Annotated in this window: 42 protein-coding genes (1 of these 42 only partly in view); 32 read left to right on the top strand and 10 right to left on the bottom strand. The window is 73.8% G+C overall.

Annotated features, from left to right (window positions below; all coding sequences use genetic code 11):
• Window positions 1-287: 287 nt before the first annotated feature.
• Window positions 288-1619, bottom strand: coding sequence for a 4-aminobutyrate--2-oxoglutarate transaminase (gabT, locus tag OG896_RS09525; RefSeq protein ID WP_328470080.1), 1332 nt, complete (start codon window positions 1617-1619; stop codon window positions 288-290).
• Window positions 1620-1891: 272 nt separating this feature from the next.
• Here gabT and OG896_RS09520 point away from each other — a divergent pair, with 272 nt between their 5' ends.
• The 10 genes from OG896_RS09520 to OG896_RS09475 all read left to right on the top strand — a co-directional run bounded on the left by OG896_RS09520 (window position 1892) and on the right by OG896_RS09475 (window position 17166).
• On the top strand, window positions 1892-4267 hold the full coding sequence (locus OG896_RS09520; RefSeq protein ID WP_329364134.1) for an ATP/GTP-binding protein: 2376 nt from the start codon (window positions 1892-1894) through the stop codon (window positions 4265-4267).
• 85 nt (window positions 4268-4352) lie between these two features.
• Window positions 4353-5921: a PucR family transcriptional regulator gene (locus tag OG896_RS09515; RefSeq protein WP_329364132.1), complete on the top strand. Its 1569-nt coding sequence runs from the start codon at window positions 4353-4355 to the stop codon at window positions 5919-5921.
• A 237-nt stretch (window positions 5922-6158) separates the two neighbouring features.
• Window positions 6159-7619, top strand: a complete 1461-nt coding sequence (locus tag OG896_RS09510) for an aldehyde dehydrogenase family protein (RefSeq protein ID WP_329364131.1) — start codon at window positions 6159-6161, stop codon at window positions 7617-7619.
• 147 nt (window positions 7620-7766) lie between these two features.
• On the top strand, window positions 7767-9689 hold the full coding sequence (locus tag OG896_RS09505; RefSeq protein WP_329364128.1) for an acyl-CoA dehydrogenase family protein: 1923 nt from the start codon (window positions 7767-7769) through the stop codon (window positions 9687-9689).
• 301 nt (window positions 9690-9990) lie between these two features.
• Complete coding sequence (dxr, locus tag OG896_RS09500) at window positions 9991-11241, top strand: 1-deoxy-D-xylulose-5-phosphate reductoisomerase (protein WP_328470090.1); 1251 nt, start codon at window positions 9991-9993, stop codon at window positions 11239-11241.
• Window positions 11238-12557 carry a M50 family metallopeptidase gene (locus OG896_RS09495; RefSeq protein ID WP_329364127.1) on the top strand — a complete coding sequence of 440 codons (1320 nt, stop codon included), beginning with the start codon at window positions 11238-11240 and terminating at the stop codon, window positions 12555-12557. The genes dxr and OG896_RS09495 overlap by 4 nt, the downstream gene beginning before the upstream one ends.
• Before the next feature lie 101 nt (window positions 12558-12658).
• A complete protein-coding gene (gene ispG, locus OG896_RS09490; RefSeq protein ID WP_328470094.1) occupies window positions 12659-13813 on the top strand; it encodes a flavodoxin-dependent (E)-4-hydroxy-3-methylbut-2-enyl-diphosphate synthase in 1155 nt (384 codons plus the stop codon).
• A gap of 130 nt (window positions 13814-13943) precedes the next feature.
• Window positions 13944-14789 carry a GNAT family N-acetyltransferase gene (locus OG896_RS09485; protein ID WP_329364126.1) on the top strand — a complete coding sequence of 282 codons (846 nt, stop codon included), beginning with the start codon at window positions 13944-13946 and terminating at the stop codon, window positions 14787-14789.
• A 68-nt stretch (window positions 14790-14857) separates the two neighbouring features.
• Window positions 14858-15403, top strand: a complete 546-nt coding sequence (locus OG896_RS09480; protein ID WP_328470098.1) for a GNAT family N-acetyltransferase — start codon at window positions 14858-14860, stop codon at window positions 15401-15403.
• 65 nt (window positions 15404-15468) lie between these two features.
• A complete protein-coding gene (locus OG896_RS09475) occupies window positions 15469-17166 on the top strand; it encodes a proline--tRNA ligase (protein ID WP_329364125.1) in 1698 nt (565 codons plus the stop codon).
• 854 nt (window positions 17167-18020) lie between these two features.
• Here OG896_RS09475 and OG896_RS09470 read toward each other — a convergent pair.
• From OG896_RS09470 to OG896_RS09460, 3 genes are read right to left on the bottom strand one after another with little or no spacing between them, the layout of a single operon-like run.
• Window positions 18021-18980 (bottom strand): aminoglycoside phosphotransferase family protein, encoded by a 960-nt coding sequence (locus OG896_RS09470; RefSeq protein ID WP_329364124.1) that lies wholly within the window; start codon window positions 18978-18980, stop codon window positions 18021-18023.
• A 43-nt stretch (window positions 18981-19023) separates the two neighbouring features.
• Window positions 19024-19485, bottom strand: a complete 462-nt coding sequence (locus tag OG896_RS09465; RefSeq protein ID WP_329364123.1) for a ferritin-like domain-containing protein — start codon at window positions 19483-19485, stop codon at window positions 19024-19026.
• Window positions 19451-20014, bottom strand: a complete 564-nt coding sequence (locus OG896_RS09460; RefSeq protein ID WP_329364122.1) for a hypothetical protein — start codon at window positions 20012-20014, stop codon at window positions 19451-19453. The genes OG896_RS09465 and OG896_RS09460 overlap by 35 nt, the downstream gene beginning before the upstream one ends.
• A 140-nt stretch (window positions 20015-20154) precedes the next feature.
• Between OG896_RS09460 and rimP the strand changes: the two genes are divergently transcribed.
• From rimP to OG896_RS09395, 13 genes are all read left to right on the top strand, one after another.
• Entirely contained in the window at window positions 20155-20733 is a 579-nt protein-coding gene (gene rimP / locus OG896_RS09455) for a ribosome maturation factor RimP (RefSeq protein ID WP_329364121.1), read from the top strand.
• Between the two features lie 2 nt (window positions 20734-20735).
• Window positions 20736-21719: a transcription termination factor NusA gene (gene nusA / locus OG896_RS09450; protein ID WP_328470110.1), complete on the top strand. Its 984-nt coding sequence runs from the start codon at window positions 20736-20738 to the stop codon at window positions 21717-21719.
• A 104-nt stretch (window positions 21720-21823) separates the two neighbouring features.
• A complete protein-coding gene (locus OG896_RS09445) occupies window positions 21824-22102 on the top strand; it encodes a YlxR family protein (protein ID WP_328470112.1) in 279 nt (92 codons plus the stop codon).
• Between the two features lie 173 nt (window positions 22103-22275).
• Entirely contained in the window at window positions 22276-25425 is a 3150-nt protein-coding gene (gene infB, locus OG896_RS09440; protein WP_329364120.1) for a translation initiation factor IF-2, read from the top strand.
• Window positions 25426-25527: 102 nt separating this feature from the next.
• On the top strand, window positions 25528-25824 hold the full coding sequence (locus OG896_RS09435; RefSeq protein ID WP_328470118.1) for a DUF503 domain-containing protein: 297 nt from the start codon (window positions 25528-25530) through the stop codon (window positions 25822-25824).
• A 44-nt stretch (window positions 25825-25868) separates the two neighbouring features.
• Window positions 25869-26396: a 30S ribosome-binding factor RbfA gene (gene rbfA, locus OG896_RS09430; RefSeq protein ID WP_329364111.1), complete on the top strand. Its 528-nt coding sequence runs from the start codon at window positions 25869-25871 to the stop codon at window positions 26394-26396.
• Window positions 26393-27289 carry a tRNA pseudouridine(55) synthase TruB gene (gene truB, locus OG896_RS09425; RefSeq protein WP_329364110.1) on the top strand — a complete coding sequence of 299 codons (897 nt, stop codon included), beginning with the start codon at window positions 26393-26395 and terminating at the stop codon, window positions 27287-27289. Before rbfA ends, truB begins: the two co-directional genes overlap by 4 nt.
• Window positions 27290-27663: 374 nt before the next feature.
• Window positions 27664-31761, top strand: coding sequence for a serine protease (locus OG896_RS09420; protein ID WP_329364109.1), 4098 nt, complete (start codon window positions 27664-27666; stop codon window positions 31759-31761).
• A 263-nt stretch (window positions 31762-32024) separates the two neighbouring features.
• Entirely contained in the window at window positions 32025-34457 is a 2433-nt protein-coding gene (locus OG896_RS09415) for a PEP/pyruvate-binding domain-containing protein (RefSeq protein WP_329364107.1), read from the top strand.
• On the top strand, window positions 34454-35383 hold the full coding sequence (locus OG896_RS09410; protein ID WP_329364105.1) for a hypothetical protein: 930 nt from the start codon (window positions 34454-34456) through the stop codon (window positions 35381-35383). Before OG896_RS09415 ends, OG896_RS09410 begins: the two co-directional genes overlap by 4 nt.
• Before the next feature lie 351 nt (window positions 35384-35734).
• Window positions 35735-36379: a phosphatase domain-containing putative toxin gene (locus OG896_RS09405; RefSeq protein WP_329364103.1), complete on the top strand. Its 645-nt coding sequence runs from the start codon at window positions 35735-35737 to the stop codon at window positions 36377-36379.
• Between the two features lie 178 nt (window positions 36380-36557).
• Entirely contained in the window at window positions 36558-37517 is a 960-nt protein-coding gene (locus tag OG896_RS09400) for a bifunctional riboflavin kinase/FAD synthetase (protein WP_329364101.1), read from the top strand.
• A 128-nt stretch (window positions 37518-37645) separates the two neighbouring features.
• Entirely contained in the window at window positions 37646-38209 is a 564-nt protein-coding gene (locus OG896_RS09395; protein WP_329364099.1) for a DinB family protein, read from the top strand.
• Window positions 38210-38303: 94 nt separating this feature from the next.
• Here the strand turns inward: OG896_RS09395 and OG896_RS09390 are convergent, their stop codons facing one another.
• From OG896_RS09390 to OG896_RS09370, 5 genes are all read right to left on the bottom strand, one after another.
• Window positions 38304-38972, bottom strand: coding sequence for a response regulator transcription factor (locus tag OG896_RS09390; protein ID WP_329373837.1), 669 nt, complete (start codon window positions 38970-38972; stop codon window positions 38304-38306).
• A gap of 152 nt (window positions 38973-39124) precedes the next feature.
• Window positions 39125-40432 carry a sensor histidine kinase gene (locus tag OG896_RS09385; protein WP_329364097.1) on the bottom strand — a complete coding sequence of 436 codons (1308 nt, stop codon included), beginning with the start codon at window positions 40430-40432 and terminating at the stop codon, window positions 39125-39127.
• A 193-nt stretch (window positions 40433-40625) separates the two neighbouring features.
• Complete coding sequence (locus OG896_RS09380; protein WP_328470140.1) at window positions 40626-41498, bottom strand: ABC transporter permease; 873 nt, start codon at window positions 41496-41498, stop codon at window positions 40626-40628.
• Entirely contained in the window at window positions 41495-42424 is a 930-nt protein-coding gene (locus OG896_RS09375; protein WP_328470142.1) for an ABC transporter ATP-binding protein, read from the bottom strand. The genes OG896_RS09380 and OG896_RS09375 overlap by 4 nt, the downstream gene beginning before the upstream one ends.
• 292 nt (window positions 42425-42716) lie before the next feature.
• Window positions 42717-46445 (bottom strand): SCO5717 family growth-regulating ATPase, encoded by a 3729-nt coding sequence (locus OG896_RS09370; protein WP_329364094.1) that lies wholly within the window; start codon window positions 46443-46445, stop codon window positions 42717-42719.
• A gap of 351 nt (window positions 46446-46796) precedes the next feature.
• Here OG896_RS09370 and OG896_RS09365 point away from each other — a divergent pair, with 351 nt between their 5' ends.
• From OG896_RS09365 to OG896_RS09340, 6 genes are all read left to right on the top strand, one after another.
• A complete protein-coding gene (locus OG896_RS09365) occupies window positions 46797-47384 on the top strand; it encodes a chloramphenicol phosphotransferase CPT family protein (protein ID WP_329364091.1) in 588 nt (195 codons plus the stop codon).
• Between the two features lie 237 nt (window positions 47385-47621).
• Window positions 47622-47909, top strand: a complete 288-nt coding sequence (gene rpsO, locus OG896_RS09360) for a 30S ribosomal protein S15 (protein ID WP_033173003.1) — start codon at window positions 47622-47624, stop codon at window positions 47907-47909.
• Between the two features lie 345 nt (window positions 47910-48254).
• On the top strand, window positions 48255-50474 hold the full coding sequence (locus tag OG896_RS09355) for a polyribonucleotide nucleotidyltransferase (protein WP_329364089.1): 2220 nt from the start codon (window positions 48255-48257) through the stop codon (window positions 50472-50474).
• Window positions 50471-51847, top strand: a complete 1377-nt coding sequence (locus OG896_RS09350; RefSeq protein ID WP_329364087.1) for a M16 family metallopeptidase — start codon at window positions 50471-50473, stop codon at window positions 51845-51847. The genes OG896_RS09355 and OG896_RS09350 overlap by 4 nt, the downstream gene beginning before the upstream one ends.
• 113 nt (window positions 51848-51960) lie before the next feature.
• The gene (gene dapB, locus OG896_RS09345) at window positions 51961-52758 is read left to right on the top strand and encodes a 4-hydroxy-tetrahydrodipicolinate reductase (RefSeq protein ID WP_329364086.1); all 798 of its coding nucleotides are present in this window, start codon (window positions 51961-51963) and stop codon (window positions 52756-52758) included.
• Window positions 52759-52762: 4 nt separating this feature from the next.
• The gene (locus OG896_RS09340) at window positions 52763-53278 is read left to right on the top strand and encodes a hypothetical protein (protein ID WP_329364084.1); all 516 of its coding nucleotides are present in this window, start codon (window positions 52763-52765) and stop codon (window positions 53276-53278) included.
• Between the two features lie 102 nt (window positions 53279-53380).
• Here the strand turns inward: OG896_RS09340 and OG896_RS09335 are convergent, their stop codons facing one another.
• A complete protein-coding gene (locus tag OG896_RS09335; RefSeq protein ID WP_329364083.1) occupies window positions 53381-53923 on the bottom strand; it encodes a hypothetical protein in 543 nt (180 codons plus the stop codon).
• A gap of 168 nt (window positions 53924-54091) precedes the next feature.
• Between OG896_RS09335 and thyX the strand changes: the two genes are divergently transcribed.
• The 3 genes from thyX to OG896_RS09320 form a co-directional block, all read left to right on the top strand.
• Entirely contained in the window at window positions 54092-54838 is a 747-nt protein-coding gene (thyX, locus tag OG896_RS09330) for an FAD-dependent thymidylate synthase (RefSeq protein WP_329364081.1), read from the top strand.
• A gap of 182 nt (window positions 54839-55020) precedes the next feature.
• A complete protein-coding gene (dapA, locus tag OG896_RS09325; protein WP_328470160.1) occupies window positions 55021-55920 on the top strand; it encodes a 4-hydroxy-tetrahydrodipicolinate synthase in 900 nt (299 codons plus the stop codon).
• A 210-nt stretch (window positions 55921-56130) separates the two neighbouring features.
• Window positions 56131-57671, top strand: partial view of a ribonuclease J gene (locus OG896_RS09320; RefSeq protein ID WP_328470162.1) — the 5' portion only. The gene runs 145 nt beyond the window's last position; only the first 1541 of its 1686 coding nucleotides appear in the window; its start codon is at window positions 56131-56133; its stop codon lies beyond the right edge, outside the window.

Raw genomic sequence — 57671 nt, 5'->3', positions numbered from 1 at the left:
TGGGACGAACGGCCAGCCGATCGGCGAGGATTGCCGGAGCCAAAGGTCCCGGCTGCTTCGTGCGCGAGGGCACTGCTGCGCCGGTGATGGGGATTCATCGGCGCGGTGTCGCCCGCGGCCTCCTCGCTGGGATTCGGCCACGTGCGGGGTGTTCCTCGGAAACCGTACGTCACAGGCGGCTCATCAGGGTCGTCGATCACCCGTCCGCCATCAGGCTCGCACACCTTCTTCACGACCCCGTCCCCCGTGTCGCACGGTTCACATCCGTCACACGGCCCGCCTGGTGTTCACACGCCGGCGAGGGCCTCCTCGATGATGTCCAGGCCCTCGTTCAACAGATCCTCGCCGATCACCAGGGGCGGCAGGAAGCGCAACACGTTTCCGTAGGTGCCGCACGTCAGCACGACCAGGCCGGCCGCGTGGCACGCCTTGGCGACCGCGCCGGTCACCGCCGGGTTCGGCTCCTTCGTGCCCGGCTGCACCAGCTCGACCGCGATCATCGCACCCCGGCCGCGCACCTCCCCGATCACCGGGAACTTCTCCTGCATCGCCCGCAGCCGCGGCGTCATCACCTCGCCGATCCGCCGCGCCCGCGCCGGCAGGTCCAGCTCCCGCATCGTCTCGATCGCGCCGAGCGCGGCCGCGCACGCCACCGGGTTGCCGCCGTAGGTGCCGCCCAGGCCACCGGAGTGCGCCGCGTCCATGATCTCCGCGCGGCCGGTCACCGCCGCCAGCGGCAGCCCGCCCGCGATGCCCTTCGCCGTGGTGATCAGGTCCGGCACCACGCCCTCGTCCTCGCACGCGAACCACTGCCCGGTCCGGCAGAAGCCGGTCTGGATCTCGTCCGCCACGAACACGATGCCGTTGTCCTTCGCGAACTGCGCCATCCGCGGCAGGAAGCCCTTCGCCGGCTCGATGAAGCCGCCCTCGCCCGCGATCGGCTCGATCACGATCGCGGCCACGTGGTCGGCGCCGATCTGCTTGGTGATCATGTCGATCGCCTGCGCCGCGGCCTCCTCCGCCGCGTGCTCGGGCCCGGTCAGCCAGCGGTACCCGTACGCCAGCGGCACCCGGTACACCTCCGGCGCGAACGGCCCGAAGCCCTCCTTGTACGGCATGTTCTTCGCGGTCAGCGCCATCGTGAGGTTGGTCCGGCCGTGGTAGCCGTGGTCGAACACCACCACCGCGGGGCGCTTGGTGTACGACCGGGCGATCTTCACCGCGTTCTCCACCGCCTCGGCGCCGGAGTTGAACAGCGCGGACTTCTTCGCGTGGTCGCCCGGGGTGAGCCGCGCCAGCTCCTCGCACACCTCCACGTAACCCTCGTACGGGGTGACCATGAAGCAGGTGTGGGTGAAGTCGGCGAGCTGCGCCGAGGCGCGCCGCACCACGGCTTCCGCGCTGTTGCCGACCGACGTCACGGCGATGCCGGAGCCGAAGTCGATCAGCCGGTTGCCGTCCACGTCCTCCACGACGCCGCCGCCCGCGCGGGCCACGAACACCGGCAGCGTCACCCCCACCCCGTCGGCCACCGCAGCCGACTTCCGGGCCGCCAACTCCCGCGACTTCGGTCCTGGTACTTCCGTGACGAGCCTGCGCTCCTGCGGCACTTCGGTCATGACGGGCGCTCTCCTTACTTACGCTCTGACGCTGTTACGGCAACGTGGCGACGTCTTCCGTGGTCTTCTGTGGTCTTCCGAGTCCTCCCGGAGGGTAGGCCGGGCCCCGGCGCACCCGCATACGCCGATAGGTAACACTGCCGCCCGCGGTTTCGCCGGTTCGGACAGTGCGGGCGGCGGTGCCGTAATACGCCAAGATCCTTTTGCCGGCGTAGCGGCTCGACTACATTGTGCGCATCGGCGGTGATGGAGGGGCGAGGGGCAGGCACGCGATGGATGCCAAGGACCACAACACCCAGGGCGCCCCCTACGGCCCGCCCCCTCCGCCGAGGCCCCCGAACACCCCGGTCCGGCGGCCGGCCGTGCCGCCGCCCGCACCCGCGCAGGCGCCGCCGCTGTCGGCGGTCGAACGCTGGCTGCGCACCCCGAGGGTGTCCGACGCGCCCGGCATCTACGCCTACGGGCACGTGCCCCGGCCGCCGGACGACCCCGACCGGATGACCGACCGCCGGCTGATCGGGGGAGCGGTGCTGGCGCTGGTGTGCGGGTTACTGCTGTGGTCGCTGTTCGACCACGGCTACATCCCGTTCTGGCGCAAACCGCTCTCCCTCCTCACCCCCAAGGGCTGGTGGAAGAGCCCGCAGCCTCCGGCGGGACAGGTCGCCGACGCACTGTACGACCTGCTCTGGATGGGGTTGCTGACCTACTACTTCGGTCGCCTCGGCAACTTTCCCGAGCTGTTCCGCCGCTATCTCACGACCCCGCTCCGGCGAGGGTGGGCGACCCTGTTCGGCGCCTTCGTCGTGTGCATGCTCGCGAACAACGGCTACGTGCCGGCGGTGGCCGTCGTTCTGCCCCTGGTGCCGCGCTCGTGGCTGAACGGCGGCGGCAACCAGGCCGTGGCGTCCGCCGTCTCCAACGGCATCCTGGTCATCGTCGCGCTGCTGCTCGCCTGGCCGTTCGCCCGATACGGCCGGTGGGCGGACCTCGTTCGGTACTACCTCACCGCCTCCAGCCGGCCGATGCAGCCGGCCGGCGCGCTGCGCGTGCCCGATCAACTCTCCAAGGAGGGCCAGGCACAGCTCCCCGGCCCCGCCGAGTGGTCCGAGTTGCGCCAGGCGGGGTACGGCCTGGTGGCCGACCGGCTGGCGCAGGAGGTGCGGACCGGGCGGATGAACGACGTGGACTGCGTGCGGGTGCGGCAGTCGTGGCAGGCGGTGCACGGGCGGCCCGAGGGCGCGCGGGAGTTCGCGGACGTGGTGCTGCAACTCGGCGGGGCGGCGATGGCGCACCCGTCCGGCCATCGGGACCTGCCGCGGCGGACCGCGGACCACGACCTGCTCGCCGGCCAGGTGCGGATCGGCCGGGGCGTGGAGGACCCGCGCAACGGCTACCAGTACCGCGGCGCGGGTGTCGCCCTCGACCCGGGCGTGCTCGGCACCGGGCTGCTGGCCGTCGGGCCGCCTGGCGCGGACAAGGGCCGGCTGCTTATGCGCCCCGTCGTGGAGTCGCTGTGCCTGCAGGCGCTCGCCGGCCGCGCCGCGGTGGTGGCCGTCGCGGGCGCCGACGTCGACCTCGGCCCGACCGAGTCGTACGACATGGTGGTCTCGCTGGCCGACCCCGGCTCGCCGTGCGGCCTCGATCTGTACGGCGGCACCACCGACCCCGACCTGGCGGCCTGGGTGCTCGCCGAAGCGCTCACCGACGGGCCGGAGAACGAGCAGCGCCGGGCGGCCACGGCGCTCGGCCAACTGCTCGCCCCGTACGCCGCCGCGTACGGCCGGTTCCCCACCGTGCCCGTGCTGCGCGAACTGCTGGAGGGCCTGCCGCATGCCGTCGCCGAGCTGCGCGAGGCGGTCGACGCGGTGGGCATGCCGGGCCTGGTGCGCGAACTCGACGCGCGGGTGCGGCAGAGCGCCAGGTCCGGTGACGTCGGCACCGAACTCGCGGACCGGGTCGGGCTGCTCGACCGGCCCGCGTTCGCCGGGTTCTTCGACGGGTCGGGGCAGCGCCCGTCGTTCTCGATGCCCGCGCTGGCCCGGTCGGTGCGGGTCCGGGTCGTGCTGCCCGAGCACGGCCACACCGAGGCGTCCCGGATACTCGTCCGGCTGCTCCTCGCCCAGTTCACCGCCGCGGTCGCCGCGCGCCGGGACCGCTCGCTGTTCGCCTGCATCGTGGTCGACGACGCCACTCACGCGCTGTCGGAGGGCACGTTGCGCGCGCTGCCGTCGCTGCGCGGCCTGAACGCGGGCGCGATGTTCGGGCTCAGCTCGCTGGACGCGCTGCCGGAGGGGCTGCGCGGCGCCGTGGTCGGCGCGGTGGGCTGCCGGATGGTGTTCGCCGGGGTCTCACCCCGCGACGGCCGGTTCTTCTCCGAGACGTGGGGCACCATGCGGGTGCAGACCCGCGACATCACCCGGACCCCCGACCAGTCCGGCGGGCTGCCCCGGCGGCTGAGCCGGGGCGTGCGGCGGCTGTTCACCGGCGAGGTCGTCACCACCGAGTCGGTGACCGTCCGCGAGGTGGAGCGGGAGCGCTGGAGCGCCGCCGACCTGGCCCAGCAGGTGCCCGTGGGACACGCGGTGGTGTCGTTGACGACCACCTCGGGAGAGCACGCGCCGCCGGTTCTGGTCGATCTGCGAGCCTGAGCGAGGGTTGAGGTACGGTGCGGGGGAATCCAGGGTGTCGGCGACCGGTCGGCAGATCTCCGTCTCTGAACGGCACCAGGTAGGCATGCCTCTCACGCTCGCGTCGCTCGCGCACCACACGTCCCTCAAGCTCACCGTGCTCGCCGCGGGCGGCCGGCTGGGCGCCGAGGTGCGCTGGGTGCACACCAGCGAGCTGGAGGACCCGGCGCCGTATCTGGAGGGCGGGGAACTGCTGCTCACCACCGGGCTGAAGCTGGACACGGCCGACCCCGCGGCGGTGGCCGGATACGTACGGCGGCTGGCGGCGGCGGGCGTGGTCGGGCTGGGCTTCGGCGTCGGGGTGGGGCACGACGAGGTGCCGCGGGCCCTGGTCGCGGCGGCGGACGAAGTGGGGCTGCCGCTGCTGGAAGTGCCGCGGGCGACCCCGTTCATCGCGATCAGCAAGGCAGTGTCGGCGGCGGTGGCCGCGGACCAGTACCAGGCGGTGACGGCCGGGTTCGAGGCGCAGCGCGAGCTGACCAGGGCCGCGCTGGCATCCGACGGCACCGGCGCCCTGCTGGCACGGCTGGCGGCGCACCTGAACGGCTGGGCGGCGCTGTACGACGCGTCCGGCGCGGTGCTGGCCGTGGCGCCGGAGTGGGCGGGCCGCAGGGCCGCGCGGTTGGGCGGCGAGATCGACCGGCTGCGGGCCGTCGCCGCGCCGGCGAGCGCGGCGGTGGCCGGGCCGGCCGGCAGCGAGGACCGGGTCGAGCTTCAGTCGCTGGGCACCGGGCGGCGCCCGCGCGGCTTCCTCGCGGTCGGCACCGAGGAGCGCCTCGACACCGCCGCGCGCTACGTGGTGCACGCGGCCGTCGCGCTGCTGACGCTCTCGCTGGAACAGTCCCGCGCCCTGGTCGCCGCGCAGGGCCGGCTCTCCGCGGCGCTGCTGCGGATGCTGCTGGCAGGCGAGGCGGCGCACGCCCGGGACACCGCGGGGCCGCTGTACGGCACGCTCCTGGACGCGCCGGTGCGGATGCTCATCGCCGAGTCGAGCGGCGCCTCCGCGGCCGCCGGGCCCGGGCCGGAGACGCCGGAGGTGCCGGACGCGCTGGCCCTGCTCGCGGAGCGCGCGGAGGCCGCGGCGGTCCGCGCCGCCGAGCCCCTGCTGGTCGTCTCCGAGGGCGAGCGGCTGATCGTGCTCGCCGCCGAGGGCGCCGCGGCGCTCACCGCGGCCACCGACCTGGCCGAGGCCGAGGACGGGCTCGCGGCCGGCCTGTCCGCGCCGCTGGACCCCGCCGACGCGCCCACCGCCCGCGGCCAGGCCGAGCGCGCCCTCGCGGTCGCCCGGCGGCGCGGGGTGAACCTGGTCGAGCACGGCGAGGTCGGCGTCGGCTCGGTCGTCCCGCTGCTCGCCGACGACGCGGTGCGGGCCTTCGCCGAGGGGCTGCTGCGGCCGTTGCGGGAGCACGACGCGACGTCGCGCGGGGACCTGGTGGCCTCGCTCGCCGCGTGGCTCGCCCACCACGGCCAGTGGGATGCCGCCGCCGCGGACCTCGGCGTGCACCGCCACACCTTGCGGTACCGGATGCGGCGGGTCGAGGAGATCCTCGGGCGCTCGCTGGACGACCCGGACGTCCGCATGGAGCTGTGGCTCGCCCTCAAAGCGGAAACGTAGCCACGGCGCCCTGACCCTAGGGGGTGCCCGGCCTCGTGGTCGCGGGGCCGGGCACCGCGGGTGGCCGGGCTCGCTGCGGCAGACGGTCCCCGACCGGCGGGCCGAGGCACCCCGGCGGATCGGGGGCCCTGGCCAAGTTGTAGCGGAGGGTGGCGGGCGTGCTCCGCCGTGGACAAGGGAGGGGCGCGACGGCGCCGACTACTTTGGTCGCGCATCCGACGAAAGGGCGGGAACACCGTGACCACCACAGGCGCAGCCCCGTACGCGTTCTGGCTTGCCGGCCGCCCGGCCCGCGGCGAGGAGACGTTCGACGTGACCAGCTCGTGGGACGGCGGCCTGGTCGGCCGGGTCAGCGTGCCGGACGAGGACCAGGTCGAGCAGGCCGTCGCGGCGGCGGCCGCGGTGACCGACGCGTTCGCGGCGACCCCCGCCCACGTACGGGCCGCGGCCCTGGACCACGTGGCGAAGCGGCTGGCGGAGCGGGCCGAGGAACTGGCCGCCTTGATCACCGCGGAGAACGGCAAGCCGCTGAAGTGGGCGCGCGGCGAGGTCGGCCGCGCGGTGTCGGTGTTCCGCTGGGCCGCGGAGGAGGCGCGCCGCTTCAACGGCGGCGAGGCGCAGCGGCTGGACACCGACCCGGGCGGCGTCGGCCGGCTCGCGCTGACCCGCCGGTTCCCGCGCGGCCCGGTGCTGGGCATCGCGCCGTTCAACTTCCCGCTGAACCTGGTCGCGCACAAGGTCGCCCCGGCGCTCGCGGTCGGCGCGCCCATCATCCTCAAGCCCGCACCGGCCACCCCGCTGTCGGCGCTGCTGCTCGGCGAACTGCTCGCCGAGACCGAGGGACTGCCCGAGGGCGCCTGGAGCGTGCTGCCGGTGCCGAACGACCGGATGCCCGAGCTGGTGCGCGACCCGCGGCTGCCGGTGATCTCGTTCACCGGCTCCGACACCGTCGGGTACCAGATCATGGACTCCGTGCCGCGCAAGCACGTCACGCTGGAACTGGGCGGGAACGCCGCGGCGGTCGTGCTCGCGGACTGGTCGAGCGAGCAGGACCTGGAGTGGGCGGCCACCCGGATCGCCACCTTCGCCAACTACCAGGCCGGCCAGTCCTGCATCTCGGTGCAGCGGGTCATCGCCGACGCGGCCGTGTACGACGCGCTCGCCGAGAAGGTCGTCGCCAAGGTGCGCGCCCAGGTCACCGGCGACCCCAACGACGCCGCCACCGATGTCGGCCCGCTGGTCAGCGAGGCCGCGGCCGAGCGCGTCGAGCAGTGGGTGGACGACGCCGTCGGCAAGGGCGCGAAGCTGCTCACCGGCGGCACCCGGGACGGGGCGACCTACGCGCCGACCGTCCTGGCGGACCTGCCGGGCGACGCGGTGCTGGCCACCGCGGAGGCGTTCGGGCCGGTGCTGTCACTGCACCGGGTCAACGGCGCCGAGGAGGCGTTCGCGGCCGTCAACGACTCCCGGTTCGGCCTGCAGACCGGCGTGTTCACCCATGACCTCCAGATCGCCTTCCGGGCCCACCGGGTCCTGGAGGTCGGCGGTGTGATCATCGGCGACGCGCCGTCCTACCGCGCCGACCAGATGCCGTACGGCGGGGTGAAGGACTCCGGGCACGGCCGCGAGGGCGTGAAGTACGCGATGGACGACTACACCTACGAGCGGGTGCTAGTGCTGACCGGGCTCGACCTGTAGGGCCCCGGGCGCCCACCGCGGTACGGCCGGGCCGTTGACACCACGTCAGCGGCCCGGCCGTCCTTCTGTGGCTGGTATGCCGGACATGGGGTAGTACGGACACGGAGCACCGGTTCGAAGCCGGCCTACCCGGAGGTGACACACACCGTGTCCGCACCCACCGCAACACGCAACGTCTCAGAACGCGAAGCCCGGCAGGTGGCCGAGGCCGCCCGCGAGCAGGACTGGCACAAGCCCAGCTTCGCCAAGGAGCTGTTCCTCGGCCGGTTCCGGCTCGACCTGATCCACCCGCACCCGCTGCCCGCGCCCGAGGCGGTGGCCAAGGGCGAGGCGTTCCTGGCGCAGCTCGGCGACTTCCTGCGCGCCGAGGTGGACAGCGCCCGGATCGAGCGCGACGCGCTGATCCCCGACGAGGTGGTGCGCGGCCTGAAGGAACTGGGCGCGTTCGGCATGAAGATCGACGAGTCCTACGGCGGTCTCGGCCTCACCCAGGTGTACTACAACAAGGCGTTGGCCATGGTCGGCTCGGTGAGCCCCGCGGTCGGCGCGCTGCTGTCGGCCCACCAGTCGATCGGCGTGCCGCAGCCGCTGAAGATGTTCGGCACCCAGGAACAGAAGGACGCGTTCCTGCCGCGCTGCGCCCGTACCGACATCAGCGCCTTCCTGCTCACCGAGCCGGACGTCGGCTCGGACCCGGCCCGGCTGGCCACCACCGCCGTGCCCGACGGCGACGACTACCTGCTCGACGGCGTCAAGCTGTGGACCACCAATGGGGTCGTCGCCGACCTGCTGGTGGTGATGGCCCGGGTGCCGCGCTCCGAGGGCCACCCGGGCGGCATCAGCGCCTTCGTGGTCGAGGCGGACTCCGAGGGCATCACCGTGGAGAACCGCAACGCCTTCATGGGGCTGCGCGGCATCGAGAACGGCGTCACCCGGCTCCACCAGGTCCGGGTGCCCGCGGCCAACCGGATCGGCCCCGAGGGCGCCGGCCTGAAGATCGCGCTGACCACCCTCAACACCGGCCGGCTCTCGCTGCCCGCGGCCTGTGTCGGTGCGGCCAAGTGGTGCCTGAAGGTGGCCCGTCAGTGGTCGGCGGCCCGCGAGCAGTGGGGCAAGCCGATCGCCGAGCACGAGGCGGTCGGCTCGAAGATCGCGTACATGGCAGCCACCACCTTCGCGCTGGAGGCCGTGGTCGACCTGTCCTCGCAGATGGCCGACGAGGATCGCAACGACATCCGGATCGAGGCCGCGCTCGCCAAGCTCTTCGGCTCCGAGGCGTCCTGGAAGATGGCCGACGAGCTGGTGCAGATCCGCGGCGGCCGCGGCTTCGAGACCGCCGACTCGCTCGCCGCCCGCGGCGAGCGCGCGATCCCCGCCGAGCAGATGCTCCGCGACCTGAGGATCAACCGGATCTTCGAGGGCTCCACTGAGATCATGCACTTGCTGATCGCCCGCGAAGCCGTCGACGCCCACCTGTCGGTCGCCGGCGACCTCATCGACCCCGACAGCACGCTCGCCGACAAGGCCAGGGCGGGCGCCAAGGCCGGCGGGTTCTACGCCCGCTGGCTGCCGAAGCTCGTCGCGGGCCCCGGCCAACTTCCCACCTCCTACGCCGAGTTCGGCGACCTCGCCGGGCATCTGCGGTACATCGAGCGCACCTCCCGCAAGCTCGCCCGCAGCACCTTCTACGCCATGTCCCGCTGGCAGGGCCGGATGGAGCTGAAGCAGAACTTCCTGGCCAGGATCGTGGACATCGGCGCCGAGCTGTTCGCGATGAGCGCGGTGTGCGTGCGCGCCGAGTACCTGGCCGCCGAGGGCGAGCACGGCCCGGCCGCCCGGGGCCTGGCCGACGCGTTCTGCCGCCAGTCCCGGGTCCGGGTGGAGGAGCTCTTCGCCCTCCTGTGGGCCAACACCGACGGCCCCGACCGGCACCTGGCCAAGGCCGTCCTCGACGGCAAGGTCGAGTGGCTGGAGGAGGGCATCGTGGACCCCGTCCGGGACGGCGCGTGGATCGCCGACGCGACCCCCGGGCCGTCCACGGCCGACAACGTACGGCGCCCGGTGCGCTGAACCCCCGCGGGTCGGCTCGCCCGCGTGGCGGGCCGGCCGCGGCGGGCGCCGGCGCGGGCCATGGACGTCAACCCGCCGCCCGCGCCCGCACCCCCCACCGGTTCCCACCGGCCCCCCGCGCGCCCGGCGCTCTCCACAGCCGCCGGGCGTACCCTGACCACCGCCCCGTGCGGACCGCCGCACCGGCCCGCGCACCGGGGCGCACACCGACCACCCGCCGTACACCGCCCGCCACCCGCCGCGACCCCGCCCGACCCGGGCCCGTGCGTGGACAAGGGGCCGGGCAGGACAGAATGACCCCATGACGGACGCTCTCGCAGACCCCCACTACCGCCCGCACGTCCCCGCCGGACCCGACGACGGGCCCCGGGACATCGTGATCCTCGGTTCGACCGGGTCGATCGGCACCCAGGCGATCGACGTGGTGCTGCGCAACCCCGACCGGTTCCGCGTGGTCGCGCTGTCGGCCGCGGGCGGGCGGGTCGCGCTGCTGGCCGAGCAGGCGCACCGGTTGGAGGTGCGCACCGTCGCCGTCGCCGACGAGAAGGCGGTGCCCGCGCTGCGCGAGGCGCTGGCCGAGCGGTACGGCAGCCGGCCGCTGCCGGAGATCCTCGCCGGGCCGCAGGCCGCCACCGAGCTCGCCGGCCTGGAGTGCCACTCCGTGCTCAACGGCATCACCGGCTCCATCGGCCTGCGTCCCACGCTCGCCGCGCTGGCCGCCGGCCGGGTGCTGATTCTCGCCAACAAGGAGTCGCTGATCGTCGGCGGCCCGCTGGTGAAGGCGCTCGCCAGGCCCGGCCAGGTGGTGCCGGTGGACTCCGAGCACTCCGCGCTCTTCCAGGCGCTGCTGGGCGGCAGCCGGGCCGAGGTCCGCAAGCTGGTGGTCACCGCCTCCGGCGGGCCGTTCCGCGGCCGCACCCGCGCCGAGTTGGCTGGCGTCACCGTCGAGCAGGCCATGGCCCACCCGACCTGGGACATGGGGCCGGTGGTGACGATCAACTCCGCGACCCTGGTCAACAAGGGCCTCGAGGTGATCGAGGCGCACCTGCTCTTCGACGTGCCGTTCGACCGGATCGAGGTCGTCGTCCACCCGCAGTCCTACATCCACTCGATGGTGGAGTTCGCCGACGGCTCCACCCTCGCGCAGGCCAGCCCGCCGGACATGCGGATGCCGATCGCGCTGGGCCTGGGCTGGCCGCACCGGGTGCCGGACGCCGCGCCGGGCGTCGACTGGACGAAAGCGGCCACCTGGGAGTTCTTCCCGCTCGACAACGACGCGTTCCCTTCCGTCGCACTGGCCCGACATGTCGGTAGCCTCGGAGGCACCGCGCCCGCGGTGTTCAACGCGGCCAACGAGGAATGCGTCGAAGCCTTCCGCACCGGCCGGCTGCCGTTCACCGGGATCGTGGACACCGTGGCCAGGGTCGTCGAGGAGCACGGCACGCCGGCGTCGGGAACTCGACTGACGGTCGAGGACGTCCTCGAAGCGGAGACCTGGGCGCGGGCCCGGGCCGGTGAACTGGCGCAAGCAACGGAGGCAGCAGGCGTATGACGGCTCTCATGACGGTCCTCGGCATAGTCGTCTTCGCCGTCGGTCTGATGATCTCCATCGCGTGGCACGAGTTGGGCCACCTGACCTGGGCCAAGATCTTCAAGATCCGCGTACCGCAGTACATGGTCGGCTTCGGCCCCACCTTGTGGTCGCGCAAGAAGGGCGACACCGAATACGGCTTCAAGGCGATCCCGCTGGGCGGCTACATCCGGATGATCGGCATGTTCCCGCCCGGTGAGGACGGCCGGATCACCGCCCGCTCCACCTCGCCGTGGCGCAGCATGATCGAGGACGCCAGGACCGCCGCGTACGAGGAGCTCCAACCGGGCGACGAGACGCGGATGTTCTACACGCGCAAGCCGTGGAAGCGCGTCATCGTCATGTTCGCCGGGCCGTTCATGAACCTCGTGCTCGCCGTCGCGCTGTTCCTCACCGTCTTCATGGGCTTCGGCATCAGCATGTCGACCACCGTGGTCGGCCAGGTCAGCGACTGCGTGATCTCGCAGGCCGACACCTCCCACCGCGACGCGAACAACCCGTGCCGCGCGTCCGACCCGGTGGCGCCGGCCAAGACCGCCGGGCTCAAGGCGGGCGACAAGTTCGTGGAGTTCAACGGCAAGCCGGTGAAGAACTGGTCGGAGCTGTCCGAGGACATCCGCAAGGGCGCGGGACCGGCCACCATCGTGGTGCTGCGGCACGGCCAGCGGGTCACCCTGCACCCGGACATCACCACCAACACGGTGGCCAAGACCGACAGCGACGGCAACCCGACCGACGGCAACCCGGTGAAGGCCGGCTTCCTCGGCTTCAGCCCGGCCAGCCACATCCAGCCGCTCGGCTTCGCCGACTCCGTCGACCACATGGGCGACATGGCCAAGCAGGGCGTCGACTCGCTGGTCTCGCTGCCCAAGCGCATCCCCGACCTGTGGAACGCGGCCTTCCACCACGCGCCGCGCAAGGCGGACTCGCCGATGGGCGTGGTCGGCGCGGCCCGGGTCGGCGGCGAGGTCTTCGCGATGAAGGCGCCCGCCATCGACCGGGTGGTGACGATGGTCATGCTCGTGGCCGGCTTCAACCTGTCGCTGTTCCTGTTCAACATGCTCCCGCTGCTGCCGCTGGACGGCGGCCACATCGCGGGCGCGCTGTGGGAGGCGATCCGGCGACACGCCGCCCGGGTCTTCCGCCGTCCCGACCCCGGACCGTTCGACGTGGCCAAGCTCATGCCGATCGCCTATGTCGTGGCCGGAATCTTCGTGTGCTTCACACTGCTGGTTCTGATCGCGGATGTGGTCAACCCGGTCAAACTGAGTTCGTAATGGCCCGAGCCGGGTGAGAGTCGTGGGCGGGGTGTCGTAATCTCGATGCTGGAGCCCGCCCACGACGGGACCTCGTTCCACACCTTGGGGATGCCACGCAGATGACCGCGATTTCGCTCGGTATGCCGGATGTTCCGACCAAACTCGCCGACCGCCGCAAAAGCCGTCAGATCCAGGTCGGGAGCGTCGCGGTGGGCGGCGACGCGCCGGTCTCCGTGCAGTCGATGACCACCACCCGCACTTCCGATATCGGCGCCACCCTCCAGCAGATCGCCGAGCTGACCGCGTCCGGCTGCCAGATCGTCCGGGTCGCCTGCCCCACCCAGGACGACGCCGACGCGCTCGCCACCATCGCCCGGAAGTCCCAGATCCCGGTCATCGCCGACATCCACTTCCAGCCGAAGTACGTCTTCGCGGCGATCGACGCGGGCTGCGCGGCGGTCCGGGTCAACCCCGGCAACATCAAGCAGTTCGACGACAAGGTCAAGGAGATCGCCAAGGCCGCCTCGGCGGCGGGCGTGCCGATCCGGATCGGCGTCAACGCCGGCTCGCTGGACCGCCGGCTGCTGGAGAAGTACGGCAAGGCCACCCCCGAGGCGCTGGTCGAGTCCGCGCTGTGGGAGGCGTCGCTCTTCGAGGAGCACGACTTCCGCGACATCAAGATCTCCGTGAAGCACAACGACCCGGTGGTCATGGTCAACGCCTACCGGCAGCTCGCGCAGCAGTGCGACTACCCCCTGCACCTCGGCGTCACCGAGGCGGGGCCGGCCTTCCAGGGCACCATCAAGTCCGCGGTCGCCTTCGGCGCGCTGCTCGCCGAGGGCATCGGCGACACCATCCGGGTCTCGCTGTCCGCGCCGCCCGCCGAGGAGGTCAAGGTCGGCATCCAGATCCTGGAGTCGCTGAACCTGCGCCAGCGCCGCCTGGAGATCGTCTCCTGCCCGTCCTGCGGCCGCGCCCAGGTCGACGTCTACAAGCTCGCCGACCAGGTCTCCGCCGGCCTGGACGGCATGGAGGTCCCGCTGCGGGTCGCCGTGATGGGCTGCGTCGTCAACGGCCCCGGCGAGGCCCGCGAGGCCGACCTCGGTGTCGCCTCCGGCAACGGCAAGGGGCAGATCTTCGTCAAGGGCGAGGTCATCAAGACCGTGCCCGAGTCGCAGATCGTCGAGACCCTGATCGAGGAGGCCATGAAGCTGGCCGAGCAGATGGAGGCGGCCGGTGCCGCGTCCGGTGAGCCGCAGGTGAGCGTCTCCTGACCGCACGTCTCCGGCCGGGTGCCGCGTTCGGGGCACCGAACGCGGCACCCGGCGCACCCGACCGCAGCCGCCCGCGGTGCCCGCTGACCTCGTCCGCCGAGGAGCGCGGACCGTACGGTCAGGCGCGCCCGTGCTGACCCAACCGACCGCCCGCGTCCTCGAACCGGGCGATCTCGACGCCGCCCTCGCGGTCCTGGACCGGGACCCGGTCGCCAACGCGTTCGTCACCTCGCGGGTCAACATCGCCGGCCTCGACCCCTGGCGGCTCGGCGGCGAGATGTGGGGCTGGTACTCCGCCGGCCGCCTCACCTCGCTCTGCTACGCGGGCGCCAACCTCGTGCCGATCTGCGCCACCCCCGAGGCCGTCAGCGCGTTCGCCGACCGCGCCCGCAGAGCCGGCCGCCGCTGCTCGTCGATCGTCGGCCCGGTCGACGCCACCGCCGACCTGTGGGCACGGCTCGAACCGTACTGGGGTCCCGCCCGCGAGGTGCGCGCCCGGCAGCCCCTGATGACCACCCGCGCGCTGCCCGCCGACGTGGCCCCCGACCCGCTCGTCCGCCGGGTGCAACGCAACGAGATGGAGGTGATCATGCCCGCCTGCGTGGCCATGTTCACCGAGGAGGTCGGCGTCTCGCCGATGGCCGGCGACGGTGGGCTGCTCTACCAGGCGCGGGTCGCCGAACTCGTCTCCGCGGGGCGGGCGTTCGCCCGGATCGAGGACGGCGAGGTGGTGTTCAAGGCCGAGATCGGCGCCGTCACCCGGCACACCTGCCAGATCCAGGGCGTCTGGGTCGCCCCCTCGCACCGCGGCCGCGGCCTGTCCGAGACCGGCATGGCCGCGGTCCTGCACTACGCCCTGCGCGACGTCGCCCCGGTCGCCAGCCTCTACGTCAACGACTTCAACACCCCCGCCCGCGCCGCCTACCACCGCGTCGGCTTCACGGAAGTCGGCGCCTTGATGTCCGTGTTGTTCTGAGCGTCGGAGCAGAGCTCGCACGGTGCCCGGGAAGAGGGGGCGGGCGGGAGGCGATAGGGTCGCGCGTCATGGAGAACGTGGTGGTCGGCCCGTGTGCGCTCAGCGAGCACGTGGACGAGGCGCTGGGCGTGCAGGCGGTGGCGTTCGGGCTCGGGCCGGAGGAGGTCGCGATCCGCCGGCAGATCGTGCTGCGCCACCTGGCGTGCACGGGTGCGCGGGCGCTGGCCGCACACAGCACATCCGACGGCCGGATGGTCGGCTTCGTCTACGGCCTGCCCAACGACCGCGCGCACTGGTGGTCGAGCGTGGTCCAGCCATACCTGCGCGCGCAGGGCAACGACGGCTGGCTCGACGACTCCTTCGTGATCACCGAACTGCATGTGCTGCCCGACTTCCAGTCCCGCGGCATCGGCCGCCGGCTGATCACCGAGATCACCGACACCGCCACCGAGCCGCGCAGCATCCTCTCCGCGATCGACGGCGAGAGCCCCGCCCGCCATCTGTACCGCGCGCTCGGCTACCGCGACCTGGCCCGCCCCGTGCACTTCCCCAGCGCGCCCCGCCCCTACGCCGTGATGGGCGCCCCGCTGCCGCTGTCGCGCCGCCCGGAATAACCGCTACGGCCCCCGCCCGCCCGCTGGATATCCTCGCCGGACCTTCGAGGAACACGGAGAACACGATGGTCCTGCGCATGTCCAGGCTGCTGCTCAAGACGTTGCGTGACGACCCGGCCGACGCGGAGACCACCAGCCACAAGCTGCTGGTCCGGGCCGGGTACGTACGCCGCTCGTCGGCGGGAGTGTGGAGCTGGCTGCCGCTGGGCAAGCGCGTGCTGGACAACGTGTCCCGGATCGTCCGCGAGGAGATGGACGCGATCGGCGGCCAGGAGGTGCTGCTGCCCGCGCTGCTGCCCCGCGAGACGTACGACGCCACCGGCCGCGCCGACGAGTACGGCGACCTGCTCTTCACGCTCACCGACCGCAAGGGGACCGACTACGTCCTCGGGCCCACCCACGAGGAGAGCTTCACCCTGCTGGTGAAGGACCAGGTCACCTCCTACCGCGACCTGCCGGTGATCGTCTACCAGATCCAGACCAAGTACCGCGACGAGGCCCGGCCCCGCTCCGGGGTGCTGCGCGGCCGCGAGTTCCAGATGAAGGACGCCTACTCCTTCGACCTCGCGCCGGAGGGGCTCGCCGAGGCGTACCGGCTGCACCGGGAGGCGTACACCCGGATCTTCCGCCGGCTCGGCCTGGACTTCCGGATCGTCTCCGCGGTGTCCGGGGCGATGGGCGGCTCGGCGTCCGAGGAGTTCCTGGCGCCCGCCGCGGCCGGCGAGGACACCTTCGCGGACTGCCCGGAGTGCGACTACGCCGCCAACACCGAAGCGGTCGTCTTCACCGCGCAGGTCCCCGCGGCGGCCGACCCCGGCCCGGTCGAGGAACTGGACACCCCCGGCACCGCCACCGTCGAGGCGCTGGCCGCCGCGGTGTCGGTGCCCGCCGCCGCGATCCTGAAGAACCTGCTGGTGAAGGTCGACGGCGAGATCACCGCGGTCGGCGTGCCCGGCGACCGCGAGGTGGACCTCGGCAAGCTCGCCGAGCACCTCGCCCCCGCCACCGTCGAGATCGTCACCGCCGAGGACTTCGCCGCCCGGCCCGACCTGGTACGCGGCTACGTCGGCCCGCAGGGCCTGAGCACGCTGGGCATCCGCTACCTCGCCGATCCCCGGGTCGCCGCCGGCACCGCCTGGGTCACCGGCGCCAACAAGCCCGGCCGGCACGCCGCCAACGTGGTATGCGGCCGTGACTTCACCGTCGACCGCCACCTCGATGTCGTCACCGTCGAGGCCGGCGACCCCTGCCCCCGCTGCGGCGCCGGGCTGCGGCTGGACCGCGCCATCGAGATCGGCCACATCTTCCAGCTCGGCCGCAAGTACGCCGACGTCTTCCGCCTCGACGTCCTCGGCCCCGACGGCAAGCCGGCCCGCGTCACCATGGGCTGCTACGGCATCGGGGTCTCCCGCGCCGTCGCCGCCCTCGCCGAGCAGACCGCCGACGCCCACGGGTTGTGCTGGCCCGCCGAGGTCGCCCCCGCCGACGTCCACGTGGTCGCCGCGGGCAAGGGGGGCGCGGCCGAGCTTGCCGCCCGCGCGGCCGACGAACTCGACGCCGCCGGGCTGCGGGTCCTCCTCGACGACCGCGACGGGGTATCGCCGGGGGCGAAGTTCACGGACGCCGAGTTGATCGGGGTGCCCCGTGTGCTCGTTGCCGGCCGCCGCGCGGCCGACGACGTCCTCGAACTCCGCGACCGCCGCACCGGCACCCGTGAGGACCTCCCCCTGACCGACGCGGTCGCCCGTCTCCGGGGTGCCTGACCCCCGGGGTCCGGTGTCCTGTCGGCTCAGGGACCACCCCCCGGTGGCGAGCCGGCCGCGCAGTTCCCCGCGCCCCTGGGTGATTGCCCCTTGCGGTCGGGCCTCCGCCATCCCTCCAGTGGGTGGCCTGGCGCTCAGCTCTCCCCCCGGCTTCGCCGGGAAATACCCCCTGCCCCTGGGCCGGTGACACTCTTTTCGCGGAAAAGCCGCGGAAATCCAGGGGCGCGGGGAACTGCGCGGGTAACCGGTCACCGGGTGGTACTCGGGAGCGGCGCGCGGCACGGCGCGGCGGGGAGCCGCGCGGGCGGCCACTGACCGGCCTGTGGCCGGGGACTGGCGTCGGCCAGGATGGCGTGTGGCCGAAGGGGCGCGGGGAACTGCGCGGGCAACGGGCCACCGGGTGGTACTCGGGAGCGGCGCGCGGCATGCCGTGGCGGGGAGCCGCGCGGGCGGCCACTGACCGGCCTGTGGCCGGGGACTGGCGTTGGCCAGGATGGCGTGTAGCCGAAGGGGCGCGGGGAACTGCGCGGGTAACCGGTCACCGGGTGGTACTCGGGAGCGGCGCGCGGCATGCCGCGGCGGGGAGCCGCGCGGGCGGCCACTGACCGGCCTGTGGCCGGGGACTGGCGTCGGCCAGGATGGCGTGTAGCCGAAGGGGCGCGGGGAACTGCGCGGCCTGCCACCGGCCGGCCTGTGGTCGGGGACTGGCGTCGGCCAGGATGGCGTGTAGCCGAAGGGGCGCGGGGAACTGCGCGGGCAACCGGTCACCGGGTGGCACCCGGGAGCGGCGCCCGGCACGCCTTGGCGGGGAGCCGTACCGTACGCGCGGCGCTCCGCGGCGGGGAGCTGAAACGCTACAACCAGGTCGCGAACTCCAGGAGCAGCTCGCCGTCTTCGCGGCCACCGACCGCCAACCCCCACACGCCCGCCTCGACCGCACGGAAGAACGCCCAGCCGCGGAGCCGTTCCGGGTCCACCTCGAGAGAATCCGCCAGCTTCGCCAGGCGCCGCCGGGCCGCCGCCCGGGAACCCGGCTGCGCGGCGAGCGTGGAGAGCCGGTCCCGTACCAGCCACGCCAGGTCGTACGCCCGCTCGCCGACGAGCGGCTTGGGGTCGATCGCCAGCCATGGCATGCGGTCCCCGGCCAGCACGTTCCCGTGGTGGTAGTCGCCGTGCAGCAGCACCGCCTCGGGGGCGGTGCCGACCAGGCTCTCCCAGCGGGCCAGCGCCTCGTCGATCAGCGGCCGCGCGTCCTCGGCGTACGGCTGCCCGCGCCGCTCTCGCAGCAGCGGCACCAGCGCGCCGGTGTACTCCTCGACCGTGGTGAACGGGTGCGCGTCGGCGGGTGCCACCCACAGCCGCTGGAGCACCCCGGCGGCTTCGAGCATCGCCTTCGGTTCGGCGAGCGAGCGCAGCGACACGTCGGCGTGCAGCCGCTCCAGCAGCATCGCGCCCTGCTCCGGATCGGCCCGCAGCAGGCGTACGGCGCCGCGCCCGCCCCAGTGCGCGAGCGCCGCGTGCTCCTGCGCGGTCTCCCGGTTGACCATGCCGACCTTGAGCACCGCCGGCGTGCCGTCGTCCGTGCGGACCAGCACGATCATGCTGATCTGGCCGCCCGCGGCGAAGACCCGCTCCGCGGTGAGCCCCCACCGGTCGAGGTAGCCGGCGACGGTCTCCGGCAGCCGGGCCAGCCACGCGCGACCGGCCTCGCCCTCCCAGGCGGTGACGGTGCGGGTGAGCCGCTCGGGCGGTTCGAGGGCCAGGTCCGCCGACCGGTCGCCCTCGCCGCCGCCCTCGTGCGCCGCTGCGCTCATCGTGTCGCGTTCCCTCCGTCGTACGCCCCCTGCGGCCCGCCGGTCAGCGCTCCTCGGTCAACCCCGGGAAGGCTACGCCGCCGCCGGTCCAGCGCACGGCACGCACCGCCGCCTCGCGCAGCGCGCCCGCCGCGTCCTGCCGTATCCCGCCTATCGCCGCCGCCACCAGGTCGCCGTAGGCGCCCGCGACGTGCTCCTCCAGGTACCCAGCCAGCCGCAGCGCGTCGGCGGACCCGGTCACCGCGAAGGGGAGCCGGTAGCCGGCGGCAGCGGCCACCGGGACCGCGCCCAGGTCCGCCACGGTGCGGGCCATCGAGTCCCGGCGGGCGCGGTGCGCGTCGTACGCCTGCCGCGCCTCGGCCTTGCGGGAGTCGGCCACCTTGCCGCCGACCACGCTGTAGCCGTAGACGGCCGCGTGTTCTGCCGCGAGGGCGGCCTGCGCGGCGTCGACGATCGTGCTCACCGTGCGCTCACTTTCCGGCCGGGCGGCCGAGCAGGACGACATGGCCCGCGCCTGCCGCGGCCACCGAGGCGAGCAGCCGGGCGAGGGCGCCCGGCGCGTCGAGCAGTGTGGCGGACCGGCGGTCGGCGAGCGCGCGCTCGGCGGCGGCGAGCGCGGCCAGGGCCTTGTCGGCGGTGGCGGGCACGGCGGACGCCGAGCCCGTGGAGGTGGGAGTCGCCGGAGACCCCGTGCTGCTGTTGTTGCCGTTGCCGTTGCCGTTGCCGTTGCCGTTGCCGGACGCCGGAGACGACCGGGCGGCGGGGGCCCGGCCGCCGAAGGCCCGCACATGCGCGGCGGTGTCCGCCCGCAGCGGTGCCAGCCGCGCGGCCAGCGTCGGGTACGCCGCGATCACCGCGTCGTACCGCGCGACCAGTGCGGTGCTGTCCCGGGCCTCGCGTGCCTGCCGCGCCGCGTCCGGCGCGTCGTCGGCCCGCACGGCGGTGGAGGCACTGCCCCGGCCGCCGGAGCACCCCGCCACCACACCGACGGTTGCCATGGCCACGGCGCTACGCCGGGTCAGCTTCGGGATCATGACAGGGAGTGTAGGGGTGACGCGGCGGCATCCGGGCGGCCGCCCCGCAGCGCGTTCGGGGGGTGGTCGAACTCGGGTAAAGTGCGGTCCAACACGCGACCTTCCATGACAACAGCAGACGCGGCCGAGGAGTCACCCGGATGAGCACCACCCACAGCGAGAGGCTGCGCGCACTGCTTGAGCCGCTGGTCGGCGAGGCGGGACTGGAGCTGGAAGAGGTCACGGTGTCGGCGGCGGGCAAGCGCCGGCAGCTGATGGTCGTCGTGGACGCGGAGGACGGCGTGCAGCTCGACGCCGTGGCCGAGCTGAGCCGCGCGATGTCGCAGGCCCTCGACGCGTCCGACGCCATGGGCGAGACCGAGTACGTCCTCGAGGTGAGCTCACCCGGCACCGATCGTCCGCTGACCGAGCCGCGGCACTTCCGCCGCAACGCCGGCCGCCTGGTCAAGCTCCAGCTCAAGGAGCGCGGAGAGCTGATCGCGCGGATCATGGCGGTGGACGACGAGGGCCTCGACCTGGAGGTCCCGGGCGTCAAGGGCCGCAAGCCCAAGCCGGCCCGGGCGGACTTCGGCGAGATCGCCAGGGCGCGGGTCGAGGTCGAGTTCAACCGCAAGAGCGGCGGCGCCGACGACAGCGCCGACGACGAGGTGGACGACGAGACGGACGGCGGCGACGAGACCGTCGAAGACGAAGACGACGAGAGCACTGAGGAGGCGTAGCCGTGGACATCGACATGAAGGCCCTGCGGGGCTTGGTGACCGAACGGCAGATCTCGTTCGACCTGCTGGTCGAGGCGATCGAGTCGGCACTCCTCATCGCGTACCACCGCGAGCCGGGCAGCCACCGCCGGGCCCGGGTCGAGCTGGACCGGACCAGCGGTCAGATCACCGTATGGGCGACCGAGGACCAGGAGGAGGCGGGGGAGGGCGCCGAGCCGCGCGAGTTCGACGACACCCCCAGCGGCTTCGGCCGGATCGCCGCCTCCACCGCCAAGCAGGTGATCCTGCAGCGGCTGCGCGACGCGGAGGACGACGTCACCTTCGGGGAGTACGCCGGCCGGGAGGGCGACATCGTCACCGGCGTCGTCCAGCAGGGCAAGGACCCCAAGAACGTGCTGGTCGACATCGGCAAGCTGGAGGCGATCCTGCCGGTGCAGGAGCAGGTCCCCGGCGAGGACTACGCCCACGGCACCCGGCTGCGCGCCTACGTGGTGCGCGTCGCCAAGGGCACCCGCGGCCCCTCCGTGACCCTCTCGCGCACCCACCCGAACCTGGTGAAGAAGCTCTTCGCCCTGGAGGTGCCCGAGATCGCCGACAACTCGGTGCTGATCGAGGCGATCGCCCGCGAGGCCGGGCACCGTACGAAGATCGCGGTGCGCTCCACCCGCTCCGGGCTGAACGCCAAGGGCGCGTGCATCGGCCCGATGGGCGCCCGGGTGCGCGCGGTGATGGCCGAGTTGCACGGTGAGAAGATCGACATCGTGGACTGGTCGGACGACCCCGCGGACATGGTGGCGAACGCGCTCTCGCCGGCCCGGGTCTCCCACGTCGAGGTGGTGGATGCCGCCGCCCGGTCCGCCCGGGTGACCGTGCCCGACTACCAGCTCTCGCTGGCGATCGGCAAGGAGGGCCAGAACGCCCGGCTCGCCGCGCGGCTGACCGGGTGGCGGATCGACATCAGGCCGGACACCGAGCAGCAGGACTGAGCCGGCGGCCTCCGCCGGACCGGCGAGGCTGTGAGTTCCGGACGAACAAGCGTCCGTTGACCCACTCGAAGGAGTGAGGTTGGCGCGGGGAGGTAGACTAAAGGGTGTCTGGTCGGACGCTGACGTCAGCATGCCCGGAGCGAACGTGCATCGGCTGCCGTCAACGCGCGGCCAAGAGCGATCTGCTGCGTGTGGCGGTGAGCGGGGGCGCGTGCGTTCCCGATCTTCGCGGTACGCTGCCCGGTCGGGGTGCGTATCTGCATCCTGCCCTTGCCTGCCTCGACCTGGCGGTCCGCCGTCGGGCGTTCGCCCGGGCCTTCAAAGGACCGGTCGCGCCGGACACCGCGGAGTTGCGCCGGTGCGTCGAGCAGGCAGCCCCGTAGGAACCGGTAGAACCCGTAAGAAGCAGAACGGCACGGATGCACCGTGCGGTCAGGTACCTCGCGAGATGGAAGTAGGTCGAGATTGCGATGAGCACTCGATGAGTACGCGATGAGTACGCCCATGAAGTAGCGACGGTCCGGCGGACGATCACCCCGGACCTAAAAGGAGCGAAGTGGCTAAGGTCCGGGTATACGAACTCGCCAAGGAGATGGGAGTCGAGAGCAAGGTCGTCATGGCCAAGCTCCAGGAACTCGGCGAATTCGTCCGTTCGGCGTCCTCGACGATCGAGGCGCCGGTTGTCCGCAAACTGACTGACGCTTTCCAGGGACCCGGCGGCGGTAGCGCCGGCAAGTCCGCTGCGAAGCCGTCCGCGCCGCGCAAGACGGCGCCCTCCCCGGCGGCAGGCCGCCCGGGAGGCACCCCCAAGCCGGTCGGCCCCACCCCGGGTACGCCGGCCCGTCCGGCTGCCCCGGCGGCGCCCAAGCCGGCCGGCGGTCCGGTGACCCCGGCCGCCCCGAGCGGTGGCGCCACGCCGCCGTCCGGTTCCGGCCCGCGCCCCGGCCCCAAGCCGGCCCCGGCGCCCAAGCCCGCGCCGGCCGCACCCGTGCCCGCCGCGGAGTTCCAGGCACCCCCGTCCGCGCCCACGACCCCGGCCGCAGGTCAGGGTCAGGGCCAGGGTCAGGCAGCCCAGGGCCAGCGTCCCGGTGGCGCCGCGCCCGGTCCGCGCCCGGCCCGTCCGGCTCCGGCCGGCGGTCAGCGCGACGCCGGTCAGCGTGACGGCGGCCGCCCCGGCGGCAACCGCCCCGCGTCCGGGCAGGGCGGCCAGGGCGGTGCCCGTCCCGGCGCTCCGCGCCCGGCCGGTCCGCGTCCCGGCAACAACCCGTTCACGTCCGGCTCCACCGGCATGCCGCGCCCCGGTGGCGCGTCGCGTCCCGGCGGCGGCCAGGGCGGTGCCCCGCGTCCCGCGGGTCCCGGCGGCGGCGCCCCGCGCCCCGGCGGCACCCCGCGTCCCGGTGGCGGTCAGGGCGGCCCCGGCGGCTCCCGTCCGTCCCCGGGCGGCATGCCCCGCCCGCAGTCCTCGGGCCCGCGCCCGAACCCGGGCATGATGCCGCAGCGTCCCGCGCCCTCCACGGGCGGCCGTCCCGGCGGTCCCGGTGGGCGTCCCGGCGGCGGCCCCGGTGGCCGTTCCGGCGGTCCCGGTGGGCGTCCCGGTGGCGGCGGCGGCTTCGCCGGCCGTCCGGCCGGTCCCGGTGGCGGCGGTCGTCCCGGTGGCGGCGGTGGCGGCTTCGGCGGTCCCCGTCCCGGTGGCGGTGCCCCCGGCGGCGGTGGCGGCTTCGGTCCGCGCCCCGGCGGCTTCGGCGGACGTCCGGGCGGCCCGGGTGGCCGTGGCGGAACGCAGGGCGCCTTCGGTCGCGGCCCCGGTGGCCGTCCGGCCCGAGGCCGTAAGAGCAAGCGTCAGCGGCGCCAGGAGTACGAGGCCATGCAGGCCCCGTCCGTGGGCGGCGTGCTGCTGCCCCGCGGCAACGGCCAGACCGTGCGCCTGTCGCGCGGTGCCTCGCTCACCGACTTCGCCGAGAAGATCAACGCCAACCCGGCGTCGCTCGTCCAGGTGATGTTGAACCTCGGCGAGATGGTCACCGCCACCCAGTCGGTGTCCGACTCCACCCTGGAGCTGCTCGCCGGCGAGATGAACTACGTGCTGGAGATCGTCAGCCCGGAGGAGGAGGACCGCGAGCTGCTCGAGTCGTTCTCCATCGAGTTCGGTGAGGACGAGGGCGGCGAGGACGCCCTGGTCTCCCGTCCGCCGGTGGTGACCGTCATGGGTCACGTCGACCACGGTAAGACCCGCCTGCTCGACGCGATCCGCAAGACCAACGTGGTCGCGGGCGAGGCCGGTGGCATCACCCAGCACATCGGTGCCTACCAGGTCGCCACCGAGGTCAACGGCGAAGAGCGCGCGATCACCTTCATCGACACCCCTGGTCACGAGGCGTTCACCGCCATGCGTGCCCGTGGTGCGAAGTCCACCGACATCGCGATCCTCGTGGTCGCGGCGAACGACGGTGTGATGCCGCAGACGATCGAGGCGCTCAACCACGCCAAGGCCGCGGACGTACCGATCGTGGTCGCGGTCAACAAGATCGACGTCGAGGGCGCCGACCCGACGAAGGTGCGCGGTCAGCTCACCGAGTTCGGCCTGGTCGCCGAGGAGTACGGCGGCGACACCATGTTCGTCGACATCTCCGCCAAGCAGGGCCTGCACATCGACAGCCTGCTGGAGGCCGTGGTCCTGACCGCGGACGCCTCGCTCGACCTGCGGGCCAACCCGAAGCAGGACGCGCAGGGCATCGCGATCGAGGCCCACCTTGACCGCGGCCGCGGCGCCGTGGCGACCGTCCTGGTCCAGCGCGGCACCCTGCGGGTCGGCGACACCATGGTGGTCGGCGACGCGTACGGCCGGGTCCGGGCCCTGCTCGACGACAGCGGTGCCAGCGTGGAGGAGGCGGCTCCGTCGACTCCGGTGCTGGTGCTCGGTCTGACCAACGTGCCCGGCGCGGGCGACAACTTCCTCGTCGTCGACGAGGACCGCACCGCCCGGCAGATCGCCGAGAAGCGTGCCGCCCGCGAGCGGAACGCGGCGTTCGCCCGCAAGGGCCGCAGGTTCTCGCTGGAGAACCTGGACGAGGCGCTCAAGGCCGGTGAGGTGCAGGAACTCAACCTCATCATCAAGGGCGACGCGTCCGGTTCGGTCGAGGCGCTGGAATCGGCACTGCTCCAGCTCGACGTCGGCGAGGAGGTCGACATCCGCGTGCTGCACCGTGGCGTGGGTGCGGTCACCGAGTCCGACATCAACCTGGCGACCGGCTCCGACGCCATCGTCATCGGCTTCAACGTGCGCGCCGCCGGGCGTGCCACCCAGATGGCCGAACGCGAAGGCGTCGACGTCCGCTACTACTCGGTGATCTACCAGGCCATCGAGGAGATCGAGGCGGCGCTCAAGGGCATGCTCAAGCCCGAGTACGAGGAGGTGGAGCTCGGCACCGCCGAGATCCGCGAGGTCTTCCGCTCCTCCAAGCTCGGCAACATCGCCGGTGTGCTGGTGCGCTCCGGCGAGGTCCGGCGCAACACCAAGGCCCGCCTGCTGCGCGACGGCAAGGTCATCGCGGAGAACCTCAACATCGAGGGCCTGCGCCGCTTCAAGGACGACGTCACCGAGATTCGTGAGGGTTACGAGGGCGGTATCAACCTCGGCAACTACAACGACATCAAGATCGACGACGTCATCGCCACCTACGAGATGCGGGAGAAGCCGCGCGGCTGATCCCACGGCTCGCCGACGGCGGGCAGCACCACCGGTCCGGGGCCGGTCGACGGCAGAAAAGCCGTCGATCGGCCCCGGCCGTCGCCTGTACCGTTCACAGTCATGTATGTAGGAACGCTCCGCTTCGACCTGCTGCTCGGTGACGTACGGTCGCTGAAGGAGAAGAGGTCCGTCATCCGCCCGATCGTCGCCGAGCTGCACCGCAAGTTCGCGGTGAGCGTGGCCGAGACCGGCGACCAGGACCTCTACCGCAGGGCCGAGATAGGGATCGCGACGGTGTCCGGCGACCTCGGGCACGTCAAGGACGTACTCGACCGGTGCGAGCGCTGGATGGTCGCCCGCCCGGAGGTGGATCTGCTGTCGACACGGCAGCGTATCCACGGCGGCGACGACGACTGACCGGACGACGGACCGAACCAACCGAGTGAAGAGAGAAGAACACGATGACCGACACCGCGCGGGCGCGAAAGCTGGCGGACCGCATCCGGGTCGTGGTCGCGGAGACCCTTCAGCGGCGGATCAAGGACCCGCGGCTGGGGTATGTGACGATCACCGACACCCGGGTCACCGGTGACCTGCGGGAGGCGACGGTCTTCTACACGGTCTACGGGGACGACGAGGAGCGCGCCGCCTCCGCCGCCGCCCTGGAGAGCGCCAAGGGCGTGCTGCGCTCCGAGGTCGGCCGGCAGACCGGGGTGCGGTTCACCCCGAGCCTGGCGTTCGTCGCCGACGCGCTGCCCGACAACGCCCGCACCATCGACGACCTGCTGGCCAAGGCCCGCGCGGCCGACGAAGAGGTGCGCAAGACCGCCACCGACGCCCAGTACGCCGGCGAGGCGGACCCGTACCGCAAGCCGGCCGAGGACGACGACCTCGACGACGAGGCCGGCACCGAGGGCGCGGAAGCCGCCTCGGACGACGACGGCCCGGCCGCCGCGGCCGGCGACGAGGACGGTCGCACCCAGGCATGAGTCCCAGGAAGGAAGGCCCGTCGGGCTTGGTCGTCGTCGACAAGCCCGGCGGGCTCACCTCGCACGGCGTGGTGTCCCGGATGCGCCGGCTGGCCGGCACCCGGCGAGTCGGCCACGCGGGCACCCTCGACCCGATGGCGACCGGTGTGCTGGTGATCGGCGTGGAGCGCGCCACCCGGCTGCTCGGCCACCTCGCGCTCACCGAGAAGGAGTACGCCGCCACCATCCGGCTCGGCCAGTCCACGGTCACCGACGACGCCGAGGGCGACGTCACCTCCGAGGCGTCCGCCGCCGACGTGACCCGGGCCGCCGTGGACGCGGGGGTCGCCGCGCTCACCGGGGCGATCCTCCAGGTGCCGTCCAAGGTCAGCGCCATCAAGGTCAACGGGGTGCGGTCCTACACCCGGGTGCGCGAGGGCGAGGAGTTCGAGCTGGCCGCCCGGCCGGTGACGGTCAGCGCCTTCACCGTGCGGGAGATGCGGGTGCCCGACGGCGCGCCCGGCCTGCTGGACCTCGACGTCACCGTGACCTGTTCCTCCGGCACGTACATCCGCGCGCTCGCCCGCGACCTGGGCGCCGGCCTCGGTGTCGGCGGCCACCTCACGGCGCTGCGCCGCACCCGGGTCGGGCCGTACGACCTGACGGGGGCGCGCACGCTGGAGCAGCTGGAGGAGTCCTTCGAGGTGCTGCCGATCGAGCGGGCCGCGGCTGCCGCCTTCCCCCGCTGGGACGTCGACGCCGACCAGGCCCGGCTGCTCGGCAACGGGGTCAGGATCGGTACTCCGGCGCTCGGCGCGGGCACCCACGCGGCCTTCGGGCCCGACGGCCGCTTCCTCGCGCTGGTCGAGGAGCAGCAGGGCCACGCGAAGATCGTGGCGGGCTTCGCGCAGTAGCCGGCAGGGTGCGGGCGGGTACGGGAACGCCTTCCCGTACACCGGCCCTGCCGGGCGCGGGGAGGTCCCGCCGTACACCGGCCCTGACGCGTGCGGGAGGTCCCGCCGTACGTCTACGCCTGCCCTGCCGTGCGACGGGACCGCCTGTCCCCTTGGCGGCCCCGCCCCACGACCCCCTCCAACCCCCCTGAGCTGTCCTTGTCCACCCGAGCCCCCGAAATCACCCGGATGGCCGGGCGCTCGGAGTGAACGGAGGGTCGCACGGGGGGCGCGTTCTTCCGGCGATCTTGGCGCCGGATCTTCCGCCACCTACCGTCGATAGCGGGACGAAACGGGGCGCAGGGGGGCGCGGGCGGAGTGGGGGAGAGCCGGTCATGGCAGCGGTGCGCAGTGGTGGCAGGACCCGGGCGTGGGCCGGGTGGGCCGGGCATGCCGGCGAACAGGCCGGCGGACGAACCGGCGCGCAGGACGGCGCGGGCGGCGCCGGCGGTGGCGCGGGCGCGCTGATCCGGGTCTGCGACCTGGCCGGACGGCCGCGCGGCACCGGCTTCCTCGCCGACCGCGACGGCACGCTGATCACCAGCCACGAGGCGGTCGACGGCCTCGCGCGACTGGTGCTGCACGCCCCCGGCGAGCAGGTGTGCCTGGTCGAGGCCGAGGCGGTCACCCCGCTGCCCGGGTGCGGGCTCGCGCTGGTCGCCACCGAGGGCCTCGACGTACGCCCCCTGCCGATCGCGCCCGCGGGTCCCGGGCACCCCGAGCGGCGGGCCGTGCTGCGGCTGCCGCAGGCCGCCGCGGCGACCGTGCTGGGCACCACCGCGGTCACATACACCGCGACCGACCGCTTCCATCTGATCGAGGGCGTCTACGAGTTGGCGCTCGACGGCGCCGACCTGGCCGAGGCGGGCCCGCAGGCGTCCGGCACCCCGGTGGTCGACGCGGCGACCGGCGCCGTCCTCGCGGTGGTGGTGACCGCCCTGCACGCCGGGCACCGCGCCGGCGGCTTCGCGGTGCCGCTGCACGCCGCGTCTTCGCCCCCTCCGCTGGCCGAACTGGTCGCCCGGGCCGCCGCGACCGTGCCGGCGTACGGCCCGCACCTGAACCTCGCGGGCGCCCTGCACCTGGCCGCCACCAGTGTCGGCTCGGCCGGCAGCGCCCCGGAACCCTGGCGCGACCCGGTGGCCAGACCCCGGATCGCCGCCGCGCTCGACGACTTCCTCGGCCGCCGCGGCGAGGCCGCGCCGCTCGCCCTCGGCCTGGTCGGCGAGCCCGGCACCGGCCGCAGCACCGAACTCGCCGCGCTGGCCGCCCGCCGCCACGAAGCCGCCCACCCGGCCCCGACGGTCTGGCTGCGCGGCGCGGAGCTGCGCCCGGGCGACGGCAGCGTCAAGGACGCCGTGGAACGCGCGTTGCGCACCGCAGCCCGGGTGGTCAGCGCGGCCGGCCACGCCCCCGGCGAGCCGCAGCACCCCCCGCTCGCGTACGGCATGGCCGATCCCACCGAGGACGTCGCCGTCCTCGCCCGCACCGCCGGCCGCCCCCTGGTCGTCCTGCTCGACGCACCCGAGGAGATGCCGCCCGTCCTCGCCCACGAACTCGCCGGGTGGGCCGCCGCCACCGCCGGCTGGCTGCGGACCAGCCGGGCCAGGCTGGTCGTGGCGTGCCGACCCGAGTTCTGGGAACAGGCCGGCGCGATGCTGCCGGCCGAGCTGCTGTACGTGCCGGGGGCGCGCGGGGGCGAGGGCGCGGAAGCCGAACCCGGCGCGCCCGTACTGCCGTTGCCGCCCTGCGTGCGGCTGGGGGACCTGGCGGGGACGGAGGCGGCCGAGGCCCGCGAGCGGCACGGCCTGCCCGACGCCGCCCTGCGCCCCCGGGACGCCGGGCACCCGCTCACGCTGCGGCTGCTGTCCCAGGTGCGGGCCGCGCTCGGCGAACTCGCCGAGGAGGGGCCGGCGCCGAGCCGCGCGGAGGTGTTCGCCGCGTACCTGGACGCGGCGTGCCTGCGGATCGCGGTGCGGCTGGGCGCCGCGACACCGACCTCGCCGCCGGTACGCGGCCGGGGGCTGCGCCGGCTGGCCGCCCGGGTGGCCGGGCAGGCCCACGAAGCGGCCCGGCGCTGCCTGGGCCCGGGGCAGGGGGAGCTGGACCGGGAGGCGTTCGAGGAACTGTTCCCGTGGCGTACGGGGTGGGCGTCCGCGGTGCTCGCCGAGGGCCTGCTGGTGCCGGCCGGGGCGGGATACCGCTTCGCACACGAGGAGTTCGGCGACTGGGTCCAGTCCCTCCACCTGGACCTGGCGACGGCCCTGAACGCCCTGGTGCACCGCTGGTCGCCGTCCGCCGGGCACCCCGTGCCGCCGCTCGTGCCGGGGGACGCGCCCGTGCGGCTCCCGTCGCGGGCGGGTGGGCGGTCCGCCGGGGCCGGCGGCGGCTCGGGGGCCGGCGTTGGGGTGTACGGCGGGGCGTACGGCCGGTCGGTGCCGGTGCCGCCGGTGCCGCCCGCGCCGCCGGTCGGCCCCTCCGGCCGCCCCCGCTCGCTGCCCGTGCCGAGGCACCGGGCCGGGCCGGTGGTGGGCGCGCTGCTGCTCGCCTCTCCGGAGTCGCGCGCGGCGCATCTCGGGGCGCTGGTCGAGGTGCTGGACGACGGGCGGCCCGGGTGGGCGGGACCGGCTCACCCGCCGGTGCGGCCGGTGGGCCCGCCGACCGCGGCCGCGACTGCGGCCTGGGGTCGCCATCCGGCCGGACCGGAGCCGGGAGGCACGGACCTGGACGCGGACACGGTGCCCAACGTGCGGGGCCGGGCGCTCGTCCCCGCGCGGGTGGCGGAGCCGGCGCCGGGGGAGCCCTGGGGGGCCGGGCGGGCGTCGCTGGTGCCCGCGGTGGCGCCCGGCGCGGACCGGCGCCGGACCGAGGCCCAGTGGTGGGCCGCGCACCTGCTGCGGGAGGCGCTGCTGCGGGTGGAGGACGCCGGGCCCCTGCTGCCCGTACTGCGCGCGCTGGCCGGGCGGATCGTGGTGCGCTCGATCGCGGCCGGCGGTTTCGTCCCCGAACGCCTGGGCGCTCTGGGCGAGTTCGGGCCGTGGTTCTGGCGGGCGGTGCCGCTGGCGGAGCCGGACCGGCTGGAACTGCTGAGGGTGCTGCTCCCGGCGGACGGGCCGCCCGGCGCCGGGCGGGAGGACCGCTTCCTGGGCGTGGTGTCGGATCTGGTGCGCGAGCAGGGCGGGCAGGCGGTGCCCGAGGTGTGCGGGTGGTTCGACGACGACCGGCCGCTCCAGGCGGCGCACCCGTTCGCGGTCGGCGGGCGCCTCACCGTCGCCTCCGCCGCGCAGGCGCTCCTGCACACCCACAGCCGCCGCGCCCCCGACGCGCTGACCGAGGCGCTGGTGGACGCCGGGCACCCCGGCGCCGACGCGGTGCTCGTCGCGCTCGCCGAGGACCATCCGGGAGCGATCTGCCGGGCCGTCGACCGCTGGGCGCACGACCCGCGCCCGGACCGCCGGGTCGCCGCTGCCACGTACGGCGCCCGGGTCGCGCGCTTCGCCCGCGGGCCCGCCGATCGCGAACTGCTCCGGTACGCGGCGCTCGCGCTGCTCGCCCGGGCCGACGAAACCGGTCTGCACGGCGCGGCGTTGGGAGTGCTGGTCCGCGACCCCGCGACCCGGGTGCGCTATCTGCCGGCGGCGCTGCGCGGGTTCGCCGCGGGCGATCCGGGCCTCGCGCCCGACGCGCTGGTCGAAGCGATGGACACGCACCCCGAGATGGTGCTCGACGCGTTTCGGACGAGGTTGCGCGCCGCGGGCGGTGACGGGGGCGAGAGCGAGAGCGAGAGCGAGGGCGCGTGCGAGGGCGTCGGGGAGGGTTCGGCGGGCGCCGAGGCCGGGCGTCGTACGGCGTTGCGGGCGGCCGAGGTGCTGGCCGCGCTCGCCGCCGTCAGGGAACCAGTGCTCGCGCGCAGGGCCGCCGTCCTCGTCCAGGACCACCTCCAGCAGCACCCGGAGGCCGCGCCCGACGTCGCCCGCTACCTCGACCTGCGGCTCGAACACGGCCCCGGCGCAAGGCCGTTGCTGCGCACCCTCACCGCCGCCCTGCTGCGCGACCACCCCGCACCGATCAGGTCGGCCCTGCTGCCGGTCTTCGCCACCCCCGGCACCCACCTGTCCCAGCCGCTGCGCCACGAACTGCTCGACGCCGCCCTGGAGACCGAGCGCGACCCCGACGTGCTCGCCGCGCTCCTCTCCGCCGCGGCCCTCGCCGCCCCCACGCAACACCCCCTGCTCACCCGCGACCTCGTCCACCGCCTCGCCCTGCTGCTCACCCGCACCCCCCAGGGCGCCGCCCGCTTCGACCGCACCGTGGTCGCCCTCGCCGCCGAGCACCCCTCCTTCGCCCACCTGCTGCGCACCTGGCTGACCGACACCACCTGGGACACCCTGCTGGGCCCGAGCGCCCGCCATGACCTCCTCGTCGCCTCCTGAGCCCGCCCGGCCACCGCGTCCACCGTTGCCCTCGCGCGCCCAACTACCCGCGCCGGCCGCCGGGTTCTCCGTCCCGACGGTGGGGATGGCCGGAACGGATCGGTCGGAGGGCTCCGGAGGCGACACGTCGGCGACGGCGGAAGGTCTGGGCGGTGAAGAAGCGTTGCCCTTACGGGTAGGGGCCGTTGAGGGCGGTCGCGCGACCCGCGACCGGTTCCCGGAGCAACCCCCCAGGGGGTGGCGGCCGCCGGAAGGAGCTGGCAATGGGCATGGGGATCGAGGGGATTGACGGGAACGACGGGATCGACGCCATGGCGCTGGCGGTGGCGCCGCTGGACAGCGCCGTGGCCGCCGATCCGTCCGTGGCCGGGGCGAAGGCGGCGAACCTCGCGCGGGCGGCCGCCGCGGGCCTGCCGGTGCTGCCCGGCTTCGTCCTGGTCGCCGCCGACCGGGCGCCGGGTGCCCCGGCGGGGACCGACGCGCTGCGGGCGGCCTGGGAACTGCTGGTGGCGGGCGAGGCGAGCGGGGACCGTACGGGCGGCCCGGGTGGCCCGGGCGGTGCGCGCCGCACGGGCAGCGCCGGCCGCGCAGCCATCGACACGGCGCCCACGGCGGGCGGCGGCGGCCCGGGACCTCACGACCCGGCCGCGCTGGTGGTCCGCTCCTCCTCCGCGCACGAGGACACCGAGGACTCCTCGATGGCGGGCCGGTTCGACTCGGTGCTCGACGTACGCGGCTGGGAGGCGTTCACGCGGGCGGTCCGGCAGGTGCTGGACTCCGCGCTGCGGTCGGCGCCGGACGGCGGCGCGGGCGCTGCCGACCCGCTGCACGGGATGGCGGTGCTGGTGCAGCCGATGCTCAGGGCGGCCGCCGGCGGCGTGATGTTCGGTGCCGACCCGGTGGAGGGCAGGTACGACCACATCCTGGTCAGCGCGGTCACCGGCGGCCCCGACCGGCTCGTGGACGGCAGCACCCAGGGCGTGCGCTACCAGCTCACCCGCCGCGGAAGGCTGTTGCACACCGAGCCGGCCGCACCGCACGGCACCGGCCCGCTCGGCCGCCGCCGGCTCGCCCAGCTCGTCCGGCTGGCCCGCCGTACCGAGAAGGTCTACGGCGGCCCGCAGGACGTCGAGTTCGGCTTCGACGACGGCGGGCGGCTGTGGCTCTTCCAGGCCCGGCCGATCACGGCGATGGCGGCCCGACCGGCCAGGGGAGCGCGGCTGCTGGGCCCCGGACCGGTCGCCGAGACGCTGCCGGGTGTCCTCCAACCCCTGGAGGAGGACCTGTGGCTGGCCCCGATGAACCAGGGCCTGACCCTCGCCCTGGACATCGCGGGCGCCGCGCCCCGCCGCAAGTTGCGCAGGCTGCCGGTCGCCACCGCCGTGGACGGCCGGGCCGCCGCCGACCTGCTGCTGCTCGGCGCGGTGCCCGCCGCCCACCCGGTGCTGAACTTCATCAACCCCGCTCCCGGCGCCCGGCGGGCCGCCGCGGCCTGGCGGGTCGGCCGGTTGCGTACGGCGCTGCCGCTGCTCGCCCGCGACCTGATGGCCGACGTCGACCGCCAGTTGCACCACTTCACCGCGCCCCGGCAGATGCTCAGCGGCGAGCTGCTGACCGCGGTCGCCTGGGGCCGTACGGTGCTCGCGTCGCTGCACGCGCAGGAGTCGCTGGCCGGCGCCCTGCTGGACACCGATGCCGGGAGCACCGCCGCGGGCGAGGCGCTCGCCGTGCTCGCCGAGGGCCGTGAGAGCGGCCGCTCCGACCTCGAACTGGTCCGCCGGCACCCGGTGTTGCTGACGCTGCTGCCACCCTCGCTCGACAAGCGCCCCGAGCTGCCGGAGCACGTCGGCTGGAACGGTGTGCCGCGAGGCGTCGGTTTCCTGTCCGTACGGGAGGGGCTGCGGCTGCGCATCCGGTGGGTGCAGGAGATGCAGACGTCGATGGTGCGCGAGATCGGCAGCCGGATCGACACGCACTGCGCGCCCGAAGAGCGGGGCCGGATCGCCCGGCTGCGCTGGCGTGAGCTCATGGCCGTGGCCGACGGCGGCGCCCGCCCCACCGGCCTCGCCGAGCGCTCGCCGCGGCCGGAGACCGCGCCCTTGCCCGCGGCCTTCCGGATCGCCGCCGACGGGAGTCCGCAGGCGGTGCGCATCGGCCGCGGCGGCGGGGGTCGCGGTGCCGACGGCGGCGGTCAGGGCGCGGGCGGCGGCCACGGCACCGGTACGGCGTGGGACGGCGAGGGCGCGCGCCCGCCGCACCCGGTCCTGGTGGTCCGCACGCTCGACCCCGCGCTCGCGCCGCTGCTGCCCGGCCTCGCCGGGCTGGTCGCCGAGACCGGCAGCGTGCTGTCCCATCTGGCGGTGCTGGCCCGCGAGTATCACGTGCCGACCGCCGTGGGGGTCCCGCGGGCCGTCGAGCGCCTCACCCCGGGCACGGTTCTCACGGTGGACGGGGGGACCGGTGCGGTGGGGACGGTCGAGGCGCCGTACGCCAGGCCGGCCGCACCCGAACCCGCAGCTGATCCCACACCCGAACCCGCACCCGCACCCGAACCCCTCGCCGTATCCGAGCCGCCGGCCGAGCGGGCCGCCGAACCCGTTCCCGTGGCCGCACGGACCGCCCCACCGCCGGACTCCGAAGGGCCCACCGGTCCCGACGGCGACGCGCGGGGCAAGGGCGAGGGAGCGGCGGCATGAAGTACGTCAGCTACCTGTTCGGCGGCCTGTCCACCCTCGCCGCCGCGATCTACCTCGTCGTCTACCTCTACCGGTGGGAGTGGCAGCGCGCCGTGCTCTGCGGGGTGCTGCTGCTGGCCGTGGAGGGCTTCCTGGTGTGCGTGATCCTGCTCGGCCGGATGGGACGGCTGGAGCGCCGGCTGAACGACTCGGACGCCCGTGCCGAGGAGATAAGGCGGCGGCTGGAGCACTCCCGGGAGCAGTCCGCCACGCACCCCTTCCGCTGGCTGGGCGCGGACCAGCGGGACGGCGCCGGGCGCGGCGACGGCAGCACGGGGACGTTCGTCTTCGTGCCGATCCTGATGGTGACCGGTGCCGCGCTGTCCGGCGTGGCCTGGGTGATCCAGCGGATCGCGGCCGCCACCGCCCGGCCGGGGGCCGAGCGCCGCCTCGCCGGGCGGCTGGCGCCGCTGGCCGCGCCCGCGGGCGGAGTGCACGGCGCCGTCCCGCAGTTGGAGGACCAGCCCGCGGTGCCGCCCGCGCGCAGGCTGCGCGTGCTGCTGTCCGTGGTCGGCGCGGTGGCCGCGGTGGCCGTGCTGATCTGGGGCGTCCACGCGCTCGCCGACGCCACCGAGACGCGGGAGGAGGCGCGGCCGAGCGCGGCGGCCACCACCGTCGTCTTCCAGGTCAAGGTGCATGGCAGTTCCGGCGCCGCCGCCCGCGAACTGGCCGCCCGCGACCTGTGGGAGGGCTGCCGGCGCTCCACTTCCGCGCCGAGCCCCGACGCGAGCCTGGGCGTGCTCTCCGACGGCGTCTACGCGGGCGTGATCCGCCCGGCCCTGAGCCCGCACGACGTGATGCGGCTGCGCGGCTGCCTGACCGACGCGACCGCGAACCGCGCCACCGCGAAGATCCTGGGTGACGGCCAGGCCGCCCTCCCGCACTGACGCCTCCTCACCTGGGCACGGCCCCGCGCCGGTACAGCCCTCCGGCACGGTTTCTCCGGCACGGTTCTCCGGCACAGCCCGGCTCGGACACGGCCGTCCCGGGCCGGCAGCGGGTAGCCTGCTCGTACGGCGTCGCCCCTGGGGAGGGACGGCGGCCACCGTCCCCCGTTTTCCACCCAGGTGGTGAACAGCGCCTTGTCCCAGGCCCCTCCTTCGCCTTCCCCGTCATCTTTCGCCTCGCCGTCGCCGTCGTCGGCGCCCCCGTTTCCGTCGTCGGGCCCACCGCTCGCGGCCGCTCCCGCGCTGCCGGTCCCGGCGGTCGCGGCGATCCCGGTCGTCTGGTCCGGGCGTGTGCTGGTCCGCCGCGCCGCCAAGGTGCTGGTCTGCTGCCTGCTCGGCTACGGCGTGCTGTGGGCGGGCGCGGCCGGGGGCATGCTCGCGCTGACCGCGTGGGCCCGCCAGGACGCGTCCGGCGGCCGGCACACCCCCGCCGGGATCAACCACTTCCTCAAGGTCGACGGCAAGGTCTACCGCGGGTCCGCGCCCACCGCGGCCGGCTACCGCGAACTCGCCGCCGACGGCATCCGCACGGTGGTGGACCTGCGCGCCGAGGACCTGTCCGCCCGGGAGGTGGCGCTCCCCGCCCGGGCCGGGCTGACCGCCGTCCGGTTGCCGGTCCGCGACGGCCAGACCCCCACCGAGCGGCAGGTCGACGACTTCCTGCGGATCGTGAAGGCGTCCGACGGACCGGTCTACGTGCACTGCGGCGCGGGCGTCGGCCGAACCGGTGTGATGATCGCCGCCTACCTGGTGCGTACCGGGCAGGCCACCGCGGAGCAGGCCGCGGTGCGGACGGTGGCGGTCGGCCCGCCCTCCGTCGAGCAGGTCTACTACGTCCTGCACGCGGGGCGGCACGGCAGCCGTCAGCCGCCCGCCCTGGTCAGCGGGATCAGCCGGCTGCTCGACGCGCCCCGCCGGATCAAGGCGTCGCTGTGAGGCGGCGCCCGGCGGCATGGCAGGCTTGTCCGTAGCGCGGGCGCGTGCCGCGTGGGCCGCGGGCACGCGGTGACGGAAGACAGCGCGAAGAGCAGGGCGAAGACAAGCGCGCGAACCAGCGTGCAGACAGCGAAGACACGGCCGGACAGCAGTCGAACAGCAGAAGCGGAGCGTCAAGGTGCAGCGGTGGCGGGGCTTGGAGGACGTTCCCGGTGACTGGGGCCGCAGCGTCGTCACCATCGGGTCGTACGACGGTGTGCACCGCGGCCACCAGCTCATCATGGGGCGGGCGGTGCAGCGGGCCCGCGAGCTGGGGCTGCCGTCGGTCGTGGTCACCTTCGACCCGCACCCCAGCGAGGTGGTCCGCCCCGGCAGCCACCCGCCGCTGCTGTCCGCGCACCACCGCCGGGCCGAACTCGTCGCGGAACTCGGCGTGGACGCGCTGCTGATCCTCCCGTTCACCAGCGAGTTCTCCAAGCTGACGCCGAGCGAGTTCGTCCGCACGGTGCTGGTCGACGGCCTCCACGCCAAACTCGTCGTGGAGGGGCCCAACTTCCGCTTCGGCCACAAGGCCGCCGGCGACGTGGACTTCCTGTCCGCGCTCGGCCTGAAGTACGACTACGACCTCGAAGTGGTGGACCTGTTCGTGCGCGGTACGGCCGGCGGCGGCGAGCCGTTCTCCTCCTCGCTGACCCGGCGGCTGATCGCCGAGGGCGACGTCGCGGGCGCCGCCGAGGTGCTGGGCCGCCCGCACCGGGTGGAGGGCGTGGTGGTGCGCGGCGCCCAGCGCGGCCGCGAACTCGGCTTCCCCACCGCCAACGTGGAGACGCTCCCGCACACCGCGATCCCCGCCGACGGCGTCTACGCGGGCTGGCTGCACGTCGAGGGCGAGCCGATGCCCGCCGCGATCTCGGTCGGCACCAACCCCACCTTCGACGGCACCGCCCGCACCGTGGAGGCGTACGCCATCGACCGGGTCGGGCTCGACCTCTACGGCCTGCACGTCGCCGTCGACTTCCTCGCCTACCTGCGCGGCATGGAGAAGTTCGACACCGTCGAAGCGCTGCTGGAACGCATGGCCGACGACGTCAAGCGCGCCCGCGAACTGGTCGAGGCGGCGGAACCGCCCCGCGCCTGAGGGCGGCGCGGCCGGCAACCGGTCGCAGTACGGCCGGCAACCGGTGGGGGCGCGGCCGGCAACCGGTGGGGGCAGGGCAGGCGTTGACGCTCCTGCCGGCTGTCAGTGGTCGCTGCGAGACTTCGGGTATGACCGCGAAGGACTACACGCCGCTCGCCCGGCACATCCAGCTCGCGTCGGCGTCGGAGCGCACCGGCCGCCCCGAGCTGCCCCGGACGGGTGGCGAGCGCGCGACGCTGACCGCCTTCCTGGACTGGCACCGGGAGACCTTCGCGCTGAAGTGCGCCGGCGTCGCCGCCGACCGGATGTCCGAGAAGGCGGTCCCGCCGTCGGGGCTGAGCCTGCACGGCCTGGTCCGGCACCTCGCCGGGGTCGAGCGCTGGTGGTTCCGGCAGCACTTCGCCGGTGAGGACCTGCCGACGCTGCACTACTCCGACCACGCGCCCGACCAGGACTTCGAGTGGCTCGACGGCGACGTGGCCGAGGCGCTCGCGCTCTGGCGCGGCGAGTGCGAGCACGCCCGCCGGATCGTGGCCGCCGCGCCCTCGCTCGACGCGACCTGCCGTTCCCTGGTGACGGGCAAGGAGATGTCGCTGCGCTTCATCCTGGTCGACCTCATCGCCGAATACGCCCGGCACAACGGCCACGCGGACCTGCTGCGCGAGCGGATAGACGGTGCGACGGGCTTCTGACCGGGGGCCGGGGCCGGGGCCGAGGGCGGGGGCCGAGAGCGGGACCCGGAGGCCGGGGCCACCGGCCGGGGTAGGAGCCGGGGCCGGGGAGTGGTCAGGCCGGGCGGACGAGGCGGGCCTCGTAGGCGTAGACCACGGCCTGCACGCGGTCGCGCAGTTCGAGCTTGACCAGGATGCGGCTCAGGTGGGTCTTGACCGTGGCCTCGGCCAGGTGCAGGGTGCCCGCGATCTCCGTGTTGGACAGGCCGCGGCCGACCTCGACCAGGACCTCGCGCTCGCGGGCGGTCAGCCGTGCCAGCCGGTCGTCGCCCGACGGGTGGCCGGTGCGGTCGTCCGCCGACGGCAGCTGGTGGGCGAAGCGCTCCAGCAGCCGCCGGGTGATCCGCGGCGCCACCACCGCGTCGCCCGCGGCCACCGCGCGGATCGCGGCGAGCAGTTCCTCGGGCAGCGCGTTCTTCAGCAGGAAACCCGAGGCGCCCGCCTTGAGCCCGGCGAAGGCATACGCGTCCAGGTCGAAGGTGGTGAGGATCAGCACCCGTGACCGCGGGCAGCTCTCCACGATCCGCGTCGTCGCCTCGATGCCGTCCATGCCCGGCATCCGTACGTCCATCAGCACCACGTCAGGCCGCAGCGCCCGTACCTGGCGTACCGCCTGCGCGCCGTCCCCCGCCTCGCCGACCGGCGTCATGTCCGGCTGCGCGTCGAGCACCATCGTGAACGCCATCCGCAGCAGCGGTTCGTCGTCCACGAGCAGCACCCGGATCGGCGGCGACGCCGTACCCGTGGCATCCCCGCTGCTGCCGTTGCCGCTGCTGTTGTCCGGGCGGCCCGTGCCCACGCCGGTGCTGCTTGCGCCGGTGCCGCCCAGGCCGGTGTCGCCGGTACCGCCTGCGCCGCCTGTTGCGCCCGGCCCGTTCACAGCGCCTCGGGTGTGGCCAGCGCGAGCACCGTCGTGACCTGCCAGCCGCCGCCGGGGCGCGGGCCCGCGGTCAGCTGCCCGCCGTAGGCCGCGGCCCGCTCGCGCATGCCGGCCAGGCCGTGACCGGCGGCCCGGGCGGGGGCGGACGGCGATTCCGGCTGGGGCGACCGGCCCGGCCGGTCAGGTCCGTACGGTTCGTGCGGCCCATACGGTTCGTGCGGGTCGGAAGAGCCGGGCGGCGGTACGGGAGGCGTCGCGCCCGCGCCGTCGTCCATGACGCTGACCGCCAGCGCGTGGGGCTCGCAGGACAGCCGCACCTCCGCCCGGGCACCCGCGGGCGCGTGCTTCAGGGTGTTCGTCAACGCCTCCTGTACCAGCCGGAAGGCGGTCAGCTGCGCCGCGGCCGGCACTACGGCGGGCTCGCCCGCGACCTCCAGCCGGGTCGGCAGCCCCGCCGCCCGCACCTGCTCGGCGAGCGCCTCGAGTTGGGCGATCCCGGGCATCGGGTGCCGCAGCGCGTCCGGCTCGTCGGCCCGCAGCACTCCCAGGAAGCGACGCATGTCGGTCATCGCCTGCCGGCCGGTCGACGACGTCTGCCGCATCGCTGCCGCGGCCCGGTCCGGTGACCGCTCCATGGCGAACGCGGCGCCGTCCGCGAGGGCCACCATCACCGACAGGTTGTGCGTCACGATGTCGTGCATCTCCCTGGCGATCCTGGCGCGTTCGCCGGCCACCGCGAGCTGGGCGCGCTGGTCCCGCTCCCGTTCCAGCCGCACCGCGCGATCCTCGAGGAACTCCATGTGCTGCCGCCGGGAGCGCATGTTGGTACCGATCACCGAGGCCGCGACGGCCATCGCCGACAGCGAGACGAAGCTCGCCACCGCGCGGTCGTGCATCGACCACCGCACGGTGGCCAGCACGATGCCCGACTCCAGGACCGCGAACGCGGCCAGCAGGCGGGCCAGGCCGCCGACCTGGGCGGCCACCGTGTAGAGCGCGACCAGCAGTACCCCGTCCGCCGGTGTCTTCACACCGGCCAGCCACTGCGCGAACGCCACCGTGGCCACCGCGCCGAACACGACCATCGGTGCCCGCCGCCGCCACGCCAGCGGTACGACCAGTCCGCTCTGCACGAGCAGCGTCGGTACCGGGGCGTGGCGCACCACGCCGTGCTGGAGCGCGGTGAAGAACAGGAACATCCCGAGCGCGAACAGCGCGTCCACCGGCAGGTGTTCGGCCGGCCTCCGCCGCCCCGCCGGACCCCACCCGAACCGGTCCGCGACGGCCCGCACCGCACGGGACACGCCTCCCGCACCCGACGTGTGTCCTGTGCCGGATGAGCGTCCGGCACCCGTCAGCCGCTTCGCACCGCGCAGCCGTCCCCGGCCGGGCGGGCGGATCGTCGGGACCGATTCGGTCGGCAGGCTCATCGGGCACTCCGGGGACGGGACTTCCGGGGGTGATACTGCGGCGGAGCGGGCACGGAGGAGGCCGGGCCTACGCGTCGCGGCGCTTCAGCAGGACCGCCGCACCGGCCAGCGCGGCGGCGGCGTACGCACAGAAGACCACGAAACCTGGCCACGGGGCGAGCGTGTGACTTTCCTGATGGATGGCGAACACCGACTGCCCGGCCGTACTGGGCAGCCACTGGCTGACATGGTCGCTCCACGAGGTCGGCAGCGCCTCGGCGAGCACCGGGAGGATCATCAGCACCCCGAAGAGGGTGGCGATGCCGCCCGCCGTGTTGCGGATCAGCGCGCCGATCGCCACCCCGAGCAGCCCGACGACCGTCAGGTACAGGGCCGTGCCCAGCACCGCCCGCGGCACGCCCGGATCGGTGAGCGACACCCCGACGTGCCGGGAGGTCAGCAGGGACTGGCCGGCGAGGAACGCCACCAGCGCGGCCACCGTCATGAGCGCCCACACCACCGCCGCGAACACCGCCGCCTTCGCCCACAGCACCGGCAGCCGGCGCGGCACCGCCGACAGCGACGACCGGATCATCCCGGTCGAGTACTCGCCGCTGACGGTGAGCACACCGAGCACGCCGACCGCGAGCTGCGCGAGGAAGAAGCCGCGCAGGCTGGTCGCCACCGGGTCGAACGTGGCCCGCTCGTGTGGCGCCAGGTGCGGCCAGCGGCTCGCGGTGATCGCCGTGAAGAGCATCCCGAAGCCGATCAGCGCCACCATCGCACCGATCAGCGTCCAGAACGTGGACCGCAGTGTCCGGAGCTTGATCCACTCCGAGTACAGCACCCGTGCCTGCGTGACGCCGGTGCCGCCGCCGGAGCGGTCAGGTCCGAGGGCCGCCCCCTCGCCGCTCCCGCCCCGGCCCGCCGGGGCCGCGATCGTGCCCGTACCCGTACTCATGCCGGCTGCCTCTCGGTCTCGTGCCGCGGAGTCTGGTACTCCACGGCGTCCTTCGTCAGCTCCATGAACGCGTCCTCCAACGAGGCCTGCTGCGGGGTGAGTTCGGCCAGTGCGATGCCCGCGTCGGCCGCGATCCGGCCGATCCGGTCGCTGGTCAGCCCGGACACCTCCAGCACCTGCCGGGTGTCGGAGGCCACTGACACGCCCGGTCCGCCCAGCAGGCCGCGCAGCCGCTCGGCCTCGTCCGACCGGACCCGTACCGACCCGCCGCCCGCGCCCGCGACGAACTCCGTCACCGAGGTGTCCGCGATGAGGCGGCCGCGGCCGATGACGATGAGGTGCTCCGCGGTGAGCGCCATCTCGGACATCAGGTGGGAGGAGAGCAGGACCGTACGGCCCTCGGCGGCGAGGTTCTTCAGGAGGGTGCGAATCCACAGCACGCCCTCGGGGTCGAGCCCGTTGACGGGTTCGTCCAGCACGAGCGTGGCCGGGTCGCCGAGCAACGCGCTGGCGATGCCGAGGCGTTGGCCCATGCCCAGGGAGAAGCTGCCGACGCGCTTGCGGGCCACCGCGCTCAGACCGACGGTGTCGAGCACCTCGTCCACCCGGCTGCGGGGGATGCCGGTGGTCACGGCGAGGGCGAGCAGGTGGTGGTAGGCGCTGCGGCCGGTGTGGATGGCGCGGGCCTCCAGCATCGCGCCCACTTCGCGCAGCGGTGCCGGATGGTCGGCGTACGCCTTGCCGTTGACGGTCACCCGGCCCGAGGTCGGCGAGTCCAGCCCGAGGATCATCCGCATCGTGGTGGACTTCCCCGCGCCGTTCGGGCCGAGGAAGCCGGTCACCGCGCCCGGCCGCACGGTGAAACTCAGATCGGCGACGGCGACACGCTCGCCGTACCGCTTGGACAGGGCATGGGCTTCGATCATCGAAGGCTTCCTCGGACGATGGGCCGCCGTGCGGCGGTTGGGCGCCCGCTGATGCGAGCTGTTTCCATCGTCGTTTCCCGCGGTCCGCCGGGCGACGGCCCACGGGCGGACCTTCGGACGGCGGTGTGCGCCTGCGGGCGGACGGCGCGTACGACCCGTGTCGTACGCCGACCGGGGGCCGGACCGGCGCGGGCCCGGAATACGGCAGGGCCGCCGCCGTGGTGGTCCACGGCGGCGGCCCTCGGTTCGCGCGTCCGCCCTGACGTCCCCTGACGTCCCGGAGCGCGGGCCGTCAGTGCTGTTGCGGCGGCGCCGGGTATCCGTACTGCGGCGGCTGTCCGGGCTGAGCCGGTTGCCCCGGCTGTCCCGGTTGCCCGTCCTGGCCCGGCTGCGGCCAGCCCTGCTGGGGCTGCGGGGCCTGCGGCTGGGAGGACTCCGGCTGGAACCCCGGCTGGCCCGGCCCCTGCTGTGCCGGCGGGTACGGCTGCGGGGGGCCCTGCGGCGCCGCGCCGTACTGGCCCGGCGGGACCTGGCCGGGCGGCATCGGCTGGGCGGCGCCGTAAGGGCCGGGCTGCCCTGGCTGCCCGTACGGACCGGCGGGCTGACCGGGCTGACCGGGTTGGCCCGGCTGTCCCGGGGCCGGGTACGGCTGCGCGCCCCCGTCCTGCGGGCCGCCGTACGGTCCCGGCGGCGGGTACTGCTGCGGCCCGGGCTGGCCGGGCTGGCCGGGTTGACCGGGTTGGCCTGGCTGCTGGCCCTGGTAGCCGGGCTGCCCCGGCATCGGCGGCGCCTGCACCGGCGGCGGATTGCTGCCGTCCTGTGTCCACAGGCCCTGTGCCTGCTGGGCCCGTACGAAGTCCTCGGCGACCATGGCGGAGAGGTTGAAGTACGCCTCTCGGGTCTTGGGTCGCATCATGTCGAGGTCGACCTCGGCGCCGGCGGCGAGGTGTTCGTCGAAGGGGACGACCTGGACTCCGCGGCAGCGGGTCTGGAAGTGCGCCACGATGTCGTCGACCTTGATCATCTTGCCGGTCTCGCGGACGCCGGAGATGACGGTGATGCTGCGGGCGACGAGTTCGGCGTAGCCGTGGGCGGACAGCCAGTCGAGGGTGGTGCTGGCGCTGGAGGCGCCGTCCACGGACGGTGTCGAGACGATGATCAGCTGGTCGGCCAGGTCGAGGACGCCGCGCATGGCGCTGTAGAGCAGGCCGGTGCCGGAGTCGGTGAGGATGACCGGGTACTGGCGGCCCAGGACGTCGATGGCGCGGCGGTAGTCCTCGTCGTTGAAGGCCGTGGAGACGGCCGGGTCCACGTCGTTGGCGATGATCTCCAGACCGGAGGGCGCCTGCGAGGTGAAGCGGCGGATGTCCATGTAGCTGTTGAGGTACGGGATGGCCTGCACCAGGTCGCGGATGGTGGCGCCGGTCTCCCGGCGCACCCGGCGGCCCAGCGTGCCCGCGTCCGGGTTGGCGTCGATCGCCAGGATCTTGTCCTGCCGTTCGCTGGCGAGGGTGGAGCCGAGCGCGGTGGTGGTCGTCGTCTTGCCGACCCCGCCCTTGAGGCTGATGACCGCGATCCGGTAGCAGGACAGCACCGGCGTACGGATCAGCTCCAGCTTCCGCTTCCGCTCCGCCTCCTCCTTCTTGCCGCCGAGCTTGAAACGGGACGGCTGCGCGTTGGCACCGGGCTTCTTCGGCCTCGGCTGGTTGCGCAGCAGCCGGTCCGAACTGAGTTCGACGGCCGCGGTGTAGCCGAGAGGTGCGCCGCCCTGCGTGGTGCGCTGGCGCTGGTCGGGTGTCACGGTCGGCCAGCCGCCGGCCCGCGGGTCGACGGGCGCGGCCGGCGCCGCCGGAGCGGCCTCCGGCATGGCGGGTTGACCGGGTTGGCCCGGCTGCCCGGGGCCGCCCTGCTGCGGGAAGCCGTACGCGCCGTGCTGGGGGAGGGGCTGGAGCGAGCCCGCCTCCGGCTGCGGTTGTCCGGGCTGCCGAGGGAAGCCGTAGCCGCCGTCCGGCCCGGGCTGCTGTCCGACCTCGGCGGCCGGCGGAAGCTGCGGCTGCCCGGCCTGCGGCTGCCCGAACTGCGGTTGCTGGGGTTGGGGTTGCTGCGGTACGGCGGCGGGCGGCGCGGACTGCTGCGGGGACAGCCCGGTCGGTACCGGCGCCGGGGCGTGCGGCTGCGGGTTCTCCGCGGCCGGCAGCGCGGGGGCGTGCGGCTGGCCCGGCTGTGGCGCCGGCGAGCCCTGCTGGGGGAAGCCGTACCCGGCCGGTCCGGGTTGCTGCGGGGCGGGTTGGGGGTGCTGCGGTGCGGCGGGTGCCGCAGGTGCGGCCGGGGGTTGCGGCTGCGCGTACCCGGTCGGCCCGGCGGGCGGTGCCGCGGCGGCGGGGGAGTACTGCTGGGGGAAGCCGTATCCGGCCGGTCCGGGTTGCTGGGGGGCGGGTTGGGGGTGCTGCGGTGCGGCGGGTGCCGCAGGCGCGGCCGGGGGTTGCGGCTGCGCGTACCCGGTCGGCGCCGGAAGTCCGTAGCTGGACTGGGGTACTTGGGGGACGGGCTGCGGACTCTGCGCCGCGGCAGGTGCGGAAGGCGCGGCGGGTGCGGCGGGAGCAGCGGGTGGCTGCGGCTGGGCGTACCCCGTCGGACCGGGCAACTGCTCGGCGGGTGCGGCCACTTGCGGTGCCTCGGGTGCGCTCGGGCGCGGCGGGAAGCCGTAACCGCCCGGGCCCTGCGGCGGCTCGTTCGGCTGCGCGGCCGGCGGCGGGAAGCCGTAGGCCTCCGGGAGCACCGGCTCGCCGACCGGCGGCGGGAAGTTCAGGGGAGCAGCAGCGGCCGGTGCGGCGGGTGCCGGTTCCTCGGCGCGCTGGAACTGCGGGGGCAACGGCGGCACCGGGCCGCGGGGGGCGTCCGGCGTCCACGGCTTCGGGTCGGCGGTCGGCGGCACGGGCAGCGGGGTCCACACCGGGGCGCGCTTCTGCGGCGGCGCGTCCTCCACCGGGGGTGCCGCGGGTGCTGAGGGCGCCTCGGGCGCCTGCTGGGCGGCCGGCCTCGCGTCCTCGGGCTCGGGGGCCGCCGGCTTGGCGTCCTCCGGCTCCGGCGCGGGCCTGCTCGCCTTCGCCATCATCGCGTCCGCCCGCTCCTCGATCTCCCGCCGCATCGCCGCGGCGCTGAAGCGGAGCGTCGAGTCGGCCGGCCGCGGGCGCTCCGGTTCGGCGCCATGCGGCGGCTCGTCGGCGCCGGTGTCCGTCGTCGGCCCCGGCACCGAAGTGGGCGCCGCCGAGGGCACGTCGGGGGCGTCGGTACGGGCCCACACCGGCTTCGCGTCCTCCGGCTCCGGCGCTTCGGCCGCCACCGGTCCGGGCTCGGGGGCGGCGGTGGGCGGCGGAATGGACGGCACAGCCGACGCGGACCACGAGGGCCTCGCGTCCTGCGGCTCCGGCGCGGGCTCCTCCGCCCGCTCGGGCTCGGCGGCCGCCGGACGCGAGATCGACGGCACCGAACTCGCCGACCACGAAGGCTTGTCCGCGGCCGGCTCCGGCCGCGGACCCGTGTCCGCACCCCTGTTCAGGCCGGCGCCGGCATCCGCGCCGGCACCCTCCCCCCGCAGCGTGCCCGAGCCCACCTGTGCACCCGATCCGGAACCGGAACCGGAACCCGAGCCGGACCCCAGACCCGGCACCGGCGGCAGCGAAGCAGCAGACCACGACGACGCGTCGCTCGACGCCGCTCCCGCGTCGGACGCGGGCCGCGGCTCCCAGACCGGTCCGCGGGGCGCCGCGCCGTCAGCGTCGCCCGCGTGGTCCGCCGTGCCCGTGGCGGCGGGCGCGTCCTGCTCCTGCTCGCGCGCGTCCCGGTCCGCGTCGGCGTCCGCCGCGTCGTCGGTGCCGCTGTCGCTGCCGCTCTGCATGTACCAGGCCGGAGGGGTGAAATCGAAGCGGTATTCCCCGGTGATGTCCGAGACTTCACCCCCGGAGGGGCCCTCGACAGGGGCGGCCCCGCCCACGCGGTTGTCGTCCCGATCGCTGCTCACAATGCCTCCTGGTCTGCGTCGGGGAGTCACACGTCACCGTCTCCCCACCCCGTGCGCCGCCGGCCGCCTCTGCGCCCCACGGCCCCGCCACTCTGACGGACAGCCTAATAGCCGGTCGACGTACGCCGTCAGGCCGTTCGGACACCCTTTCCGCTCCTTCCCGCCCGAACCGCCCCGGACACGTCGCGGCCCGCACCACTGCGCGTAACGCCCCCGCACCACCGCGGTCCACCGCCCGCGCCCCCAACCGCCCCGCGGACGGACCCCGTTGCGCCGTACCCGGCACCGCGCGCCACCGCCCGCCGGGTCTTGCCGGCATCGGGGCGGCGACGCGCGTATACGATCGTCGTCATGCGCCCCGGGCGGATCATCTTTCTCAACGGCACGTCCAGTTCGGGCAAATCGAGCATCGCCCGCGAACTGCTGGCCATCCTCGACGGCGACCCCTACTTCCACATCCCGCTCGACGGGATCAACGCCATGCGTGCGGCCAAGGAGATCGCGCCCGACGCGCTCGACGCCGTCCTCACCCGGACCCGGATGGGATTCCACCGCGCCGTGGCCGGCATGGCCGCCGGAGGCAACGACCTCGTCGTCGACCACGTGCTGAGCGAGCCGTGGCGGCTGGACGACTGCCTGACCGTCCTCGCCGACGTCGAGGTCTTCCTGATCGGCGTGCACTGCCCGCTGCCCGAGCTGAAGCGCCGCGAGGAGTCCCGCTCCGACCGCCCGCCGGGCCTGGCCGCCTACCAGTACACCCGGGTGCACGCGCACGGCCTGTACGACTTCGAGTGCGACACCGGCACCGCGTCACCGCGCGAGTGCGCGGAACTCGTCAAGGAGTACGTCGAGTCACGCGTCGCCTGCGGCCGGCCGCCGACCGCGTTCCGGCGGCTGCGCGCGGCCCGCGCGGCACGTGCGGCCAGGTCGCTCGTGTGACCCACCACCCGGTCCTCGCGTGACCCACCCGGCCGTTGCCGGGCCCGCCCGGCAGGCCGCCGGCGGCGTCTCCCCGCCGAGGTGACCCGCGGGTAAGGGGGTCGACGCACCCTGGTACCCTGGGTGACGGTCACGTGTGTGCACGCACCACGTGACAGCGCCTCGCGAGTCATGTGAGATTCCCCCGCGATGTAGACCGGGGGCGCTCGCAGGCCGTAGACACCATGAGGAGTCCGTATGTCGCTCGACGTCGAGACGAAGAAGCAGATCATCGCCGAGTTCGGCACCAAGGAGGGCGACACCGGCTCCCCCGAGGTCCAGGTCGCACTGCTGTCGCGCCGGATCTCGGACCTGACCGAGCACCTCAAGACCCACAAGCACGACCACCACTCGCGTCGTGGTCTGCTGATCCTGGTCGGCCAGCGCCGCCGTCTGCTGCAGTACCTGGCCAAGAAGGACATCACGCGCTTCCGTGAGCTCCGCGAGCGCCTCGGCATCCGTGCCGGTGCGGCCGGCGTCCGCTAGGAAGCCGTACAGGGAGCGGTCCCCGTCCAACGGGACCGCTCCCTTTTCCGTACAGCGGTTCCGAGCAACCGTTCGACGGTTCTTCGACGGTTCCGGGGCACCCGCCCGCGGGCCGCGCACATGACGTGCGCGATCCGGCCCGCGTCTGGTGCAATGGGGCTGTTGACAACGAATGAGGAGGAGCGTCTTCCTATCCGCCGCATACGCCGGTCCTCGGTAGTGGCCCCCAGGTGGCAGCCGCCACCGGAGGCTTCGATCGAAGACCGGCCCCGGCTGGACGACGCACCTCCACCGAAGGCCCGGCAGGGACACGCCCTGCGGGCAAAGACGAGGAGAATTCCCATAGTGGAGAACGAGACCCACTACGCCGAAGCCGTGATCGACAACGGTACCTTCGGCACCCGCACCATCCGCTTCGAGACGGGCCGGCTGGCCCGCCAGGCCGCCGGCTCCGCCGTGGCCTACCTGGACGACGACACCATGGTGCTGTCGGCGACCAGCGCCTCGAAGCAGCCCAAGGAGCACTTCGACTTCTTCCCCCTCACGGTGGACGTCGAGGAGCGCATGTACGCGGCCGGCCGCATCCCCGGCTCCTTCTTCCGCCGCGAGGGCCGCCCCTCCGAGGACGCCATCCTCACCTGCCGCCTGATCGACCGCCCGCTGCGCCCGTCCTTCGTCAAGGGCCTGCGCAACGAGATCCAGGTCGTCTGCACGATCATGGCGCTCAACCCCGACCACCTCTACGACGTGGTCGCCATCAACGCCGCCTCCTGCTCCACGCAGCTGGCCGGCCTGCCGTTCTCCGGCCCCATCGGCGGTGTCCGGGTCGCGCTGATCAAGAACCAGTGGGTGGCGTTCCCGACCCACAGCGAGCTCGAAGAGGCCGTCTTCGACATGGTCGTCGCCGGCCGCGTGCTCGACGACGGCGACGTCGCGATCATGATGGTCGAGGCCGAGGCCACCGCGCACACCATCAAGCTGGTCGAGGGCGGTGTCGAGGCGCCGACCGAGGAGGTCGTCGCCGCCGGTCTGGAAGCCGCCAAGCCCTTCATCAAGGTGCTGTGCAAGGCGCAGTCCGAGCTGGCCGCCAAGGCCGCCAAGCCCACCGGCGAGTTCCCGATCTTCCTGGACTACCAGGACGACGTGTTCGAGGCCCTGGAGTCCGCGGTCACCGGCGAGCTGGCGCAGGCGCTGACCATCCCCGGCAAGCAGGCCCGCGAGGCCGAGCTGGACCGGGTCAAGGGCCTGGCCGCCGAGAAGCTGCTGCCGCAGTTCGAGGGCCGCGAGAAGGAGATCTCCGCCGCCTACCGCGCGCTGACCAAGAAGCTGGTGCGCCAGCGCGTCATCCGCGACAAGGTCCGCATCGACGGCCGCGGTGTCACCGACATCCGTACCCTGGCCGCCGAGGTCGAGGCCATCCCGCGCGTGCACGGCTCGGCGCTGTTCGAGCGCGGTGAGACCCAGATCCTGGGCGTCACCACCCTCAACATGCTCCGCATGGAGCAGCAGCTCGACACGCTCGCGCCCGAGACCCGCAAGCGCTACATGCACAACTACAACTTCCCGCCGTACTCCGTCGGCGAGACCGGCCGCGTCGGCTCCCCCAAGCGCCGCGAGATCGGCCACGGCGCGCTCGCCGAGCGCGCCCTGATCCCGGTCCTGCCCACCCGCGAGGAGTTCCCCTACGCGATCCGGCAGGTCTCCGAGGCACTGGGCTCCAACGGGTCCACCTCGATGGGCTCGGTGTGCGCCTCCACCATGTCGCTGCTGAACGCCGGTGTGCCGCTCAAGGCCCCCGTCGCCGGTATCGCCATGGGCCTGATCTCCCAGGAGATCGAGGGCGAGACGCACTACGTCGCGCTGACCGACATCCTCGGTGCCGAGGACGCCTTCGGCGACATGGACTTCAAGGTCGCCGGCACCAAGAAGTTCGTCACCGCCCTCCAGCTCGACACGAAGCTCGACGGCATCCCGGCCTCGGTGCTGGCCGCGGCCCTCAAGCAGGCCCGCGACGCCCGCCTGCACATCCTCGACGTCATGAACGAGGCCATCGACGTCCCGGACGAGATGTCCCCCAACGCCCCGCGGATCATCAGCATCAAGATCCCGGTGGACAAGATCGGCGAGGTCATCGGCCCCAAGGGCAAGATGATCAACCAGATCCAGGAGGACACCGGCGCCGACATCTCCATCGAGGACGACGGCACCGTCCTGATCGGCGCCACCGAGGGCTCCCAGGCCGAGGCCGCCCGGGCGACGATCAACCAGATCGCCAACCCGACCATGCCCGAGGTCGGCGAGCGGTACCTGGGCACCGTCGTGAAGACCACCACCTTCGGTGCCTTCGTCTCGCTGATGCCCGGCAAGGACGGACTGCTGCACATCTCGCAGATCCGCAAGCTCGCCGGCGGCAAGCGCGTCGAGAACGTCGAGGACGTCCTCGGCGTCGGCGCCAAGGTGCAGGTCGAGATCGCCGAGATCGACCAGCGCGGCAAGCTCTCCCTGATCCCGGTCATCGAGGGTGAAGAGGGCGACGACGAGAAGAAGGACGAGTCGGCCAAGTGACGACCCGCTCCACCGCAGTGACGGCCCGCCCCTCCACCAAGGGGCGGGCCGTCCGCACACGGACCCTGCTGCCCGGCACCGACGGCACCGGCACGGTACGCCGCTCCGTGCTGCCCGGCGGCCTGCGCGTCGTCACCGAGACGCTGCCCACCGTGCGCTCGGCGACCTTCGGCATCTGGGCCGGCGTCGGCTCCCGCGACGAGACCCCCGTGCTGGGCGGCGCCACCCACTACCTGGAACACCTGCTCTTCAAGGGCACCGAGCGGCGCAGCGCCCTGGACATCTCCGCGGCGATCGACGCCGTCGGCGGCGAGATGAACGCCTTCACCGCCAAGGAGTACACCTGCTACTACGCCAGGGTGCTCGACACCGACCTGCCGCTCGCCATCGACGTGGTCAGCGACATGCTCACCGGGTCCCTGATCCGCCAGGAGGACATCGACGCGGAACGCGGCGTCGTCCTGGAAGAGATCGCCATGACCGAGGACGACCCCGGCGACCAGGTGCACGACCTGTTCACCACCGCGCTGCTCGGCGACTCCCCGCTGGGCCGCCCCGTCCTCGGCACCGTCGAGACCGTCAACGGCCTCACCCGCGACCAGGTCGCCCGCTTCTACCGCAAGCACTACGACCCCACCCGGCTGGTCGTCGCCGCCGCGGGCAACATCGACCACGCCACCGTCGTCCGCCAGGTCCGCCGCGCCTTCGAACGCGCCGGCGCCCTGACCGACGCCGACGCCGTACCCCGGCCGCCGCGCACCGGCAGCCGTACGATCCGCGGCGGCGGACGCGTCGAGATCCTCGACCGGCGCACCGAGCAGGCCCATGTCGTCCTCGGCATGCCCGGCCTGTCCCGCACCGACGAGCGCCGCTGGGCGCTCGGCGTCCTCAACACCGCGCTCGGCGGCGGCATGAGCTCGCGGCTCTTCCAGGAGGTCCGCGAGAAGCGCGGCCTGGCGTACTCCGTGTACTCCTACACCTCCTCCTACGCCGACTGCGGCATGTTCGGCGTCTACGCGGGCTGCCAGCCGCGCCGCCTGCCCGATGTGCTCAAGATCTGCCGCGACGAACTGCACCACGTCGCCGAGCACGGCCTGACCGACGAGGAACTGCGCCGCGCCATCGGCCAGCTCTCCGGCTCCACCGTGCTGGGGCTGGAGGACACCGGCGCCCTGATGAACCGGATCGGCAAGAGCGAGCTGTGCTGGGGCGAGCAGCTGTCCGTGGACGACCTGCTGGCCCGGATCGCCGCGGTGACCCCGGGCGAGGTGCGCGAGGTGGCCCGCGATGTACTGGGACAGCGTCCCTCGCTGGCGGTCATAGGGCCGGTGAAGGAGAAGCAGGCCGCGCGGCTGCACGAAGCGATCGCGTAAGCCGTCACCCCGCCTGTCACCACGCCCGTCGGCCGCCAGCCGGCACGTACAGGCACCGTGTAACAACCGCACACCCTGCTGCGTGACCCTTACACCCGGAGGACTCCCCAACGATGAGCAAGCTGCGAGTGGCCGTCATCGGTGCGAAGGGCCGGATCGGTTCCGAGGCGGCCCGCTCCGTCGAGGCCGCCGACGACCTCGACCTGGTCGCCACGATCGGCCGCGGCGACCCGCTGGAGGCGCTGACCGACGCGGGCGCCCAGGTCGCCGTCGAACTCACCCACCCCGACTCCGTCCTGGGCAACCTGGAGTTCTGTGTCGGCCACGGCATCCACACCGTGGTCGGCACCACCGGATGGACACCCGAGCGGCTGGCCACCCTCCGCGGCTGGCTCGACGCCGCCCCCGGCACCGGCGCCCTGATCGCCCCCAACTTCTCCATCGGCGCCGTCCTCACCATGCGGTTCGCCCAGCAGGCTGCCCCCTGGTTCGAGTCCGTCGAGGTCATCGAGCTGCACCACGACAAGAAGGCCGACGCGCCCAGCGGCACCGCCACCCGCACCGCCCAGCTCATCGCCGCCGCGCGCACCGAAGCCGGCCTCCCGCCTCAGCACGACCCCACCACCCACGGCCTCGACGGCGCCCGGGGCGCCGACGTCGACGGCGTCCCGGTGCACTCGGTACGGCTGCGCGGCCTCCTCGCCCACCAGGAGGTCCTCCTCGGCGGCACCGGCGAGACCCTCACCATCCGCCACGACTCGCTGCACCACAGCAGCTTCATGCCCGGCATCCTGCTCGCGGTCCGCACCGTACCGGGCGTGCCCGGCCTCACCTTCGGCCTGGAGCACTTCCTGGCCGACGGGCCCGCCGCGGCGGACGGCTCCCCGGCCACCGGGCACCAGGGAGCCTGAACCGATGCGCGCCAAGCTCAGCTACACCGTCTCCGCGGTCGTCCTCGTCTTCTACTTCGTGCTCGTCGGCGACCGCGGGGTGCTGCTGATCGCCGACGGCCGGCCGGTCACCGTCGCCTTCGGCGTCGCCGTCCTGGTCCTTCCGCTGATCGGCGCCTGGTTCCTGTGGCACACCACCCAGTTCGCCCGACACGCCGGACGGCTCGGCCGCGAACTCGAAGCCGAGGGCGGCCTGCCCGTCGACGAACTGGCCCGCACCCCCAGCGGCCGTATCGACCGCGCCTCCGCCGACGCGGTCTTCGCCAAACGCCAGGCCGAGACCGAGGCGGCCCCCGACGACTGGCGCAACTGGTTCCGCCTCGCGGTCGCCTACTTCGATGCCCGGGACACCCCTCGCGCCCGCAAGGCGATGCAGCGCGCCATCCGGCTCCACGACGCCGAGGCAACCGCCGCCACCCGCACACCCGGAACATCCCCGGCCGCCGGCCGGACCGGCGACCGCACCCCCAACGGCGCGTAACCGTACGACGAGGGCCTCAGGAGTCCGGCGCCGCACCCGCGAAAGGTGAGCGGGGAAGGGGAGCACGTCGGCACCGGCGGGACGGCTCGACCGGGGGAGCGGCTACCGCAGCTCCAGGGACCAGCCCTCGATCGCGTCCGCCGCGACGTCGAACGCCTCGGATCGCCCGAGGAAGTCCGCGTTGTGATCGGTCATCAGGGGCCGCAGCGTGGACCCGCGCCGGCTGATCAGCAGCGCCTGCCCCTGCACGCTGCGCGGCAGCCCCAGCACCCGCACCGGCTGCTGCGCCGTACGCACCGACGTCACCTGCTGCCAGGGCACCGTGACCGTGCCGAAGTACCCGACCTGCCGCAGGCCCTTCCCGCTCAGCCACACCCCCATCCGCAGCAGCCGCAGCGTGGCCGCGATCACCAGCGCCGCGAGCAGCACCAGCACGCCACCCCCCTGCACGCTCTTCGCCGCGACCATGATCAGCGCGGCGAACAGCAGGTACGCGGCGAGCATCAGCGCCAGCGCGGCGATCGCGACCCGCCAGGGTCCGGGGCGGTACGGGCGCATCCAGCGGTCCTGGACGTCGTGCGGCAGCGGACGGCCGGTCGCGTACTCGTCGTCGACGGTGGCTACGGAGCGGAAGGGCAAGGACACGCGGAGAATCCTCTTCGGCTTCTGTCAGGTGCGGGGGCTCTGACCGGTGAGGTTATCCGTCCCGGCCACCGTGGCCAAGCTCCGGGGCGGGCCCGGTGCCTGCGACCGCCGGTCGGACCCACCCCATAAGCTGAGCGGCGCACAACAGACAACAGGAAGGACCCGCCGGTGTCCACCGACCCGCCCTCCACCGAGGCCGCCCCCGCCCGCTTCCGCGACGACGTCACCGTCGAGCTCGTCAAGCACAGCGCGTCCGACTCCGACGTCCTGTGGGCGGCCCGCGTCTCCACGGCGGGCGAGCAGTCCCTCGAAGAGTTGGCCAAGGACCCCGACCGCTCCAAGGGCCTGATCAACTACCTCATCCGGGACCGCCACGGCAGCCCCTTCGAGCACAACTCGATGACCTTCTTCATCAGCGCCCCGATCTTCGTCTTCCGCGAATTCATGCGCCACAGGGCCGGCTGGTCCTACAACGAGGAATCCGGCAGGTATCGCGAGCTTCAGCCGGTGTTCTACCTGCCGGGGGCGGATCGGAAGCTGGTGCAGCAGGGCCGGCCGGGCAAGTACGAGTTCGTCCAGGGGAGCGAGGAGCAGCGGACAGCGGCACTCGCCGTGATGGCGGAGTCGTACCAGCAGGCGTACGCGGCGTATCAGGAGCTGCTGGCGGCCGGTGTGGCGCGGGAAGTGGCGAGGTCGACGCTGCCGGTGGGGTTGTTCTCGTCGATGTACGCGACGTGCAACGCGCGGTCGCTGATGCATTTCCTCGGGTTGCGCACCCAGCACGAACTCGCCCGGGTCCCGTCGTTCCCGCAGCGGGAGATCGAGATGGTCGGCGAGCTGATGGAGGCGGAGTGGGCGAAGCTGATGCCGCTCACCCACGCCGCGTTCAACGCGAACGGCCGAATCGCCCCGTAAAAAATGTCCGATGTGTTCGGATTGCAGGCATTCGCGAAGTTCATCTAGGCTGCGGAAACGGACTCCGGTGCTGCTTGAACCCCCGAGCAGGCAGCGCTGGAGTCCTCACCGTGGGTCCCGCCGCCCGCACCCGCAGGTACCGTGGCTGCACAGCCGCACACACACCCAGTAACGTGGGATGCATGGCTCCGACTTCCACCCCTGACGCCCCCTTCGGGCGGGTGCTGACCGCGATGGTCACGCCGTTCACCGCCGACGGCGCGCTCGACGTCGACGGCGCACAGCGGCTCGCCGCCCACCTCGTGGACCAGGGCAACGACGGACTCGTCGTCAACGGCACCACGGGCGAGTCGCCCACCACCAGCGACGACGAGAAGGACCGGCTGGTCCGAGCCGTACTCGAAGCGGTGGGTGACCGCGCACACGTCATCGCCGGCGTCGGCACCAACGACACCGCGCACAGCGTCACCCTCGCCCGCCAGGCCGAGCAGGCCGGCGCCCACGGCCTGCTCACCGTCACGCCGTACTACAGCAAGCCCCCGCAGGAGGGCCTGTACCGGCATTTCACCGCCATCGCCGACGCCACCGGCCTGCCGGTCATGCTCTACGACATCCCCGGCCGCAGCGGCGTTCCCATCGACACCGAGACCCTGGTCCGGCTCGGCGACCACCCCCGGATCGTCGCGAACAAGGACGCCAAGGGCGACCTCGCCGCCGCGAGCTGGGCGATCGCCCGCAGCGACCTCGCCTGGTACTCCGGCGACGACATGCTCAACCTGCCGCTGCTGTCGATCGGCGCGGTCGGTTTCGTCTCCGTCGTCGGCCACCTGGTCTCCACCGAGCTGCGCGCCCTGCTGGAGGCGTACACCAGCGGCGACGTCGCCAAGGCCACCGAGATCCACCAGTGCCTGCTGCCCGTCTACACCGGCATGTTCCGCGCCCAGGGCGTCATCACCACGAAGACCGCCCTCGCGCTGCGCGGACTGCCCGCAGGCCCGCTCCGGCTCCCCCTGGTCGCCCTCGGCGACCAGGAGACCGAGCAGCTCAGGAAGGATCTCGCCGCCGGCGGGGTACACCTCTGAGCACGCCCGGAGCACACAGGACTTCACAACTGAATACAGCAGCACTTCGCGAAATCCGCCGGACACTGACCCGAGCGGATCACGCGCGGACCACGAAAACGTCGGAAAAGAAATCCGAACGCGGCACCACCATTCGAACATCGGAACAGCGTCGCGCCGGCCACGGCCCCCACGAGGGGCCCTCTGGCATGCGCGGTAAGGAGAAACCCTTTGAGTCATCCGCACCCTGAACTCGGTCCCCCGCCGGCACTCGCCGAGGGCGGTCTGCGCATCACACCGCTCGGCGGCCTGGGTGAGATCGGCCGCAACATGACCGTCTTCGAATACGCCGGCCGGTTGCTGATCGTCGACTGCGGTGTCCTCTTCCCCGAAGAGGAACAGCCCGGAGTCGACCTGATCCTCCCGGACTTCACTTCCATCCGTGACCGGCTGGACGACGTGGTCGGCGTCGTCCTCACCCACGGCCACGAAGACCACATCGGCGCCGTCCCCTTCCTGCTCCGCGAGAAGGACGACATCCCGCTGATCGGCTCCAAGCTCACCCTCGCCCTGGTCGAGGCGAAGCTCCAGGAGCACCGCATCCGCCCGTACGCCCTTGAGGTCAAGGAGGGCGACCGGGAGCGGATCGGCCCCTTCGACTGCGAGTTCGTCGCGGTCAACCACTCCATCCCGGACGCGCTCGCCGTCGCCATCCGCACCCCGGCGGGCAACGTCGTGGTCACCGGCGACTTCAAGATGGACCAACTCCCGCTCGACGGGCGCCTCACCGACCTGCCGACCTTCGCGCGGCTCGGCGAGGAGGGCATCGACCTGCTCCTCGCGGACTCCACCAACGCCGAGGTCCCCGGCTTCGTGCCGCCCGAGCGCGACATCTCCCAGGTGCTGCGGCAGACCTTCGCCAAGGCGGAGAAGCGGATCATCGTCGCCAGCTTCGCCAGCCACGTGCACCGCATCCAGCAGGTGCTCGACGCCGCCCACGAGCGCGGCCGCAAGGTCGCCTTCGTTGGCCGCTCCATGGTCAGGAACATGGGCATCGCCCGCGACCTGGGCTATCTGAAGGTGCCGAGCGGGCTCATCGTCGACGTGAAGGTGCTCGACGACCTTCCCGACGAGAAGGTCGTCCTGGTCTGCACCGGCTCCCAGGGCGAGCCCATGGCCGCGCTGTCCCGGATGGCCAACCGCGACCACCAGATCCGCATCGTCGAGGGCGACACCGTGGTCCTCGCCTCGTCCCTCATCCCGGGCAACGAGAACGCGGTCTACCGCGTCATCAACGGCCTGACCCGCTGGGGCGCGAACGTCGTCCACAAGGGCAACGCGAAAGTGCACGTCTCCGGCCACGCGTCGGCCGGCGAGCTGCTGTACTTCTACAACATCTGCAAGCCGCGCAACCTCATGCCGATCCACGGCGAATGGCGCCACCTGCGCGCCAACGCCGACCTCGGCATGCTGACGGGTATCCCCAAGGAGCGCACCGTCATCGCCGAGGACGGGGTCGTCGTCGACCTCGTCAAGGGCAAGGCGAAGATCGTGGGCAAGGTCCAGGCCGGCTACGTGTACGTCGACGGCCTCTCGGTCGGCGACATCACCGAGACGCACCTCAAGGACCGCCGCATCCTGGGCGAGGAGGGCATCGTCTCGGTCTTCGTCGTGGTCGACAGCAGTACGGGCAAGATCGTCGGCGGCCCCAACATCCATGCCAGGGGCTCCGGCATCGACGACGACGCCTTCGCCGCGGTCATCCCCAAGAT

It is taken from the genome of Streptomyces sp. NBC_00669, from assembly GCF_036226785.1.
In the GTDB taxonomy this organism is placed as follows: Bacteria; Actinomycetota; Actinomycetes; order Streptomycetales; family Streptomycetaceae; genus Actinacidiphila.
This window is presented reverse-complemented; position numbering and strand designations above follow the sequence as displayed.

Bases quoted from the DNA above. Each gene is read 5' to 3' on its own strand.
- gabT (WP_328470080.1), bottom strand. From the start codon at position 1,619: ATGACCGAAGTGCCGCAGGAGCGCAGGCTCGTCACGGAAGTACCAGGA.
- OG896_RS09520 (WP_329364134.1), top strand. From the start codon at position 1,892: ATGGATGCCAAGGACCACAACACCCAGGGCGCCCCCTACGGCCCGCCC.
- OG896_RS09515 (WP_329364132.1), top strand. From the start codon at position 4,353: ATGCCTCTCACGCTCGCGTCGCTCGCGCACCACACGTCCCTCAAGCTC.
- dxr (WP_328470090.1), top strand. From the start codon at position 9,991: ATGACGGACGCTCTCGCAGACCCCCACTACCGCCCGCACGTCCCCGCC.
- OG896_RS09495 (WP_329364127.1), top strand. From the start codon at position 11,238: ATGACGGCTCTCATGACGGTCCTCGGCATAGTCGTCTTCGCCGTCGGT.
- ispG (WP_328470094.1), top strand. From the start codon at position 12,659: ATGACCGCGATTTCGCTCGGTATGCCGGATGTTCCGACCAAACTCGCC.
- OG896_RS09480 (WP_328470098.1), top strand. From the start codon at position 14,858: ATGGAGAACGTGGTGGTCGGCCCGTGTGCGCTCAGCGAGCACGTGGAC.
- OG896_RS09475 (WP_329364125.1), top strand. From the start codon at position 15,469: ATGGTCCTGCGCATGTCCAGGCTGCTGCTCAAGACGTTGCGTGACGAC.
- OG896_RS09470 (WP_329364124.1), bottom strand. From the start codon at position 18,980: ATGAGCGCAGCGGCGCACGAGGGCGGCGGCGAGGGCGACCGGTCGGCG.
- OG896_RS09465 (WP_329364123.1), bottom strand. From the start codon at position 19,485: ATGTCGTCCTGCTCGGCCGCCCGGCCGGAAAGTGAGCGCACGGTGAGC.
- OG896_RS09460 (WP_329364122.1), bottom strand. From the start codon at position 20,014: ATGATCCCGAAGCTGACCCGGCGTAGCGCCGTGGCCATGGCAACCGTC.
- rimP (WP_329364121.1), top strand. From the start codon at position 20,155: ATGAGCACCACCCACAGCGAGAGGCTGCGCGCACTGCTTGAGCCGCTG.
- OG896_RS09435 (WP_328470118.1), top strand. From the start codon at position 25,528: ATGTATGTAGGAACGCTCCGCTTCGACCTGCTGCTCGGTGACGTACGG.
- rbfA (WP_329364111.1), top strand. From the start codon at position 25,869: ATGACCGACACCGCGCGGGCGCGAAAGCTGGCGGACCGCATCCGGGTC.
- truB (WP_329364110.1), top strand. From the start codon at position 26,393: ATGAGTCCCAGGAAGGAAGGCCCGTCGGGCTTGGTCGTCGTCGACAAG.
- OG896_RS09420 (WP_329364109.1), top strand. From the start codon at position 27,664: ATGGCAGCGGTGCGCAGTGGTGGCAGGACCCGGGCGTGGGCCGGGTGG.
- OG896_RS09415 (WP_329364107.1), top strand. From the start codon at position 32,025: ATGGGCATGGGGATCGAGGGGATTGACGGGAACGACGGGATCGACGCC.
- OG896_RS09410 (WP_329364105.1), top strand. From the start codon at position 34,454: ATGAAGTACGTCAGCTACCTGTTCGGCGGCCTGTCCACCCTCGCCGCC.
- OG896_RS09395 (WP_329364099.1), top strand. From the start codon at position 37,646: ATGACCGCGAAGGACTACACGCCGCTCGCCCGGCACATCCAGCTCGCG.
- OG896_RS09380 (WP_328470140.1), bottom strand. From the start codon at position 41,498: ATGAGTACGGGTACGGGCACGATCGCGGCCCCGGCGGGCCGGGGCGGG.
- OG896_RS09375 (WP_328470142.1), bottom strand. From the start codon at position 42,424: ATGATCGAAGCCCATGCCCTGTCCAAGCGGTACGGCGAGCGTGTCGCC.
- OG896_RS09365 (WP_329364091.1), top strand. From the start codon at position 46,797: ATGCGCCCCGGGCGGATCATCTTTCTCAACGGCACGTCCAGTTCGGGC.
- rpsO (WP_033173003.1), top strand. From the start codon at position 47,622: ATGTCGCTCGACGTCGAGACGAAGAAGCAGATCATCGCCGAGTTCGGC.
- dapB (WP_329364086.1), top strand. From the start codon at position 51,961: ATGAGCAAGCTGCGAGTGGCCGTCATCGGTGCGAAGGGCCGGATCGGT.
- OG896_RS09340 (WP_329364084.1), top strand. From the start codon at position 52,763: ATGCGCGCCAAGCTCAGCTACACCGTCTCCGCGGTCGTCCTCGTCTTC.
- dapA (WP_328470160.1), top strand. From the start codon at position 55,021: ATGGCTCCGACTTCCACCCCTGACGCCCCCTTCGGGCGGGTGCTGACC.